At 65.4% G+C, this 53,984-nt stretch carries 59 protein-coding genes (1 of these 59 running past the window's edge); 26 read left to right on the forward strand and 33 right to left on the reverse strand.

The genetic code is table 11. The features are described from left to right. Positions 1–392 (reverse strand): aminotransferase class IV (locus AWJ14_RS00005; protein WP_171904787.1); only part of this gene is annotated, 392 nt, incomplete at its 3' end. Positions 393–599: 207 nt separating this feature from the next. On the opposite strand from AWJ14_RS00005, the gene AWJ14_RS00010 reads away from it, so the two are divergent. The 3 genes from AWJ14_RS00010 to AWJ14_RS00020 all read left to right on the forward strand — a co-directional run bounded on the left by AWJ14_RS00010 (position 600) and on the right by AWJ14_RS00020 (position 3,383). Further along, entirely contained in the window at positions 600–1,121 is a 522-nt protein-coding gene (locus AWJ14_RS00010; protein WP_066173165.1) for a MarR family winged helix-turn-helix transcriptional regulator, read from the forward strand. 18 nt (positions 1,122–1,139) lie between these two features. Beyond that, the gene (locus AWJ14_RS00015; RefSeq protein ID WP_066173168.1) at positions 1,140–1,844 is read left to right on the forward strand and encodes a response regulator; all 705 of its coding nucleotides are present in this window, start codon (positions 1,140–1,142) and stop codon (positions 1,842–1,844) included. Positions 1,845–2,000: 156 nt separating this feature from the next. Then, complete coding sequence (locus tag AWJ14_RS00020) at positions 2,001–3,383, forward strand: ATP-binding protein (protein WP_066173171.1); 1,383 nt, start codon at positions 2,001–2,003, stop codon at positions 3,381–3,383. Positions 3,384–3,457: 74 nt separating this feature from the next. Here AWJ14_RS00020 and AWJ14_RS00025 read toward each other — a convergent pair whose 3' ends face one another. From AWJ14_RS00025 to AWJ14_RS00040, 4 genes are all read right to left on the reverse strand, one after another. After that, a complete protein-coding gene (locus AWJ14_RS00025) occupies positions 3,458–3,799 on the reverse strand; it encodes a tRNA-binding protein (RefSeq protein ID WP_066173175.1) in 342 nt (113 codons plus the stop codon). A 22-nt stretch (positions 3,800–3,821) separates the two neighbouring features. Then, positions 3,822–4,634, reverse strand: coding sequence for a pyrroline-5-carboxylate reductase (gene proC, locus AWJ14_RS00030; protein ID WP_066173179.1), 813 nt, complete (start codon positions 4,632–4,634; stop codon positions 3,822–3,824). 1 nt (position 4,635) lies between these two features. Continuing rightward, positions 4,636–5,136: a type III secretion system chaperone family protein gene (locus tag AWJ14_RS00035; RefSeq protein WP_066173182.1), complete on the reverse strand. Its 501-nt coding sequence runs from the start codon at positions 5,134–5,136 to the stop codon at positions 4,636–4,638. Positions 5,137–5,469: 333 nt separating this feature from the next. Next, complete coding sequence (locus AWJ14_RS00040) at positions 5,470–5,790, reverse strand: accessory factor UbiK family protein (protein ID WP_066173185.1); 321 nt, start codon at positions 5,788–5,790, stop codon at positions 5,470–5,472. Between the two features lie 237 nt (positions 5,791–6,027). Between AWJ14_RS00040 and lgt the strand changes: the two genes are divergently transcribed. The 6 genes from lgt (at position 6,028) to AWJ14_RS00070 (ending at position 11,922) form a co-directional block, all read left to right on the forward strand. Next, positions 6,028–6,861, forward strand: a complete 834-nt coding sequence (gene lgt / locus AWJ14_RS00045; protein ID WP_066173188.1) for a prolipoprotein diacylglyceryl transferase — start codon at positions 6,028–6,030, stop codon at positions 6,859–6,861. A 21-nt stretch (positions 6,862–6,882) separates the two neighbouring features. Beyond that, a complete protein-coding gene (locus tag AWJ14_RS00050) occupies positions 6,883–7,983 on the forward strand; it encodes a class I SAM-dependent methyltransferase (protein ID WP_066173194.1) in 1,101 nt (366 codons plus the stop codon). Between the two features lie 102 nt (positions 7,984–8,085). Then, the gene (pgeF, locus tag AWJ14_RS00055) at positions 8,086–8,910 is read left to right on the forward strand and encodes a peptidoglycan editing factor PgeF (protein WP_066173198.1); all 825 of its coding nucleotides are present in this window, start codon (positions 8,086–8,088) and stop codon (positions 8,908–8,910) included. A 1-nt stretch (position 8,911) separates the two neighbouring features. Further along, entirely contained in the window at positions 8,912–10,066 is a 1,155-nt protein-coding gene (locus tag AWJ14_RS00060) for a M24 family metallopeptidase (protein WP_066173201.1), read from the forward strand. Between the two features lie 121 nt (positions 10,067–10,187). After that, positions 10,188–10,781 (forward strand): YajG family lipoprotein, encoded by a 594-nt coding sequence (locus AWJ14_RS00065; protein WP_066174708.1) that lies wholly within the window; start codon positions 10,188–10,190, stop codon positions 10,779–10,781. A gap of 208 nt (positions 10,782–10,989) precedes the next feature. After that, positions 10,990–11,922, forward strand: a complete 933-nt coding sequence (locus AWJ14_RS00070; RefSeq protein WP_066173204.1) for a ribose-phosphate pyrophosphokinase — start codon at positions 10,990–10,992, stop codon at positions 11,920–11,922. A 125-nt stretch (positions 11,923–12,047) separates the two neighbouring features. Here the strand turns inward: AWJ14_RS00070 and AWJ14_RS00075 are convergent, their stop codons facing one another. Further along, positions 12,048–12,593, reverse strand: coding sequence for an NADPH-dependent FMN reductase (locus AWJ14_RS00075; RefSeq protein ID WP_083219918.1), 546 nt, complete (start codon positions 12,591–12,593; stop codon positions 12,048–12,050). 415 nt (positions 12,594–13,008) lie between these two features. Between AWJ14_RS00075 and AWJ14_RS00080 the strand changes: the two genes are divergently transcribed. Both AWJ14_RS00080 and pth read left to right on the forward strand, forming a co-directional pair. Next, positions 13,009–13,638: a 50S ribosomal protein L25/general stress protein Ctc gene (locus AWJ14_RS00080; RefSeq protein WP_066173209.1), complete on the forward strand. Its 630-nt coding sequence runs from the start codon at positions 13,009–13,011 to the stop codon at positions 13,636–13,638. Between the two features lie 33 nt (positions 13,639–13,671). Then, positions 13,672–14,397, forward strand: coding sequence for an aminoacyl-tRNA hydrolase (gene pth, locus AWJ14_RS00085; protein ID WP_066173212.1), 726 nt, complete (start codon positions 13,672–13,674; stop codon positions 14,395–14,397). A gap of 55 nt (positions 14,398–14,452) precedes the next feature. Here the strand turns inward: pth and AWJ14_RS00090 are convergent, their stop codons facing one another. Together AWJ14_RS00090 and AWJ14_RS00095 are read right to left on the reverse strand one after the other, a co-directional pair. Next, complete coding sequence (locus AWJ14_RS00090; RefSeq protein ID WP_066173215.1) at positions 14,453–14,827, reverse strand: hypothetical protein; 375 nt, start codon at positions 14,825–14,827, stop codon at positions 14,453–14,455. Between the two features lie 108 nt (positions 14,828–14,935). After that, positions 14,936–15,694 carry an SDR family NAD(P)-dependent oxidoreductase gene (locus AWJ14_RS00095; protein ID WP_066173220.1) on the reverse strand — a complete coding sequence of 253 codons (759 nt, stop codon included), beginning with the start codon at positions 15,692–15,694 and terminating at the stop codon, positions 14,936–14,938. Between the two features lie 157 nt (positions 15,695–15,851). Between AWJ14_RS00095 and AWJ14_RS00100 the strand changes: the two genes are divergently transcribed. Beyond that, positions 15,852–16,742 (forward strand): AraC family transcriptional regulator, encoded by an 891-nt coding sequence (locus AWJ14_RS00100; protein ID WP_066173223.1) that lies wholly within the window; start codon positions 15,852–15,854, stop codon positions 16,740–16,742. A 204-nt stretch (positions 16,743–16,946) separates the two neighbouring features. Continuing rightward, positions 16,947–18,050: a redox-regulated ATPase YchF gene (ychF, locus tag AWJ14_RS00105; protein ID WP_066173225.1), complete on the forward strand. Its 1,104-nt coding sequence runs from the start codon at positions 16,947–16,949 to the stop codon at positions 18,048–18,050. A gap of 57 nt (positions 18,051–18,107) precedes the next feature. On the opposite strand, the gene AWJ14_RS00110 is transcribed toward ychF, so the two are convergent. Then, on the reverse strand, positions 18,108–18,314 hold the full coding sequence (locus AWJ14_RS00110) for a YgaP family membrane protein (protein ID WP_066173229.1): 207 nt from the start codon (positions 18,312–18,314) through the stop codon (positions 18,108–18,110). Positions 18,315–18,547: 233 nt separating this feature from the next. Here AWJ14_RS00110 and AWJ14_RS00115 point away from each other — a divergent pair, with 233 nt between their 5' ends. Together AWJ14_RS00115 and AWJ14_RS00120 are read left to right on the forward strand one after the other, a co-directional pair. After that, positions 18,548–19,021 carry a MaoC family dehydratase gene (locus tag AWJ14_RS00115; protein ID WP_066173231.1) on the forward strand — a complete coding sequence of 158 codons (474 nt, stop codon included), beginning with the start codon at positions 18,548–18,550 and terminating at the stop codon, positions 19,019–19,021. Beyond that, a complete protein-coding gene (locus AWJ14_RS00120; protein WP_066173233.1) occupies positions 19,018–19,506 on the forward strand; it encodes a MaoC family dehydratase in 489 nt (162 codons plus the stop codon). The genes AWJ14_RS00115 and AWJ14_RS00120 overlap by 4 nt, the downstream gene beginning before the upstream one ends. 102 nt (positions 19,507–19,608) lie before the next feature. Here the strand turns inward: AWJ14_RS00120 and AWJ14_RS00125 are convergent, their stop codons facing one another. The 7 genes from AWJ14_RS00125 to AWJ14_RS00155 form a co-directional block, all read right to left on the reverse strand. Then, positions 19,609–20,151: an adenine phosphoribosyltransferase gene (locus tag AWJ14_RS00125; RefSeq protein WP_066174712.1), complete on the reverse strand. Its 543-nt coding sequence runs from the start codon at positions 20,149–20,151 to the stop codon at positions 19,609–19,611. Positions 20,152–20,401: 250 nt separating this feature from the next. Further along, on the reverse strand, positions 20,402–21,280 hold the full coding sequence (locus tag AWJ14_RS00130; RefSeq protein WP_066173236.1) for a cytochrome c1: 879 nt from the start codon (positions 21,278–21,280) through the stop codon (positions 20,402–20,404). A gap of 28 nt (positions 21,281–21,308) precedes the next feature. After that, a complete protein-coding gene (locus AWJ14_RS00135) occupies positions 21,309–22,565 on the reverse strand; it encodes a cytochrome b (RefSeq protein ID WP_066173240.1) in 1,257 nt (418 codons plus the stop codon). A 14-nt stretch (positions 22,566–22,579) separates the two neighbouring features. Next, a complete protein-coding gene (petA, locus tag AWJ14_RS00140; RefSeq protein ID WP_139112477.1) occupies positions 22,580–23,143 on the reverse strand; it encodes a ubiquinol-cytochrome c reductase iron-sulfur subunit in 564 nt (187 codons plus the stop codon). Between the two features lie 218 nt (positions 23,144–23,361). Beyond that, entirely contained in the window at positions 23,362–25,221 is a 1,860-nt protein-coding gene (locus AWJ14_RS00145) for an ABC transporter ATP-binding protein (RefSeq protein WP_066173246.1), read from the reverse strand. A gap of 94 nt (positions 25,222–25,315) precedes the next feature. Further along, the gene (locus AWJ14_RS00150; RefSeq protein ID WP_066173249.1) at positions 25,316–27,184 is read right to left on the reverse strand and encodes an ABC transporter ATP-binding protein; all 1,869 of its coding nucleotides are present in this window, start codon (positions 27,182–27,184) and stop codon (positions 25,316–25,318) included. Between the two features lie 59 nt (positions 27,185–27,243). Next, positions 27,244–29,097 (reverse strand): ABC transporter ATP-binding protein, encoded by a 1,854-nt coding sequence (locus AWJ14_RS00155; protein WP_066173251.1) that lies wholly within the window; start codon positions 29,095–29,097, stop codon positions 27,244–27,246. Positions 29,098–29,429: 332 nt separating this feature from the next. On the opposite strand from AWJ14_RS00155, the gene AWJ14_RS00160 reads away from it, so the two are divergent. Then, positions 29,430–29,897, forward strand: coding sequence for a tRNA (cytidine(34)-2'-O)-methyltransferase (locus AWJ14_RS00160; protein ID WP_066173253.1), 468 nt, complete (start codon positions 29,430–29,432; stop codon positions 29,895–29,897). A 12-nt stretch (positions 29,898–29,909) separates the two neighbouring features. Here the strand turns inward: AWJ14_RS00160 and AWJ14_RS00165 are convergent, their stop codons facing one another. Further along, on the reverse strand, positions 29,910–30,293 hold the full coding sequence (locus AWJ14_RS00165) for a VOC family protein (RefSeq protein ID WP_066173257.1): 384 nt from the start codon (positions 30,291–30,293) through the stop codon (positions 29,910–29,912). Between the two features lie 86 nt (positions 30,294–30,379). On the opposite strand from AWJ14_RS00165, the gene soxR reads away from it, so the two are divergent. Beyond that, on the forward strand, positions 30,380–30,841 hold the full coding sequence (gene soxR / locus AWJ14_RS00170) for a redox-sensitive transcriptional activator SoxR (protein WP_066173260.1): 462 nt from the start codon (positions 30,380–30,382) through the stop codon (positions 30,839–30,841). Positions 30,842–30,870: 29 nt separating this feature from the next. Here the strand turns inward: soxR and AWJ14_RS00175 are convergent, their stop codons facing one another. From AWJ14_RS00175 to AWJ14_RS00185, 3 genes are all read right to left on the reverse strand, one after another. Further along, positions 30,871–31,266, reverse strand: coding sequence for a type II toxin-antitoxin system VapC family toxin (locus AWJ14_RS00175; protein ID WP_066173263.1), 396 nt, complete (start codon positions 31,264–31,266; stop codon positions 30,871–30,873). Further along, entirely contained in the window at positions 31,266–31,514 is a 249-nt protein-coding gene (locus tag AWJ14_RS00180) for a type II toxin-antitoxin system VapB family antitoxin (protein WP_066173266.1), read from the reverse strand. The genes AWJ14_RS00175 and AWJ14_RS00180 overlap by 1 nt, the downstream gene beginning before the upstream one ends. 62 nt (positions 31,515–31,576) lie before the next feature. Then, entirely contained in the window at positions 31,577–31,846 is a 270-nt protein-coding gene (locus AWJ14_RS00185; RefSeq protein ID WP_066173269.1) for a hypothetical protein, read from the reverse strand. Positions 31,847–32,046: 200 nt separating this feature from the next. Between AWJ14_RS00185 and hemF the strand changes: the two genes are divergently transcribed. Further along, the gene (gene hemF / locus AWJ14_RS00190; RefSeq protein WP_066173272.1) at positions 32,047–32,958 is read left to right on the forward strand and encodes an oxygen-dependent coproporphyrinogen oxidase; all 912 of its coding nucleotides are present in this window, start codon (positions 32,047–32,049) and stop codon (positions 32,956–32,958) included. 57 nt (positions 32,959–33,015) lie between these two features. Here hemF and AWJ14_RS00195 read toward each other — a convergent pair whose 3' ends face one another. Continuing rightward, positions 33,016–33,576, reverse strand: a complete 561-nt coding sequence (locus AWJ14_RS00195; RefSeq protein ID WP_066173275.1) for a hypothetical protein — start codon at positions 33,574–33,576, stop codon at positions 33,016–33,018. A 391-nt stretch (positions 33,577–33,967) separates the two neighbouring features. On the opposite strand from AWJ14_RS00195, the gene AWJ14_RS00200 reads away from it, so the two are divergent. Continuing rightward, positions 33,968–34,153 (forward strand): DUF1059 domain-containing protein, encoded by a 186-nt coding sequence (locus tag AWJ14_RS00200; protein WP_066173278.1) that lies wholly within the window; start codon positions 33,968–33,970, stop codon positions 34,151–34,153. A gap of 42 nt (positions 34,154–34,195) precedes the next feature. On the opposite strand, the gene AWJ14_RS00205 is transcribed toward AWJ14_RS00200, so the two are convergent. The 3 genes from AWJ14_RS00205 to AWJ14_RS00215 are packed head-to-tail and all read right to left on the reverse strand — an operon-like array spanning position 34,196 to position 36,719. Then, positions 34,196–35,446, reverse strand: a complete 1,251-nt coding sequence (locus AWJ14_RS00205) for a CCA tRNA nucleotidyltransferase (protein WP_066173281.1) — start codon at positions 35,444–35,446, stop codon at positions 34,196–34,198. Next, the gene (locus AWJ14_RS00210) at positions 35,443–36,102 is read right to left on the reverse strand and encodes a CoA pyrophosphatase (RefSeq protein WP_083219919.1); all 660 of its coding nucleotides are present in this window, start codon (positions 36,100–36,102) and stop codon (positions 35,443–35,445) included. Before AWJ14_RS00210 ends, AWJ14_RS00205 begins: the two co-directional genes overlap by 4 nt. Next, on the reverse strand, positions 36,099–36,719 hold the full coding sequence (locus AWJ14_RS00215; protein WP_066173284.1) for a DUF1285 domain-containing protein: 621 nt from the start codon (positions 36,717–36,719) through the stop codon (positions 36,099–36,101). The genes AWJ14_RS00210 and AWJ14_RS00215 overlap by 4 nt, the downstream gene beginning before the upstream one ends. Before the next feature lie 128 nt (positions 36,720–36,847). On the opposite strand from AWJ14_RS00215, the gene AWJ14_RS00220 reads away from it, so the two are divergent. The 4 genes from AWJ14_RS00220 to AWJ14_RS00235 are packed head-to-tail and all read left to right on the forward strand — an operon-like array spanning position 36,848 to position 43,655. Continuing rightward, positions 36,848–37,861, forward strand: a complete 1,014-nt coding sequence (locus tag AWJ14_RS00220) for an AAA family ATPase (protein ID WP_066173287.1) — start codon at positions 36,848–36,850, stop codon at positions 37,859–37,861. A 4-nt stretch (positions 37,862–37,865) separates the two neighbouring features. Continuing rightward, entirely contained in the window at positions 37,866–38,780 is a 915-nt protein-coding gene (locus AWJ14_RS00225) for a DUF58 domain-containing protein (protein ID WP_066173288.1), read from the forward strand. Beyond that, entirely contained in the window at positions 38,777–41,593 is a 2,817-nt protein-coding gene (locus AWJ14_RS00230) for a DUF4159 domain-containing protein (protein ID WP_066173291.1), read from the forward strand. Before AWJ14_RS00225 ends, AWJ14_RS00230 begins: the two co-directional genes overlap by 4 nt. 1 nt (position 41,594) lies before the next feature. Next, on the forward strand, positions 41,595–43,655 hold the full coding sequence (locus AWJ14_RS00235) for a hypothetical protein (protein ID WP_066173294.1): 2,061 nt from the start codon (positions 41,595–41,597) through the stop codon (positions 43,653–43,655). Positions 43,656–43,682: 27 nt separating this feature from the next. Here the strand turns inward: AWJ14_RS00235 and AWJ14_RS00240 are convergent, their stop codons facing one another. Beyond that, entirely contained in the window at positions 43,683–44,522 is an 840-nt protein-coding gene (locus AWJ14_RS00240) for a DMT family transporter (protein WP_066173297.1), read from the reverse strand. A 2-nt stretch (positions 44,523–44,524) separates the two neighbouring features. Beyond that, on the reverse strand, positions 44,525–44,719 hold the full coding sequence (locus AWJ14_RS21810; protein WP_083219920.1) for a DUF1127 domain-containing protein: 195 nt from the start codon (positions 44,717–44,719) through the stop codon (positions 44,525–44,527). A gap of 72 nt (positions 44,720–44,791) precedes the next feature. Here AWJ14_RS21810 and AWJ14_RS00245 point away from each other — a divergent pair, with 72 nt between their 5' ends. Continuing rightward, positions 44,792–45,664 carry a LysR substrate-binding domain-containing protein gene (locus AWJ14_RS00245; protein WP_066173300.1) on the forward strand — a complete coding sequence of 291 codons (873 nt, stop codon included), beginning with the start codon at positions 44,792–44,794 and terminating at the stop codon, positions 45,662–45,664. Positions 45,665–45,729: 65 nt separating this feature from the next. On the opposite strand, the gene ggpS is transcribed toward AWJ14_RS00245, so the two are convergent. The 4 genes from ggpS to AWJ14_RS00265 all read right to left on the reverse strand — a co-directional run bounded on the left by ggpS (position 45,730) and on the right by AWJ14_RS00265 (position 49,858). Continuing rightward, positions 45,730–47,235, reverse strand: a complete 1,506-nt coding sequence (ggpS, locus tag AWJ14_RS00250) for a glucosylglycerol-phosphate synthase (RefSeq protein ID WP_066173303.1) — start codon at positions 47,233–47,235, stop codon at positions 45,730–45,732. A gap of 4 nt (positions 47,236–47,239) precedes the next feature. Next, positions 47,240–48,040: an HAD family hydrolase gene (locus tag AWJ14_RS00255; protein ID WP_245304077.1), complete on the reverse strand. Its 801-nt coding sequence runs from the start codon at positions 48,038–48,040 to the stop codon at positions 47,240–47,242. Next, positions 48,037–49,164, reverse strand: coding sequence for an NAD(P)H-dependent glycerol-3-phosphate dehydrogenase (locus AWJ14_RS00260; RefSeq protein ID WP_083219921.1), 1,128 nt, complete (start codon positions 49,162–49,164; stop codon positions 48,037–48,039). Before AWJ14_RS00260 ends, AWJ14_RS00255 begins: the two co-directional genes overlap by 4 nt. Positions 49,165–49,348: 184 nt before the next feature. Further along, positions 49,349–49,858 carry a GNAT family N-acetyltransferase gene (locus AWJ14_RS00265; protein ID WP_066173308.1) on the reverse strand — a complete coding sequence of 170 codons (510 nt, stop codon included), beginning with the start codon at positions 49,856–49,858 and terminating at the stop codon, positions 49,349–49,351. A 229-nt stretch (positions 49,859–50,087) separates the two neighbouring features. On the opposite strand from AWJ14_RS00265, the gene AWJ14_RS00270 reads away from it, so the two are divergent. After that, a complete protein-coding gene (locus AWJ14_RS00270; protein ID WP_066173311.1) occupies positions 50,088–51,077 on the forward strand; it encodes a glutathione S-transferase family protein in 990 nt (329 codons plus the stop codon). Positions 51,078–51,154: 77 nt separating this feature from the next. Here the strand turns inward: AWJ14_RS00270 and AWJ14_RS00275 are convergent, their stop codons facing one another. From AWJ14_RS00275 to AWJ14_RS00285, 3 genes are all read right to left on the reverse strand, one after another. Continuing rightward, positions 51,155–51,916 carry an ABC transporter permease gene (locus AWJ14_RS00275; RefSeq protein WP_066173314.1) on the reverse strand — a complete coding sequence of 254 codons (762 nt, stop codon included), beginning with the start codon at positions 51,914–51,916 and terminating at the stop codon, positions 51,155–51,157. Continuing rightward, entirely contained in the window at positions 51,913–52,839 is a 927-nt protein-coding gene (locus tag AWJ14_RS00280; protein WP_066173317.1) for an ABC transporter ATP-binding protein, read from the reverse strand. The genes AWJ14_RS00275 and AWJ14_RS00280 overlap by 4 nt, the downstream gene beginning before the upstream one ends. Positions 52,840–53,375: 536 nt before the next feature. After that, entirely contained in the window at positions 53,376–53,840 is a 465-nt protein-coding gene (locus AWJ14_RS00285; RefSeq protein WP_245304078.1) for an NUDIX domain-containing protein, read from the reverse strand. Positions 53,841–53,915: 75 nt separating this feature from the next. Here AWJ14_RS00285 and AWJ14_RS00290 point away from each other — a divergent pair, with 75 nt between their 5' ends. After that, a protein-coding gene (locus AWJ14_RS00290; protein WP_066173324.1) for a metallophosphoesterase family protein crosses the window boundary here: on the forward strand, positions 53,916–53,984 show its beginning. Its footprint extends 846 nt past the window's final position; the window shows 69 of its 915 coding nt (coding positions 1–69); it begins with the start codon at positions 53,916–53,918; its stop codon lies off the right edge, out of view.

Consider the following 53,984-nt stretch of genomic DNA (forward strand, 5'->3'; position numbering starts at 1 on the left):
TTGAAATAGCTGGGCCACTGCCAGATCGCGATGGCGAGATTGATCCGGTTGCTCTGCGCCGACACCCCCATCATCTCCGAGCCGCGCCAAGCGATCGGCCGCACATAGGCGTCTTCCATCCCCTGCCGGGAGAGAAGCTCGACGCAGGCCTTGTCGATCTCTGCGACGCTGTAGGGGATCTTGAAGCCGAGGATCTCCGCGGACAGGTGCAGCCGCTCGGTATGCTCGGTCAGCTTGAAGATCTCGCCGCCATAGGCGCGCTCGCCTTCGAACACCGCGCTGGCATAGTGCAGGCCGTGGGTCAGCACGTGGATTTTTGCATCTTTCCACGGCACGAATTCGCCATTAAACCAGATTTCGCCGTCGAGCTGGTCGAAAGGTACGGATGCCATCGGGTCTCCTCCAAGCGGTATGCCGTCATGATGATGGTGTGTCTCAAGCCGGTGTCGGTGACCGAGGGACCCGCCGTCCGGTCAGGCCCGGGAAACGGGCAATGGCCGGCCTGCGGGCAAGTCCATCCCGCCTCGCACGCAATTGAAGGCTAGCAATCGCGCCAAATTATGTCAACATAGCTGACATATTCGAAAGGAAATGTCGTCATGAGCCGATCCGGCGCGATCAACCCCGTTCCTCGCCCCGTTCCCAGCGATGCGGCCCTCCCGTCTTCGAGCGAGACCGAGGAGATCGATTTCGAGGTCATCGAACTGCTGTTTTTCGCCTATCGCGACTTCACCTCCGATCCGGATGCGATCCTCGATACGTCCGGCTTCGGCCGGGCGCATCACCGGGTCGTCCACTTCGTCAACCGCGAGCCCGGGCTGACGGTCGCCGCTCTGCTCGAAACGCTCAAGATCACCAAGCAGTCGCTCGCCCGGGTTCTCAAGCAACTCATTGATTCCGGATACATTACCCAGGTCGCGGGCCCCGAGGACCGGCGCCAGCGCAGGCTCTATCCGACCGAGCGCGGCCGCGAACTCGCGCTCGCGCTGGCCCGGCCACAGTCTCGCCGCATCGCCAATGCATTTCAGGGCATGGACGAGAACGGGCGGGCCGTGGTCAAGGCATTTCTTTCCGGTATGATCAATCCGGCGCGTACCGATGCGTCCGACAAAACCGGCTGAACTTGAGGGATAGACCTGATGACCCCCTTGCCCGGCGATGATGCCGCCCATCTTCTCGTCGTCGACGACGACACCCGTATCCGGGATCTGCTGTCCCGTTACCTGGCCGAACAGGGTTTTCGCGTCACCACCGCCGCCGACGCGGCCGAAGCGCGGCGCAAGCTCGACGGCATCGATTTCGACCTCCTGGTGATCGACGTGATGATGCCGGGCGAAAGCGGCCTGTCGCTGACCCGCGCCTTGCGCGAGATCAAGACCGTGCCGATCCTGATGCTGACCGCGCTCGCCGAGGGCGACGCCCGCATCGACGGGCTCGAGGCGGGGGCCGACGACTACCTGGCCAAGCCCTTCAATCCGCGCGAACTCGTGCTGAGGATCAACAACATCCTCAAGCGCGGCGGCCAGCCGGCCACGCCGAAGGTCGAGCAGGTGGTGTTCGGCCCCTACACCTTCATCATCGCCCGGCGCGAGCTCAAGAAGTCCGGCGAGCCGGTGCGGCTCACCGACCGCGAGCGCGAAATCATGGTCACCTTCGCCGAAAAGGCCGGCGACACCGTGCCGCGCCATGAGCTGGTGGGCCCCGACATCGAGGTCGGCGAACGCACCATCGACGTCCAGATCAACCGGCTGCGCCGCAAGATCGAGGACGATCCAGCGAACCCCGTCTGGCTGCAGACCGTGCGCGGCATCGGCTATCGGCTGAGCGTGGAGACGACGGCGTAACGCAATCGCCCGCCAAGGGCGTCGCCCTTGCCCTCTCCGCTGTCCCCGGCCGCATGCAGGCGGGACCCTACCCTAAGCTCCCGGCTGACGTTATAAACGATCCGGCGGGCGGTTTCGCCGCCGCGAAAGACGAGCCGGGGGGCAAGGCGCCACAGCATGACCAGCATCGATTCCATCCGCCGGGAATATGAGCGCTACCCGCCCAGCGGGTTGCGCCGTTTCACGCGCTGGTTCACCAAGCGGATCCCGACCCGGCTCTATGCCCGCGCGCTTCTGATCATCATCGTGCCGATGGTGCTGCTGCAATCGGTGATCGCCTTCGTGTTCATGGAACGGCACTGGCAGACCGTGACGCAGCGGCTGTCTATGGCCGTGACTCGCGACATCGCCGCCATCATCGACGTGCTCGAAACCTACCCCCAGGATGCGAGCTACGACCAGATCATCCGCATCGCCCGCGAGCGGCTCGAACTCAACATCGCCATCGAACCGCCCGGCGACCTGCCCGCGCCGCGACCCAAACCCTTCTTCTCGATCCTCGACCAGATCCTGTCCGAAGAGATCACCCGGCAGATCCAGCTGCCGTTCTGGATCGATACGGTGGGCAATTCCAACATTGTCGAGATCCGCATCAAGCTCGCGGACAAGATCCTCAGGGTCTTTGCCAAGCGCAGCCAGGCCTATGCGTCCAACACCCATATCTTCCTTTTGTGGATGGTCGGCACCTCACTGGTGCTGCTCGTCATCGCCATCCTGTTCCTGCGCGGACAGATCCGGCCGATCCTGAAGCTGACACAGGCAGCCGAGAGTTTCGGCAAGGGTCAGCCCATGCCCGACGACTTCCGCCCGCGCGGGGCCGACGAGGTGCGCCGCGCCGGCGTCGCCTTCATCAAGATGCGCGAGCGCATCGAGCGCCAGATCGAGCAGCGCACCGCCATGCTCTCGGGCGTGAGCCACGATTTGCGCACCATCCTCACCCGCTTCCGGCTGCAACTGGCGCTGGTCGGCGACGGCCCCGAGATCGACGAGCTCAACAAGGACATCGACGACATGCAGTCGATGCTCGACAGCTACCTCTCCTTTGCCCGCGGCGAGGCCGAGGAGGATGTGGGCAGCGTCAGCATCAAGGCGGTGATCGAGAAGGTCGCCGCAGATGGCCGCCTGCGCGGCGCCACCGTCACCGTCTCGGTGCAGGGCGACGACGAGATCCAGGTGCGCCCCAACGGCTTCGCCCGGCTCTTGACCAACCTCGTCTCCAATGCCTCGCGCCACGCCGACGAGGTGGCGATCGAGGCGACCAACCGCAACAAGTGGCTCACCATCTCCGTGGACGACGACGGACCCGGCATTCCCGAGGATGCGCGCGAGGACGTGTTCCGCCCGTTCTACCGGCTCGACGCGGCGCGCAACCAGGATGAGACCGGAACCGGGCTGGGGCTCGCGATCGTGCGCGACATCGCCCGCAGCCATGGCGGCGACGTGACGCTGTCGGACAGCGCCATGGGCGGCCTGCGCGCAACCGTGCGCCTGCCGGTCTGAGCGGCAGCGCACGCCTTACCCGCGTTGCGCCACCATGTCTCGCGTCACTTGGAGAGTTTGCGGGCCCGAGGCCCCTACATCAGCCGGGCGCCGTTCGGCACCGGATGATCGACCCCCGCGAGCACCACCGCACCCTCGGCATCCATGAAGCCCAGCGTCAGCACCTCGGAGATGAACGGGCCGATCTGCCGCGGCGGAAAATTGACCACCGCCATCACCTGACGGCCGATCAGCTCGTCGGGCGAATAATGCACGGTGATCTGCGCGGAGGACTTCTTCTCGCCGATCTCGGGACCGAAATCGATCCGGAGCCGGTAGGCGGGCTTGCGCGCCTCGGGGAATTGTTCGGCAGCAACCACGGTGCCGCAGCGGATATCGACCTTTTCGAAATCGTCCCAGGCGATGGTCGCAGTCATGCTCAATCTTCCTTCCGAAGCCTCAGCCGGCGAGTTCGCGCGAGCGGTCGCGCGCGGCCTTCAGGGCCTTGTCGAACAGCGGCTGGATGCCCTCGTCGGCCATCAGCACCGAAAGCGCGGCTGCGGTGGTGCCGTTGGGCGAGGTTACGTTCTTTCTGAGCGTGCCGGCGTCGTCCGGGGACCGGTGCAGGAGTTCACCGGCCCCCGTGACCGTGGCGCGCGCCAGACGCATGGCGAGGTCCGCCGGCAGGCCGCATTTGCGTCCCGCCTCCGCCATGCATTCGACCAGGTAAAACACGTAAGCGGGGCCGCTGCCCGAGACGGCGGTGATCGCGTCGATCAGGGCTTCATCCTCGACCCATTCCACCGGACCGCAGACCGACAGCAGACGGTCGACCTCGTCGCGGGCCTTGGCGCTGACGGCAGCATTGGCGACCGCGCCGGTGATCCCCCGGCCGATCATCGCCGGCGTGTTGGGGATGGTGCGGACAATGGCGCCACCCAGGCGCTGTTCGAAATAGGCAATCGTCTTGCCGGCCGCCACCGACAGCGTGACGGTGTCGGGTCCGACCAGTCCGCCGAGGCCCGCGACCACATCGTCCATGATCTGCGGCTTGACCGCCAGCACCAGAACGCCCGCGATCAGCCCTTCGGGCGCGGCCTGTTCCAGCCGCACCTTGGCCGAAGCCAGCTTCAACGACATCTCGTCGGACGTCTTGGGATCGATGACGACGATCGCGGCGGGATCGATGCCGGATGCGAGCCAGCCATCAAGCATGGCGCCGCCCATGTTGCCCGCGCCGACGAGAACCAGCGGAGTGGCGGGCGACACCATCTCAGGCCTCGCCGCGGGTTTCGAACATCACCGCGGTGATCGCCGACTTGGCATCCATGCCGGACCAGACCACGAACTGGAAGGCCTGGAAATAGGCTTCACAGGAATCGAGCGCGTTCGACAACAGCACCTCGACCTGCCGGTTGGTGGGCTCGGCCCCGCCGGCCAGCAGCAGCGCCTGGCGGAAAATGACGACATGTTCGTGCTGCCACAGGTCGAAATGCCCCATCAGCACCTGGCCGTTGACGTGGGAGAGGAGCTTCATCACTTCGGTGATGCGGCTTTCGGGCACCTTGATGTCGAAAGCGCTGGCGATGTGCAGCGCCTCGCAATCCTCCATCCACGAGAACGACACATGATAGTCGGTCCAGTGGCCCTCGACAGTCATGGCGATCTCGTGCTCGCCGGAGCGCTCGAACGTCCAGTCGTTCGCCGCTGCCACGAATTCGATCATGTCAACCGGATTGGAGTGTCGTTCGAATTCGATATTGCTGAGATTCATGCCCCACCTTGTCCATTTCCAGCGCTTGCGATCCGCTTCGAACGGAACCCGGCAAACACCTCGCCCATGCATGATTCACCTGCTGTCCCAGGCCATAGCCCCCCGGGATTGATAACCGGGCTCCAGTCGCCCGTTCCGAATCATCATTTAGAATCAGTGTATAAATGCAGAGTCCGAGCGCCAGTCCCCCGGCCTCATTTTGTCAGTTCGCCCCTGTGGACCAAGTTGCAAAACTGATTCCGCCGTGACTCATAACTGACTCACCCTAAAGGCTTTTTGAGCCTCGGGTCGCAGTGGACAACCTGTGCAAAAAAATTTCGGGCGAAACGCCGCTCAGGACTTCGAGCGCGGCTCGCGCTTGGCGGGGGATGGCTTTGCCGCTTCGTCACCGCCCGAAGCGGCTGATTTGGACTGCGCCTTCTCGAGCTTTTCGAGCCGCGCGGACAGCGCATCGTTCTCGTCGCGGGCCTTGATCGCCATGGCCCGGACGACCTCGAATTCCTCGCGTTTGACCAGGTCCATCGAATTGAGGAGCCGTTCGAACTGCGCGCGCATGGCGGTTTCCATTTCCCGCTGCACGCCCTGGGCCGCGCCCGCAGCGTCGGTCATCAGTTTGGCAAGTTCGTCGAAAATCCGGTTCGATCCGCTGTTCATGGCATTCATCCCTGAGCCGACCCGGGCCGGCGCTGTTGCGAGTGGCTTTGATCAAGTCCTTGAATTAAGCGCTCGCACGCCAAGTTGCAAGCCAAAGCGCGCCCGCAAGCCTTGCGCAAAGCCCGCATGCCATGTCAGGGAGCGATTGACCGGCGATCTCGCCGGAAAATCGCCTTGAATCCGTGACGGAGTGTGCCCCGCACTCAGCCACGCCCGCCAGCGAGGAAGGAAGCCGTATTGGAGCAGACCGCGACCGTGTTGTCGCTGATCGCGTTCCCGGACATCGATCCGGTGATTTTCTCGGTCGGCCCGGTACATATCCGCTGGTACGGCCTGGCCTATGTCGTGGGGATTCTGCTGGGCTGGCGCTATGCGCGGGCCCTGGTGGAAAACGCACGGCTCTGGCCGGCGGCCGGTTCGCGCATCACCGCGCTGGACATCGACGACTTCCTGATCTGGGCCACCGTCGGCATCGTCGCCGGCGGTCGCATCGGCTACATCCTGTTCTACGACATGGCGGCGGTCTCCGCGGATCCCTTGCGCGCCTTCGAAATCTGGAACGGCGGCATGTCGTTCCACGGCGGCCTGCTCGGCACGCTGATCGCAATGGTGCTGTTCGCGCGCAAGCGTGGCATCCCGCTGTTCAACCTGTTCGACGTGGTCTGCGCGGTGGTGCCGGTCGGCCTGTTTTTCGGCCGGCTTGCGAATTTCATCAATTCCGAACTGTGGGGCAAGCTGACCGACATGCCCTGGGCGGTGGTGTTTCCGACCGGCGGCCCGTTCCCGCGCCACCCCACCCAGCTCTATGAGGCGGGCCTTGAGGGCATCCTGCTGCTCGCGCTGCTGGCCTGGCTGATCTACCGCCACCGGGCGCTCGCCTTTCCCGGGCTGGTGTCGGGCCTGTTCGTCGCCGGCTACGCGCTGGCGCGCATCTTCGTCGAATTCTACCGCGAACCCGATGTGCAGATCGGCTATCTGGCCGGCGGCTGGCTGACCATGGGCATGGTTCTGTCGCTGCCGATGCTGGCGATCGGCGTCTTCGTCGCCGCCACCGCCCGTGCGCGCGCCTGACCGCTTCGGAAACGTGAGACCATGACCCCGCTCGCAGAAAAGATAATCCGTCTGATCCAACAGACAGGCCCGCTCAGGATCTCCGACTATTTCGCGCTCTGCCTCGCCGATCCGGAACACGGCTACTACCAGAGCCGCGAACCCTTCGGCCGGTCCGGCGATTTCACCACCGCGCCGGAAATCTCGCAGCTGTTCGGTGAAATGATCGGCATCTTCCTGGTCCATGCCTGGCAGGCGCAGGGCGCGCCCGCAAATGTGCACATCGTCGAGATCGGACCCGGTCGCGGCACGCTGATGTCGGACGCGCTCCGGGTGATCGCCAAGCTCGCGCCGGAGCTTTACACCAGCGCCGGCATCCACCTGGTCGAAACCAGCGAGCGGCTGCGCAACGTGCAGCGCCAGACCCTGATCCGCTTCAAGGACCGCATCTCCTGGCATTCCGCCTTCGAGGAGGTGCCCGCGGGCTTCACCCTGATGGTTGCCAACGAGCTGTTCGATGCGGTGCCGATCCGCCAGTTCGTCAAGACGCCCAAGGGCTTTCGCGAACGCGTGGTCGGGCTTGACGACACCGGCGCACTCAGTTTCGGCCTCGGCGCCGGCGGGCTCGATCCGTCGCTGCTGCCGGTCAAGGAAGACGCCGTGCCCGACGGCGAGATCTTCGAGGTTTCGCCCGCGCGCACGGCGGTGATGCAGGCCGTCGCCGCCAAGCTCGTCCGCGACGGCGGCACCGCGCTGACGATCGACTACGGCCATCTGGTGACCGGTTTCGGCGACACGCTGCAGGCGGTCTACCGCCACGACTACGATCCGCCGCTGGCGCGACCGGGCGAAGCGGACCTGACCAGCCATGTCGATTTCCAGGCGCTGGCCGAAGCCGCGCTGAGCATGGGCGCGCATGTGCACCGGCCGGCCAACCAGGGCGAATTCCTGGTGGGCCTCGGCATTATCCAGCGCGCGGGATCGCTGGGGGCCGGCCGGGACGAATTGACCCAGGCCGCCATCAGCGACGCGGTCAACCGCCTCGCCGGCGAAGGCCCGGGCCGTATGGGCGCGCTTTTCAAGGTGCTCGCGGTGTCCGGCGCACCGGTCAAGATCACGCCGTTCGACCCGCAATCGGCGTGATCGGGCGAATTGACAGACGCCGCCGCGATGGCCACCATCGTGCGCCTGCGGGCATGCGCCGCGGATTCGGCCCTGTCTTGCAACCCACGGGAGGAGCAGACCATGACGGTTGAGCACGCCGCGCCAGCCCCGGCGCCTGAAGCTGTGCCGGACCCGGTGCGCGCCCCGCTGCTGGAGCGCGAAACCGCGGCGTCCGGGATCATGCACGGCTTCTTCAGCCGGACCGGCGGCGTTTCCGAAGGGCTTTACCGCGGCCTGAATGTGGGGCTGGGCTCCCGCGACAACCGCGTGCATGTGCACGAAAATCGGGCGCGGGTCAGCCGCTGGTTCGGGCTCGATCCCGACCGCCTCGTCACCGTGCACCAGGTGCATTCGGCGCGGGTACAGGTCGCCACGCACACCAATCGCGCCGACCGGCCGGAAGCCGATGCGCTGGTCACGGCCACGCCCGGCCTGGTGCTCGGGGTGCTTTCGGCCGATTGCGGCCCGGTGCTGTTTGCCGATCCGGAAGCCCGCGTCATCGGCGCCGCCCATGCCGGCTGGCGCGGGGCCTTCGACGGCGTGCTCGAAGCCACGATCGCGGCCATGCAGGCGCTCGGTGCCCGGACCGGGCGCATCGTCGCCTCGCTGGGCCCGTCGATCAGCCAGGCCAGCTACGAAGTGGGCCCCGAATTCGTGGACCGCTTCGTCCGCGACACGCCCGCAAACGCGGCCTATTTCACCGCCTCGGCCACGCCCGGCCGTTCCATGTTCGATCTGAAGCAGTTCACGGTCGACCGGCTCGCCGCCGCCGGGGTGCGCGCCGAGATGCTGCCCCACTGCACCTATGCGGATGAGCAGGCCTGGTATTCCTACCGGCGCACGACCCACCGCAACGAACCCGACTACGGACGACAAATCTCCGCCATCGCCATCAAGGAGGACTGATATGGCCCTGCATTTTGAACGCGAGGAATACGCCGCCCGTCTCGACCGGCTCACCGAAAGCATGCGTGCGGAAAAGCTCGACGCCATGCTGCTGTTCGCCCAGGAGAGCATGTACTGGCTCACCGGCTACGACACCTTCGGCTTCTGCTTCTTCCAGTGTCTCGTCGTCAAGGCCGACGGCTCGATGACGCTGCTGACGCGCTCGGCCGACCTGCGCCAGGCGCGCCAGACCTCGAACATCGAACGCATCGTGGTCTGGACCGACCGCACCAATGCCGACCCGGCGGTGGATCTCAAGAACCTCCTGTCCGATCTCGACCTGCTCGGCGAGCGGATCGGCGTCGAATACGACACCCACGGCCTGACCGGGGCCAATTGCCGCAAGCTCGACAACCAGCTCCAGAGCTTTGCCGAACTGATCGACGCCTCCTATCTCGTCAGCCACCTGCGGCTGATCAAGAGCCCCGCCGAGATCGCCCATGTCCGCCGCGCCGCGGCCCTGGCCGACGCCGCCCTCGACGCGGGCCTGCCGCTGATCCGCTCGGGCGGCAACGAGGCCGATATCCTGGCGGCGATGCAGGGCGCGGTGTTTTCCGGCGGCGGCGACTATCCCGCCAACGAATTCATCATCGGCTCCGGCGAGGACGCGCTTCTGTGCCGCTACAAGGCCGGCCGCCGGCAACTGACGGAGAACGACCAGCTGACGCTCGAATGGGCGGGCTCCTTTGCCCATTACCATGCCGCGATGATGCGCACGATCATCATCGGCGAGCCGACGCCGCGCCATGTCGAGCTCTACGAGGCCTGCCGGGAGGCGCTCGACACGATAGCCGGCATTCTCAGGCCCGGCACCACCTTCGGCGAGGTCTTCGACGCTCACGCCCAGGTGATGGACGCCCGCGGGCTGACCCGCCACCGCCTCAACGCCTGCGGCTATTCGCTCGGCGCCCGTTTCACGCCGAGCTGGATGGAGCACCAGATGTTCCTCGCCGGCAACCCGATCGTGATCGCGCCCGACATGACGCTGTTCGTGCACATGATCATCATGGATTCGGAAACCGGCACCGCCATGACGCTGGGCCAGACCTATCTGACCACCGAGGACGCACCCGAATCGCTGTCGGCCAAATCGCTCGACCTGATCACCGCAGCCTGACGCGGGGTCACAGCCAGCACGAGGGCAGAGACGCCCTCTCTCCCGGCCTTTATCCCCACGGCCAATTGACAGGCCAGCCCCGGGGATTTCATAACCATCCGGGAAAAGGGCGGGAAACATGATGCATCGCATCAAAATCATCGGCTTTGTCTGCGCGCTGGCCGCTTTCGTCGCTGCGTGCAACAGCACCGAGCAGACCCTGCAGCCGAATCCCGGCGCACCGTCCGCCGCGGCGGGAAACACCGATAACACCACGCCCGTCGAGGCCTTCCCCGCAACTCCGGCCGATGCGGCACCGGGCGCTGCTGCGCCGGCACAGGCCGGCGCGGCGCAGGCGTCGATGCCCGCCGGGCAGGTGCGCGGCCGCATCCGCTTCATGCCGGTCATCGGCGCGCCGGTGAATGCGGTCACGCCGCTGTCGCGGCAGCTGGCGGTGGAAGCGCGCAACCGCGGCCTGGCGATCCTGAGCGCCAGCGATCCCGGCGGCGAGCATGTGCTCAAGGGCTATTTCTCCGCCGACAATTTCGACGGCAAGACCACCGTGTTCTATGTCTGGGACGTGCTCGATGCGGCCGGCAACCGGATGCACCGGATCCAGGGCCAGGAATCGGTCGCCGGCGGACCCGGCGATCCCTGGGCCACGGTGCCCGCCGACGTGATGGAACGGATCGCCGCCCGCTCGATCGCCGAATACGCCGCCTGGCGCGGGCTGTGACGCTGCGCCGCGCGGCCCCTGCCCGGGGATGCGCGAGAGCGGTTGCGTGAGATTGTTAACACGTTCAACAGAAAAAACGCGTTCCGCGCCGACTGCGTACTTGCAATCAGCAAATCCGCCGCTAAAACGCGGTCCAACGGAATGACGCCCATACCCCATGCGCGACCCTGCGCATGGCGCGGCACGGCGGGAAAGCAGGCGGTCCCAAATGAAGGTTTTCGCAGGAAACTCGAACCGTCGCTTAGCGGAATCCATTTGCAATTATCTCAACGTGCCGCTCGGCAAGGCCAGCGTCAGGCGCTTCGCCGACCAGGAGATCTTTGTCGAGATCCAGGAGAACGTGCGCGGCGAGGACGTGTTCGTCCTGCAGTCCACCTCCTACCCGACCAATGACCACCTGATGGAACTGTTGATCATGATCGATGCGTTCCGGCGGTCCTCGGCCCGGCGCATCACCGCGGTGCTGCCCTATTTCGGCTATGCCCGCCAGGATCGCCGCGCCTCCGGCCGCACGCCGATTTCGGCGAAGCTGGTGGCCAACCTGATCACCGAGGCCGGCGCCGACCGCGTTCTCACGCTCGACCTGCATGCCGGCCAGATCCAGGGCTTCTTCGACATCCCCACCGACAACCTGTTCGCCATTCCGGTGATCGCCCGCGACATCAAGGCCAAGTACCAGCTCGAAAACGTGATGGTGGTCTCGCCGGACGTGGGCGGCGTGGTGCGCGCCCGCGCGCTCGGCAAGCGGCTCGGCGCCCTGCTCGCCATCGTCGACAAGCGCCGCGACCGGCCGGGCGAATCCGAGGTGATGAACATCATCGGCGAAGTCAGCGGCAAGGACTGCATCCTGATCGACGACATCGTCGATTCCGGCGGCACGCTGTGCAACGCCGCCGAGGCGCTGCTGACCAACGGCGCGAAATCCGTGACCGCCTATATCACCCACGGCGTGCTTTCGGGCGGCGCGGTGGCGCGCGTGTCCTCCTCCAAGCTCCAGGAACTGGTGATCACCGACTCGATCCAGCCGACCCCGGAAATCCAGGCCGCGCCGAATATCCGGGTGATCTCGACCGACGCGCTGATCGGCGAAGCGATCAACCGCACCGCCGCCGAGCAGTCGGTCTCGAGCTTGTTCGACTGACACGGCAAAGCCCCCGGCATCGGGCCATCCGGCCACCGGGGGATCGTTCTGTCCTCAAGCGTCGGTTTCGTTTTGCGCCGGAGCAGGCCCTGCCCGCTCCGGCGTCTGCTTGCCGGGCGTCCCGCTCAGCCGACCCGCTCGATGAAGCCCGCGAACTTGTCGATAAAGCCGTTGAGGAACGCCTTGGTGTCCTCATTGGCGACCGCGCCGCTGTCGTCGAACAGTTCCGGCTTGTACTGGAAGAAGACCTCCGGCTGGCCCATCAGCACCACGTCGACGACGCCGAGCAGCCCCTTGAGCGCCTGCTGGCCCACGGCCGCGCCGATGGCGCCGGGCGAGGTGCCGATCACGGCGCCGGGTTTTCCCGCCCAGGAGCTCTTGCCCCAGGGCCGGCTGCCCCAGTCGATGGCGTTCTTGATCGCCGGCGTGAAGGACCGGTTGAATTCGGGCGTGACGAACAGAAGCCCGTCGGCGGCTTCGATCTCGCGCTTGAGACGCAGCACCGCTTCGGGCGGATTGTCCCACAGATCGTCATTGTAGAGCGGCAGGTCGCCGATTTCGACGAAATGGAAGTCGAGGCGCCCGTTTGCGAGCTTGCCGAGGCTTTCGGCGAATTTGCGGTTGAGGGATTGCTTGCTCAGGGAGCCGACCAGAACTGCTACGGATTTCATGAGGGTACTCGCTTGCATGACAGGGAGGAAGGCGCCGGGCGGCGCCGAACCCCTTACATACGCCCTGAAGCTGTTGAATTTCAGGGGCAATCCGTCTCCGTGGCGTTGACACACCGTTACCCCCCTCGCGCCAGGGGAACCACCGGGCGGGGCCGGCGGGGGCGCCTCCCGGCAGATGCCGACGGTGCGGCGACAAAGAGCGCAGGCCGGCATCGCAAGGCCGCCCCAAACCGCCCGGAAAGCTTGCATTCGCGCATCTGCTCGGCTATAGCGGCGACGTCCGTGCAGACACCCTTGGAGGCACCGCGGATGAAGCGCCGTCATTCTTCGAATGCGACGGCGCTTGATGTTTTTGGGGACCGGCTTTGCCGCAGCCCGAAAAGCAGCCTTTATATGAACCTCGAAAGGATATGCCATGAGCCACTCGACTTATGAGCTCAAGGCCGAGGCGCGCGCACAGGTTGGTAAGGGGTCCGCCCGTGAACTTCGCCGCAACGGTTTGATTCCCGCTGTCATCTATGGTGACAAGAAAGACCCTGTTTCGATCGCGCTCTCGCGCAACGAAGTGACCAAGAAGATCCACGCCGGCGGTTTCATGACCACCATCGCGACGATCGACGTGGACGGCACCAGCTACCAGGTGCTGCCGAAGGACTACCAGCTCGACCCGGTCCGCGACTTCCTGCTGCATGTCGACTTCCTGCGCGTGTCGAAGAACACGCTGGTGACCGTGGAAATCCCGGTCCACTTCGAAAACGAAGAGAAGTCCCCCGGCATCAAGCGCGGCGGCGTGCTCAACATCGTGCGCCACACCGTCGAGTGCCACTGCCCGGCCAACGACATTCCCGACGCGATCACCATCGATCTGACGGGTCTGGAACTGGGCGCCGGCATCCACATCTCGCATGTCACGCTGCCCAAGGGCGTTGAGCCGACGATCACCGATCGCGACTTCACCATCGCCACCATCGCAGCCCCCGCCGGCCTGAAGAGCGACGACAACGCCGCTGCCGACGAGGCTGAAGAAGGCGACAGCGAAGAATAGGCCAGTCTGGCCCGTAACGGAGGAGCCGGCTCCATGCTGCTCATCGCAGGCCTTGGAAATCCCGGCCCCCAATACGCCCGAAACCGGCACAATGTCGGCTTCATGGCGGTGGACGAAATCGCCCGCCGCCATTCCTTTTCCGGATTTTCGAAGAAATTCCGCGGCGACCTCGCCGAAGGCACCATTGCCGGCGAAAAGATCCTGCTCCTCAAGCCCATGACCTTCATGAACCTTTCGGGCGACAGCGTCGGCGAAGCCATGCGGTTCTACAAGCTTTCCACCTCGGACCTGATCGTGCTGCATGACGAACTCGACCTTGCGCCGGGCAAGCTCAGGCTCAAGTCCGGCGGCGGCAATGGCGGCCACAACGGCCTCAAATCGATCGACGCCCATTGCGGCAAGGACTACAGGCGCCTGAGGATCGGCATCGGCCATCCCGGCCACAAGGACCGCGTCAACCCGCATGTGCTGGGCGATTTCGCCAAGGCCGACGCCGAATGGCTCGAGCCGCTGCTCGACGCCATCGCCGGCAATGCCGAGCTGATGGTGCGCGGCGACGACGCGGGCTTCCTCAACAAGATCGCGCTTGCCACCGGAACCGCGCCCGGGTCGTCCAAGCCGCAAAAGCCGGCGAAGCCGGCCGCGGCGGGCAAATCCCATATCCGCCAGGCGCGCAATTCGGCACAGCCGAAACAGCTTCCGACCTCCGGCCCCATGGCCGACATGTTGAAAAAGCTGTTCGGCGGCGAGAAGGACTGAGCGCCGCGGCGATCACCGCCAGAGACGACCGGACCGACGACCGGGCATCCAGGCCTCACAGATCGGTAACGCGCTGCCAGAACAGGTCGACGAAGGCGCCGAGCCCGGCCTCGATCAGGCGCGCGATGCCAAGCGCGGCACCGTCGATGAACAACATCGCGCCGAGCCCGCCGAGAACGAAGGACACGACGTAGAGCCTGAGATTCTTGAGGCTGTCCAAACGGTAATAGCCGGCGTCGTCGAATTCGACGCCCCAGAGGTAGTCGCCCCAGCTGTAATCGCTCGACACCAGCACATTGACCGAGGGCGTATCGGAAATCTTGTCGGGAAAGACGTTGAAGACCGCGCGGCCGACATGGGCGAGCGCCCCGAGCAGGGCGAAGACGAGGCCCGCGACCACAAAATGCCAGGTGGCGAGTTCGGTTTCCATGGCGGTATCCTCCGGCAATCGGGTCTCAACGATGCCACACAATCCTTTCCGCCGCGTTGACCGGGCCAGGCGGAGCGGGCGTCGCCGCCCGCCCGCCGGCACGCGGCTTTACAGGAACATGCCGCCCGAGACCTCGATCCGCTGCGCGGTCATCCACTGCGCCTGGCTGGTCAGGATGCTCGCGATCGCCTGGCCGATATCCTCAGGTCGCCCGACCCGGCCCATCGCGGTGTTGGCGGCCACGGAGGCGTTGACATCCGGATTGTCGCGCACGACCCCGCCGCCGAAATCGGTCTCGATGGCGCCCGGCGCGATCACGTTGACGGCGATGCCGCGCGATCCGAGCTCCTTGGCCATGTAGCGCGTCAGCACTTCCACAGCGCCCTTCATGGCTGCATAGGCGGCGTATCCGGGCATGCTGAAGCGCGCAAGCCCGGACGACACGTTGAGGATCCGCCCCCCATTGGCGATCATCGGCAGCAGCCGCTGGGTGAGAAAGAACACGCCCTTGAGATGCACGTTGACGAGCGCGTCGAACTCCGCCTCCGTGGTGTCGGCAAAGCCCGCATGAATGCCCATGCCCGCATTGTTGACGAGAAAGTCGAAGGTCTCGCGGCCCCAGACCGAGGCCAACGTGGCACCGAGATCCTGCGCGAAGGCCTCGAAGGCGCGGGCATCTCCGGCATCGAGCCTGAGCGCGGCCGCCGTGCCGCCAAGGGCCTCGACCTCGGCGACGACGGCCGCCGCCTCGTCCGCGCGGGAGAGATAGGTGATGACGACGCCGACGCCCTGGCGGGCGAGGTGAAGCGCGGCGTTGCGGCCGAGGCCGCGGCTGCCGCCGGTGACGAGTGCGATTTTTCTGCTCATGACTGGCTCCTTCGATTGGGATGAGCCATGTCTATCCGCCCGGCCGGTTTCGGTCCTGCCGGATACTCCGCAATTCCTGCCCGATCCTCCGAAACGCCGCGGCGACGCGTGACGCACGCCCGGGAAAGGGCTAGAACGCTTCTGGAAAGGAGCCGCCATGACCACAGCCGAACTGGCGCGCCGGATCTTCGATTCCGTGGGCGAAAACGCCAATTCCACCCGGAGTTGGCAGACATCCGTCCCGAATCTGGCGTTTCATCTCCAGACCCGTCCGAACGCCTACGAGGCCACCATCTACCATCCCGTCGTCTGCCTGAACCTCCAGGGGCGCAAGGAGGTCACGATCGGCGACCAGTCGGTTGAATTCGGCGACGGCCAGTCGCTGATCGTCAGCCACGAACTGCCGGTGATGGCACGGGTGACCGAGGCGAGCCCCGAGCGGCCCTACCTGGCGCTGATCGTGTCGCTCGACATGGGGATCGTGCAGAGCCTGTGCGACGAGGTCGGCCCCGCCGTCCCGGCGCACCCGCAGACCCGGTCGCTGTCGGTGGGACCGGTGGACGAGCGCCTGATAGAAACCCTGAGCCGCTATGTCGCGCTCACCGCCGATCCGGTCGAGGCGCGCGTGATGGCGCCGCTGATCCTCAGGGAAATCCACTTCCGGCTGCTGATGGCCGACCATGGCGGCATGCTGCGCCAGTTTCTGCACCGCGACAGCCATTCGAGCCGCATCGCCCGCGCCATCGGCCTGATCCGCAGCGACTACCGCACGCCGCTTGCCGTGGCCGATCTCGCGGACGCGGCGGGCATGAGCCCCTCCTCCTTCCACCAGCATTTCCGGCAGGTCACCGGCACCACGCCGCTTCAATACCAGAAGGATCTGCGCCTGACCGAGGCCCGCCGGCTGCTCGCGGCCGAGGCGCTGTCGGTCGCCTCGGCCGCTTTCGAGGTGGGCTACGAGAGCGCCACCCAGTTCAGCCGCGAATACGCGCGCAAATTCGGCGCGCCGCCGCGCAAGGATGTGCTGCGCCCGGCCGGCGTCGCCTGAGACGCAGGCTTTTTTGCCCCCTGCCCGCGCCAACCGGTCTTCGCCCCTTGACGCGGCACGGGACTTCCATACAAAGCCGCTACAGCAGCTTTCCCGGTTCCCTGCACAGGGGCGGTTGAACAGTGCACCGGCTCAACGTGCCGCGGCCTGCAGGGTCTTTCCTGGCGCACGGCCGGGCGGCAACGACACAAAGGACATCATCCCATGGGTTTCAAATGCGGCATCGTCGGCCTGCCCAATGTCGGCAAGTCCACCCTGTTCAACGCGCTGACGCGGACGGCCGCCGCCCAGGCCGCCAACTATCCCTTCTGTACCATCGAGCCCAACACCGGCGAGGTGGCGGTGCCGGACCCGCGCATGCAGAAGCTCGCCTCCGTGGCGGGCTCCAAGGAAATCATCCCCACCCGCATTTCCTTCGTCGACATCGCCGGCCTGGTGCGCGGCGCCTCCAAGGGCGAGGGTCTGGGCAACAAGTTCCTCGCCAATATCCGCGAGGTCGACGCGATCGTGCATGTGCTCCGCTGCTTCGAGGATGACGACATCACCCATGTCGAGGGCCGCATCGACCCCGTCGGCGACGCCGAGACCATCGAAACCGAACTGATGATCGCCGACCTCGAAAGCCTCGAGCGCCGCACCGAACAGACCCGCAAGCGCGCGGCCGCCAAGGACAAGGAATCGCTGACCGTGCTGCCGGTGATGGAAGCGGCGCTCAAGCTGCTGCAGGACGGCAAGCCGGTGCGCACGCTGCTCAAAACCATGGCGCCGGAAGAACTCGCTATCCTCAAGGGGCTGAACCTGCTGACCTCGCACCCCGTGCTTTATGTCTGCAATGTCTCGGAAGCCGATGCGGCGACCGGCAACGCCCACACCGAGGCCGTTGCCAAGATGGCCGCCGAACAGGGTGCGGAGACGATCATCGTCTCGGCCGCGATCGAGGCGGAAGTGGCGCAACTGCCGGCCGAGGAGTCCGCCGAATTCCTCTCGGCTCTCGGGCTTGAGGAAGCCGGTCTGGACCGGCTGATCCGTGCCGGCTACAGCCTGCTCGACCTGATCACCTATTTCACCGTCGGCCCCAAGGAAACCCGCGCCTGGACCATCGAACGCGGCACCAAGGCCCCGGCCGCCGCCGGCGTGATCCACACCGATTTCGAGCGCGGCTTCATCCGCGCCTTCACCATCGCCTATGACGACTATGTCACCCTCGGCGGCGAAGTGGCCGCCAAGGAAGCCGGCAAGGCGCGCGACGAAGGCAAGGAATATGTCGTTCAGGACGGCGACGTCATCCATTTCCGCTTCAACACCTGAGACGAACCCGGGCGTGGGGCAAGCCGCCACGCCCGGCCACAGGCAGGCGCGCTCCGCTCAGGCGCGCTTTGCCGGGCAGGTCGACACGCCGATGATCGAATAGAGCGGACAGGTGCTCAACAGGCCCGTCAGCAGCGGCACGATTCCGATCAGGGTGTAATAGCGCCAGGGCGCATCCGGATAGACGAAGAACAGCGCGAGCAGGACGAGCCCGACAACGATGCGCAGGACGCGGTCGATACCGCCGACATTGGTTTTGAACATTCGCAAACTCCCATGTTGAGGTTGGCTGGGCCGCCAACATATATAGAAGATACCGAATATATCTGATCCGTGCTTTGACAGGGATCAATCAACGCTACCAGATTGCTCGATCGGTCCGGCCCCGTGGGCGCCATCCGGTTGAATTCCTAAGGGCTTGAACCAAACCGGCGCTTTCACGCCCCGGCGAATTCCTCTAGATTGCGCGGACTTCAATCCCGAAAGTGACGGATGCGATGCCTGACGACGATTTGCTGCATTTCGAAGACCTCATTCCGGGCCAGGTGTTCCCCCTTGGCCCCAAGACGGTTACCGCCGAGGAGATCATCGCCTTCGCCAGCGAATTCGACGCCCAGCCGATGCATCTGGATGCGGAAGCCGGAAAGAACTCGATCCTGGGCGGCCTGGCCGCATCGGGCTGGCACAGCTGCTCGATGATGATGCGGATGATGGCGGATTCCTACCTGCTGCGCATGGCCGCGGAAGGCGCGCCGGGCGTGGATTACGTCAAGTGGAAGAAGCCGGTGCTGGCCGGCGACGTGCTCAAGGGCGAGACCCGTGTGCTCGACGGCCGCCCGTCGAAATCGCGGCCGGGCATCGGCATCGTCAGTTTCCGCCATGAGCTGCGCAACCAGCGCGGCGAGACCGTTCTGGAATCGGAAAACCCGGTCATGCTGCGCCGCCGTGCGGTCGAGGAGGCAGCCCAATGACGATCGACCCCGCCTTCGCCCCCGGCGCTCACAAGGAGCTGGGCAGCATCGTCTTCACCGCCGAGGCCATCATCGAATTTGCGGAAAAGTTCGACCCGCAGCGCTTCCACACCGATCCGGAGGCGGCCAAGGACAGCGTGTTCGGCGGGCTGTGCGCCTCGGGCTGGCACACCGCCGCCACCTGGATGAAGCTCAACATCGCCGCCAGCATCGCCGAGGCGGAAGAAGCCAGCCGGGAGGGCCGCGTGCTGCCGGAAATGGGCCCCTCCCCGGGCTTCCGCAACATGCGCTGGTTCAAGCCGGTCTATGCCGGCGACGAGATCTTCTATTCGCGCACCGTGCGCGGCACGCGGCCGCTCGCCTCGCGTCCCGGCTGGTCGATCCTGGAATTGAGTTCGGAAGCCCGCGACCGCAATGGAGAGCTGGTGATGAGCTTCGATTCCGCTGCGCTGATCCGCTTTCCGGAGGACAGCCGGGACGGCTGACACGCCCGGGCGGGACGCTGACACGCCAGGCCGCCTCCCCGCGATCGCCGGGCCCCGTAAGGGGCTCTCCGGCTGCATAGGCCGGTTTGGATGGCCGCGGGATCAGTGCCCTTCGTAGGAGATCAGCGTGCGCACCTGCACGCCGAGATCCTCGAGCTTCTTGCGGCCGCCGAGATCCGGCAGGTCGATCACGAAGCAGGCTGCGACGATATCGGCGCCCATCTGCCGCAACAGCTTGACCGCACCCTCGGCAGTGCCGCCGGTGGCGATCAGGTCGTCGACCAGGATCACGCTTTCGCCCGGCGCGATGGCGTCGCGATGCATCTCCATCTCGTCGACGCCGTATTCCAGGCTGTAGGCCACGCGCACCGTGTCATGCGGCAGCTTGCCCTTCTTGCGGATCGGCACGAAGCCGGCGGAGAGCTGGTGCGCCATAGCACCGCCGAGAATGAACCCGCGCGCCTCGATGCCGGCGATCTTGGAGACCCGGAGCCCGGCATAGGGATGCACCAGTTCGTCGATCGCCCGCCGGAAGGCACGCGGCGCGCCCAGAAGCGTGGTGATGTCGCGAAACAGGATCCCGGGCTTCGGGTAATCCTTGATGGTGCGGATGGCGGCGCGCAGTTCGTTTTCAAGATTAGTCATGGACATGCCCCAATGTGATGTCGCTTCGCGACCGCCTCGCCCCCCGGCGATGGACCAACGCGAAGAAAATGGCCGGAGGCCCTGCCTCCGGGGCATCGCCCGATCCCCCGATCAGGCGGACGCCCACCCGCGCACCGGCTGCCGCCACTGTGCGGTGTGTCCGCGCTCCGCGCAAGACGCTTTCGCCGGACACAAAGACGCCGCCCGGAGGCGGCGTCTCAATCGCGTGAAGTGCGGTGTCCCGCAGCGCTTAGTGCGGCTGGTTGGCGAACACGGCGCGCTTGGTCACATAGACCAGCGCCGTCAGCAGCAGCATGAACATCAGCACCATGAAGCCCGTGCTCTTGCGGTCTTCGAGATGCGGCTCTGCGGCCCACATCAGGAACGCGGAGACGTCCTTCGAATACTGGTCGAGCGTTTCCGGCGAGCCGTCGTCATAGGTGACGAAGCCGTCGTCGAGCGGCGGCGCCATGGCGAGCGCAGCCGAGCCGGCGAAATAGGGGTTGAAGTAGTTGCCGTCGGTGACGGTCACCCCTTCCGGTGCGTCCTGGTATCCGGTCAGCAGCGAATAGATATAATCCGGGCCGCCTTCCTGATACTGGGTGAAGATGTCGAAGATGAAGGTCGGGAACCCGCGCTCGACGCCACGGGCCTTGGCCAGCACCGACATGTCGGGCGGGGCCGCGCCGTTGTTGGCATAGGCAGCCGCCTGCGTGTTCGGGAACGGCGAGGGGAAGTGGTCCGACGGGATCGCCGTGCGGGTAAACATCTCGCCTTCGTCGTTCGGGCCGACCTCGACCTCGTAATTGGCCGCGAATGCCTTCACTTCCTCTTCCGAGTAGCCGAGACCCTCGAGGGTGCGGAAGGCGACCAGGTTCATCGAGTGGCAGGCCGCGCAGACTTCGGAATAGACCTTCAGGCCGCGCTGCAGCTGTGCCTTGTCGTAATGGCCGAACAGGCCCGCAAAGCTCCATTCGACATTCTTGGGCTTCAGGATCGGATAGTGCCCCGAAGCTTGCGCATGCTCGGCGGCGGCGGCCAGGTCGTGGCCCTCCTCCGCTCGGGCTGCGGTCATGGCCGACGAGGCCAGGGCCGCGATCAGCGCGATGCTCGTAACAAACTTGTTCATTGTTTGATTTCCTTTCAGCCGCTGATCATCAAGCCTTGGCGCTCTTTTCGAGAACCGCTTCGGTAATCGAATTGGGTAGCCGTTTCGGCGTTTCGATCAGGCCGAGGATCGGCATGATGACGAGGAAGAAGCCGAAGTAGTAGACCGTGCCGATCAGCGACAGCAGGGTGTAAAGGTCGCTCGCGGTGCGCGAACCGAGCCAGCCCAGGAAGATGCAGTCGAAGACGAACAGCCAGAAGAACAGCTTGAACCACGGGCGGTAGGCCGCCGAACGAACCTTCGACGTGTCCAGCCACGGCAGGAAGAACAGCACGATGATCGAGCCGAACATCACCAGCACGCCGCCGAGCTTGGAGTCGATCGGGCCGATGTCGAAGGTGATGGCGCGCAGCATCGCGTAGAACGGCAAGTAGTACCATTCCGGAACGATGTGGGCAGGCGTCTTCAGCGAGTCCGCCATGATGTAGTTGTCGGGGTGACCGAGATAGTTCGGCATGAAGAAGATGAACCATGCGAACACCAGCAGGAACACCATGGTGCCCATCGCATCCTTGACCGTCGCATAGGGCGTAAAGGGCAGCGTGTCGGTCTTCGACTTCACTTCCACGCCGGTCGGGTTGGTCTGGCCGGTCACGTGCAGCGCCCAGACGTGCAGGACGACGACGCCCGCGATCATGAACGGCAGCAGGTAGTGCAGCGAGAAGAAGCGGTTGAGCGTCGGTTGGTCGACGGCGAAGCCGCCAAGCAGGAACTGCTGGATCCATTCGCCCACCAGCGGGAACGCCGTGAAGAAGCCGGTGATCACCGTTGCGCCCCAGAACGACATCTGACCCCAGGGCAGCACGTAGCCCATGAAGCCGGTGGCCATCATCAACAGATAGATGACGACGCCGAGGATCCAGAGGATCTCGCGCGGTGCCTTGTAGGAGCCGTAGTAGAGACCACGGGCGATGTGCAGGTAGACGGCGATGAAGAAGAACGACGCGCCGTTGGAGTGCATGTAGCGCAACAGCCAACCATTGTTGACGTCGCGCATGATCTTTTCGACCGAGTTGAAGGCCAGCGCGGTGTCGGAGACATAGTGCATGGCCAGAACCACGCCGCTCAGGATCTGAACGATCAGCATCACCGACAGCATGGCGCCGAAGGTGTAGGTATAGTTCAGGTTGCGCGGGACCGGATAGGAGATGAAACTGTCATGCGACAGCCGCAGCAAGGGCAGACGCGCGTCCATCCATTTGCCGATGCCTGTCGTCGGATTGTAGGTCGAATGATCGCCACTCATGGTAAATTGTCCCCTTAACCGATCTTGATGACAGTGTCAGACACGAAGGCGTAAGTCGGCACATGCAGGTTTTCAGGTGCCGGGCCTTTGCGAATGCGCCCTGCCGTATCGTAATGCGAGCCGTGGCACGGACAGAACCAGCCGCCGAAATCGCCCTGCTGGCCAAGCGGAATGCAGCCCAGATGGGTGCAAACGCCGATCATGACCAGCCAGTTTTCCTTGCCTTCGCCGGCGGAGCGGGCAACGTCGGTGGCGGTTGCGGTCCCGTCCACATTGGCGTTGCGTGCGAGCTGGTCCTTGAGATCCTCGAGCGGCACCGCATTGGCGGCTTCGATTTCTTCCGGCGTACGGTTGCGGATGAAGATCGGCTTGCCGCGCCACTTCACCGTCAGCGACATTCCCGGCTGAAGGCTCTCAACGTTCACTTCGATGGAGGAAACCGCCAGGGTGGAAGCATCCGGGCGCATCTGGTCGATGAACGGCCAGGCAAATGCCGCGGCGCCGACTGCGGCCGTGGCTCCCGTGGAGATGTAGAGAAAATCGCGCCGGGTGGGGCCACCCGCGCCGTCGTGTGTCATGTTTGCGCTCACGGCTCAACGTCCTTCTTGATGCTGCGTCCGTATCAGTGTTCTCCGCGTTCTAGTGCGGATCCGGCCAAACCGCTATAGGTGGATTCGGCCAAAGTCGGCAATCCGACAGAATACTAACAATCGCGCGGGTTCTATTCCGCTTGAGAAGATAAGTCCATACCGCAGACGACCGGAAGGGCACAATGTCGCGGTATGAAACGGCCAAGCTATTCAGCGGCTTCGTCGGTGCCGATGAAGCCCCCGGATTGACGTGCCCACAAATCCGCATAGAGCCCGCCGCGGGAGAGAAGCTCGGCATGCGTGCCGGTCTCGATCACCCGGCCATGGTCCATCACCACCAGCCTGTCCATGCGCGCGATGGTGGAGAGCCGGTGGGCGATGGCGATCACGGTCTTGCCTTCCATCAGCGTATCGAGATTTTCCTGGATCGCCGCCTCGACCTCGGAATCGAGCGCGGAGGTCGCCTCGTCGAGCACCAGGATCGGCGCGTTCTTGAGCATCACCCGGGCGATGGCGATGCGTTGCCTCTGCCCGCCCGACAGCTTGACGCCACGCTCGCCGACATGGGCGTCGAGCCCCCTGCGGCCGCTGCTGTCCGAGAGCGCGGAAATGAAACCATCGGCTTCGGCCAGGCGAGCCGCCCTTTCAACCTCCGCATCCTCGGCGCCGGGCCGGCCATAGCGGATATTGTCGCCCACCGAACGGTGCAGAAGCGACACGTCCTGCGCGATCACCCCGATATGGGATCTGAGAGATGCCTGGGTCACGTCGCGAATATCCTGCCCGTCGATGAGAATGTGTCCGCCCCGGACATCGAAAAACCGCAACAAGAGCGCCACCAGCGTCGACTTGCCGGCTCCTGATCGGCCCACGAGCCCTACCTTTTCGCCGGCCGCGATGGTCAGGGAGAGATCGTCGAGCACCGTAAGGTTGTTTCGATAGGCGAAGGAGACCTGATCAAAGCGGATTTCGCCAGACTTGACGGCAAGCGGGGGCGCATCGGGCGCATCGAGAATTGTGGGCGGCGTGGTCAGCACCGGCATGGCGTCCTCGAGAATGCCGATCGTCCGGAAAATCTGCTGTCCCATGGCCTGAAAGGCGCGTCCGTTGGCCGCGAGACGCTGCACCAGTGCGACAGCGGCAACGAAATCGCCGATCGAGACGATCCCCCGGCTCAAACCAAAGAGGCCGACGGCGAAGGTTGCGAAAAACAGCAGCGCATTCAGGCCAACCAGCAAGATATTGGCCGAGATGAAGACCCGGCGTTCCTGATACTGGCTGTCGATGGATTGGGCGATGACCTTGCGCATCTGCCCCGCCTCGCTGTCCTCGGCCGCGAACTGCTTGACCATCTGGATATTGCCGTAAATGTCGGTCATTGCGCCGACCACGAGGCTTGAGGCGCGGGCAACGCCGCCCGAACGCTTCGAGAAAAGCGGGATCACCCGCCAGCTCAGCACGGCGTTGGCGATCATCCATATGACAACCGGCACGGCCAGCGGCCAGGCCAGCACGGTCAGCAACACCAGTGAGCCGACGAACTGCAGGATAAAATGCGGGATGTCCTGGAAGGCGAGCGACAGCTGGCTCTGCACCGCATTGGTCACCTGTGAAATCCGGCTTGCAACCTGCCCTGCGAAAAGGTCGTGAAAGAAGGACAGGTCCTGCCGCTCCACAGCCTTGTGTCCCTGCCACAGGATGGCCGCCGGCAATCCGACGCCGAGTGCCTGCCCCGAAATTGCATTGCCGATGAATGTCAGGATTGGCCCGATCGGGAATATGAGCAGGCCGATGAACGCCAGCACCGGCCATTCGCGCCCGACAAAGTCACTCACGGTACCAGAGGCGATCCCGTCGACCACGAACGACAAGCCCCAGACCACCGTCAGATTGATCGCCTCGCCAATGGCGCTGAGAAACGCGACGACAATCAGAATGCCGCGAAAGCGCGACATGAAATGAAACAGCACCGCAAACGCTCCACTGTCGGGCAGCGGCTCGACCGGCATGTTGAGCGGTCTGACGAGACTTTCAAACGGCCGGAACAAGAAATCGGACAAGGGCATCGGAAGTCCTTCAATATTGAACCGGGACAGGCAGGCGGCGTCAAAGCATCGCCTGCAACAGCTTTGGACGTCATACCGTGACAGGGTCTCGCGGCTATTCCGCGGCTTCGTCGGTGCCGATGAAGCCTCCGGATTGACGTGCCCACAAATCCGCATAGAGCCCACCGCGGGAGAGAAGCTCGGCATGCGTGCCTGTCTCGATCACCCGGCCATGGTCCATCACCACCAGCCTGTCCATGCGCGCGATGGTGGAGAGCCGGTGGGCGATGGCGATCACGGTCTTGCCTTCCATAAGCCGGTCGAGGTTTTCCTGGATCGCCGCCTCGACCTCGGAATCGAGCGCCGAGGTCGCCTCGTCGAGCACCAGGATCGGCGCGTTCTTGAGCATCACCCGGGCGATGGCGATGCGCTGGCGCTGGCCGCCCGACAGCTTAACGCCACGCTCGCCGACATGGGCGTCGAGCCCCCTGCGGCCGCGCTGGTCGCTCAGGCTCTCGATGAAACCGAGCGCCTCGGCGGTGCGTGCGGCGGCAAGGATTTCCGCGTCGCTCGCCTCGGGCCGGCCGAACACGATGTTCTCGCGGATCGAGCGATGCAGAAGCGCGGTATCTTGCGTGACCATGCCGATCGCCTGGCGCAGGGATTCCTGGCGCACATCGGCAACGTCCTGCCCGTCGATCTCGATCCGCCCCGATTGCAGGTCGTAAAACCGCAGCAGCAGATTGACCAGGGTCGACTTGCCCGCCCCCGAGCGGCCCACCACTCCGAGCTTTTCCCCCGGCGCAATCGTGAGCGACAGGTCCTCGATCACCGGCCGGGCCGGATCGTAGCCGAAACGGACGCGATCGAACCGGATGCCGGCGCGCTCGATCCGGAGTTCGCCCGCCTCCGCGCGATCCTTGAGATCGATTGGTCGCGCCACCAGTTCGGCGGAATTCTGCACCGTTCCCAGATTGCGCATCAGGCTGTTGAGCTGGGTCATCATCCGGCCCAGAAGCATGTTGAGCCTGAGCACGAGCGACAGCGTGAACGCGACCGCGCCGACCGAGATCGCGCCGGCAAGCCAGAGATCGATCGAAAACGCGGCGATCGCGGCGATCATCAGGCCCGACAGCGCGGCGAGCGAGGCGCGGACCCCGGTCAAATGCCGCGTGAACGGCACGATGGTGGCCACGAACTGGTCGAAGCCCTCCCTGATGTAGCGGTCGTTGTCGGCCTCGCGCGCATAGAGCTTGAGCGTCTGGATATTGGAGTAGCTGTCCGTCAGCCGGCCGGTCAGCATCGCCGAGGCTTCCGCGCTCGCCCGCGCATGGCGCCGGATGCGCGGCACGAAATAGCGTGCGAGCACGCCGAAGGCGGTGATCCACACGAGCACCAGCGCCGACAGCCGCCAGTCGAGCTGCGCCACCAGCGCCATCGTGGTCGCGGTGTAAATGATGATGAACCAGACCACCTGCAGAAGCGAAACCATGAAATCGCCGGTGGCCTGCCCCGCCGACCAGACCTTGGTGACGATGCGGCCGGCGAAATCGTTCTGGAAGAAGCCGAGGCTCTGGCGCGAAACATGGGTATGGGCCTGCCAGCGCACCAGGTTGAGAAAGCCCGGAACGACCGTCTGCTCCTCGACCAGCGCCGCGACCGTGACCACGAGAAACCGCCCCAGCAACACCACGAACAGCATGAAGGCGAGCGTCGGGCCATGGCCGGCGATCAGCCCCTCCCAGCCCGCGGCCGGATCGGACTGGTCGAGCACGTCGACCAGCCGGCCCACGAAATAGAACAGCCCCGCCTCGAGCAGTGCCACCAGCCCGCCCAGCGCCAGCATGGCCGCGAACGCACCCCTGGCCTGCCCCACGAAATGCCACAGGAAACCGAAGGTCGCCGCCGGCGGCCGGTAGCTCTCACGCCGGACAAACGGATCGATCCAGCGTTCGAACGCTTCAAGCAGGGGTCGGAAAATCATGAGCGCAACAATAGGGCGCGGCTGCGGTTTGGCAATCCGCGCCCTCCTTTCCTGAAAGGCTACTCGGCGGCGCTGGAGGGGTCCGCGTCTGCGTCGATGAACCCGCCGGACTGCCGCGACCACAGGTCGGCATAGATGCCGCCCGACTTGATCAGGTCGTCGTGAACGCCCGTCTCGACGATTTCGCCCTGGTCGAGCACCACCAGCCGGTCCATCTGCGCGATCGTCGACAGACGGTGGGCGATTGCGATCACCGTCTTGTTCTCCATCAGCGCGAACAGGTTCTCCTGGATCGCTGCCTCGACTTCCGAGTCGAGCGCCGAGGTGGCCTCGTCGAGCACCAGGATCGGCGCGTCCTTGAGGAACACGCGCGCGATCGCGATGCGCTGGCGCTGGCCGCCCGACAGCTTGACGCCGCGTTCGCCGACATGGGCGTCGAAGCCCGTGCGCCCGGCCAGGTCCTCGAGATCGGCGATGAAATCGAGCGCATTGGCCTTGCGCGCCGCCTCGATGATCTCCGCCTCGCTCGCGTCCGGTCGCCCATAGGCGATGTTGTCGCGCACCGAGCGGTGCAGCAGCGAGGTATCCTGGCTGACGACGCCGATCTGGCCGCGCAGGCTGTCCTGGCTGACCAGCGCGATGTCGTGGCCGTCGATCAGGATCCGGCCCGTTTCCAGATTGTAGAACCGCAAGAGCAGGTTGACGAGCGTGGTCTTGCCCGCGCCGGAGCGGCCGACGAGGCCGATCTTCTCGCCCGGCTTGATGGTGAGCGAGAGGTCTTCGATCACGCCGCTCTGCTTGCCATAGTGGAAGCGGACATTCTGGAAGGCGATGCCACCCTTTGGCGACTCGATCGCCCGTGCACCCGGCCGGTCGACCACCTCATGCGGCTTGACCATCATGTCCATGCCGTCCTGCACCACGCCGATGTTTTCGAAGAAGGCCGAAACCTCCCACATGATCCACTGCGACATGCCGTTGATCCTGAGCGCAAGCCCGATGACGACGGCGATGGAGCCGACGGAGACGATGCCCGTCATCCAGAAGCCGATCGCCATCGCCGAGACGATGAACACCAGCACGCAGTTGTTGAGGTAGACGAAGCTTTCGAACATCGTCACCTGGCGCATCTGCCGGTGCACCGATTCCAGGAACAGGTTCATGCTTTCCTGCGCGTAGGCCTCCTCGCGGCCGGCATGGGAGAACAGCTTGACCGTGGAAATATTGGTGTAGCTGTCGACCACGCGTCCGGTCATGGCCGAGCGCGCATCGGCCTGCTCGGCGGAAATGCGTTTCAGCTTCGGCACGAAATGGATGATCAGGAAGGTGTAGACCGCGAGCCAGACCAAGAGCGGCAGCACGAGCCGCCATTCCGCGCTCGCCACCATGGTGATCATGGCGACGAAATAGACGGAGACGAAGACGAACACGTCGAGCAGCTTCATCACCGCTTCGCGGATCGACAGCGAGGTCTGCATCACCTTGGTGGCCACGCGGCCCGCGAACTCGTTGGAGAAGAAGCTCAGGCTCTGGCGCAGCAGGTAGCGGTGCATCTGCCAGCGCGCGATCATCGGGTAATTGCCGAGAAGCGTCTGGTGCACGATCAGCGAATGCAGCATCACCGCGGCCGGCAGGCCGACGAGCAGCACCGCGCCCATCATCAAAAGGCGCGGCCATTCCCGCCCGAGAAAGCCCTGCGGCTCGGTATTGGCGAGCCAGTCGACGATCGAGCCGAGAAACCCGAACAGCATCACCTCGCCGATGGCGATCAGCGCGGTGACCAGCCCCAGGCCGAGCAGCCAGGGTGCGGCGTCGCGCGAATAGTGCCAGCAAAAGGCCACCAGCCCCTCGGGCGGTGCCGTCGGCACTGCCTGCGGATAGGGATTCAATCGGCGTTCGAACCATCCAAACATGGATGCCTCCTAGAAAAATTTGGCGCGACGGACTCAGCCTATGGCCGGATCACGCCTGAAAAGGGCTTGGGCTGCGCGATGACGCCCCGGCAAGGGGGCCTAATCCGAAATGGGAAGCTGGAATCGCGAAGACCCGTGAAGTCAGCGGCTCGTTGCCGCCGGCGGAAGGCTGGTATCGATGATATGCATGTCAGCCTCCGTCAGGTTCGCGTTGAAGATGCGCCGATGTAGCCCTTATTTTCCGGTTGCGCCAGATTGCCACCGCGGTTTTTGCGGATCCACCGATATCCTCGCTTGATCTTGTGGTAAAATCACCACAAAACCCGCCCACCATGACCAGACCACTCATCGCTCTCTACCAGCCCGACATCCCCGGCAACACCGGTTCAATCCTGCGCCTCGGCGCCTGCCTGGGCTTCGGCATCCACATCATCGGCCCGGCGGGCTTCGATATGACCGACCGCGCCCTCAAGCGCGCCGGGATGGACTATATCGAAATGGCCGCGCTCACCCGCCACGACGGGTGGGAGGAATTCGAGGACTGGCGCCGGGAGGAAAACCGGCGACTGGTGCTGATGACCACCCAGGCGACCACCTCCTATGTCGACGAGACCGCCCAGACATTTACCGCCCAGGACGTTGTGCTGTTCGGCCGCGAAAGCGCGGGCGTGCCGCCCAAGGTGCACGCCGCGGCCGATGTGGAGCTGACCATTCCCATGGTCCGCGGCCGCCGCAGCCTCAACCTCGCCATGAGCGTCGCCATGGTCGCGGGCGAACTCACGCGCCGGTTCGGGCTTTAGGCCGGCCGGGCCTCAGGCATAGCTCACGACCTCGAACTCGATGCCGTTCTCGTCCTCGAAGTAGAACCGGCGGCCGGGCTCGTAGTCGGCGTGGTTGAAGGTCTCGTAGCCCTGCGCCTTGACCCGCGCCTCGACCGCATCGAGATCGTCGACCACCACGCCGATATGGTTCATCGCGCCGGTCACGTCCCTGCCCTGCGTATTGGACAGGCTTCCCTCCTTCGGGGTGAAGACGACGAGATACTGGTCGTCGCTGCCGACATGGATCGACTGGCCGCCATTGCGGGCCGCCCCCTGCCAGCGGATCTTCCAGCCGAACACCGCGCACAGCCAGGCGGCCGAGCGCGCGGCATCGGGGACGGTGAAATTGACATGTTCGAGAACGGACTGGGTCATGCTGTGCTCCTTGAAACCAGAATGGGTTGCCTTGACGTGGGCCCATGCTACTTTCTCAAGTAAACTTGAGATCAAGAGGTTTTTTCATGCCCCGCAAACACACCGGCCTGCTGACGATCGGCGAGGTTGCCGCCCGCACGGGCCTCGCCGTCTCGGCGATCCGCTACTACGATGACGAGGGGCTGGTGGCCGCACGGCGCTCGGCCGGCGGCAAGCGGATGTTTCTCCGCTCCGACATCCGCCGGCTGTCCTTCATCCTGATCGCCCAGCAACTCGGCTTCTCGCTCGAGGAGATCCGGGCGCAACTGCGGCAATTGCCGCTCGAACGCACGCCCACCAAGCGCGACTGGGAACAGATCAGCCAGGGCTTCCGCGCCCATCTCGACGCCCGCATTGGCATGCTCGAACGGCTGCGCGACCGTCTCAACGGCTGCATCGGCTGTGGCTGCCTCTCGCTCGAGACCTGCCAGCTCTACAATCCGGACGACCGCGCCGCCGCAAGCGGCACCGGCCCGCGGCTGGTTCTGCAGAAGTCGGTGGCCAGGTAAGATTAAGCCGGCAACCGCGGCAAAGCTCGTCAAGCCGTGTTGACGTCCGTCAATCCGAAATCATTTCCCTTGCACAGGAGCGGCAGACCAAAGGCCTTGGCGCACCCATAAGAAAGGCAATCTCCGAAATTCAGTGACGCGGGATGTCGCCCCTTCCCGAACCGCTCAAAGGCATCAAGAGCCGCAAAGCCGGCCTCCGGAGGAATCGGCACGATCTGAATGTCGAATTCTGCGAGGAATAATTTCAGTTCGTCCCGTGCGCCTTGTACCGAAAGACTTGGATTTCTGGCGAGATTGGCAACAACCTCCCAGACCACCGCTGCGCTGACAAGGCGCACGTCTGCATCATTCATCCGCATGAAAAGCGTCGCTGCATCGTCCTCTTCGGTCATGACCGCGATGAGGGCCGATGCATCGATGAACATCAGTCATCCTCGTAAAGACGATCGATGAAAGCCTTCTCGTCATAGTCGATTGCAGCGTTCTTGGTGCGTGCGTTGAAGGCCTTGCTCCAGGCGATACCCCTTTCGACGTAATCGTCCTTGGCGTGAGGGTCGCCAAGCGCCCGTTCCAGGGCCTTTCTGACGGCTTCGGTCTTGGTCTTTGCCTTTATGGCCACCTGATATCGCTCGGCGAGTGCATCGACAGTCTTGTCCTTGATGATAAGAGCCATGTTTCACACTCCTGTTCGAGCGACTTTTTCCTAGATTTCCCTCAGCCGGAAAAGGATACACTTCAGTCCGCGGTCGGCAGCCGGCGCATGGTGAATTCGATGGTGTCGCCCTCGCCCGGCAGCGGCCGCCAGCTTTCGACCTCGGTCCAGTAGGCGGCCTTGGGCCAGGTGGAGAACCATTCCTTTGCGGTGGCGCGCGCCTCTTCGCGGGTCATGCGGTAGGTCTTGCGCACGAACCCGCCCGAGCGTCCTGCAGCCTTCTCGCTGCGCGCACGCGCAATCTCCCGGCGCAAGCCGTCAAGCGGAGGTCGGCGGGGTGGAAACTGGTTCATGCTCTTTCCTTGGCTGGCCCGATATTAGCGCAAAATGATGCAGCCCGCGAGTCTTTGCGAATCGCGTGGCACCGCATCGGGTTGCGTTACACCGCCGGAGAGGCTCCGCGAAAAAGACACTGGGAGCATGGTAAAGGCAAGGTTACATCCCGCGTGCGTGGCTGCTATGAGTTTACCCGACATCATGACGAGGAGCTCCCATGCAACGCCCACCCCTGCCGGTCGGACTGCCCGACGACATCGAAGACAAGAAGTCAGCCGCGCGCGCGTGGTTCGAGAGCTTGCGTGACCATATCTGCCAGAGCTTCGAAACGCTCGAAGCCGAGGTCGACAATCCCCAGTCCGCCGGCGAGCCGGGCCGCTTCGAGCGCACGCCATGGCTGCGCGACGAAGGCAAGGGCGGCGGCGGCACGATGTCGATCATGAAGGGCCGGGTGTTCGAGAAGGTCGGCGTGCACACCTCCACCGTGCATGGCGAGTTCTCGCCCGAATTCCGCAAGCAGATGCCCGGCGCCGAGGAAGACCCGAGCTTCTGGGCATCCGGCATCTCGCTGATCGCGCATCCCGTCAATCCGCATGTGCCGACGGTGCACATGAACACCCGCATGGTGGTCACCACCAGCCAGTGGTTCGGCGGTGGCGCGGATCTCACCCCGGTGCTCGACAACCGCCGCACCCAGACCGACCCCGACACGCTTCTGTTCCACCGCGCCATGGAGATTGCCTGCAACCGCCACGCGGTTGCCGACTATCCGAAAATGAAGGCCTGGTGCGACGAGTATTTCTTCCTGCCGCATCGCGACGAGCCGCGCGGCATCGGCGGAATCTTCTACGACTGGCTGCACAGCGACGAGGAAAAGGGCGGCTGGGCCGCAGACCTGGCCTTCACCCAGGATGTCGGCCGCGCCTTCAACGTGGTCTACCCCAAGATCGTGCGCGCCAATTTCAACAAGCCCTGGACCGAGGCGGAACGCACCGAACAACTGATCCGGCGCGGCCGCTATGTCGAGTTCAACCTGCTTTACGACCGCGGCACGATCTTCGGGCTCAAGACCGGCGGCAATGTCGCCTCGATCCTGTCCTCGCTGCCACCGGTGGTGATGTATCCCTGAGCCCAAAAACCGGCTCTCATCCAGGCTCCCGCCGATGGCGGGGGCTTTTTTTTTGCCTCAGCGCCGCGCGGCAGCGGGCCCGCCGGCGGCAGCAGCTTGTGCCGCAACCGAAGCCCTGGCCTTCCTCAAGGCCTCGTCGACCAGCCTGTTGGCGATCTGCATGCGTTGGGTGGCGGCCAGGCGAAATTCCGCGGGCGCGCGGTCCGGATGGTTGAGGCGCGCGAAAGCGCGGCGCTTGCGCTGAAGATGGGCGGGCGTGTCGCTGGCAAGCAGGCCCAGGTCGCGGGCAATGTCCTCGGGCGTGAGCCGCTTGTAGATGGCGGTGTCGATCCGCGGCCTCTCCGTTTCCGTCACGGCGGGCCGTGGCTTGGGCGCCTGCGGCCTGGGTCGCGGCTGCTGCCGCATCCGGGGACGCGGCATTTCGGTGATATCGTCATAGCCGAACCGGCCGGGAACCGCTTCATCCGCAGGCTCGCCGCCGCGCGGGCGCGAGGCGACGAAACTCGACATCAACCCGTCCATGCCCGCCCAGGACCTCGTCGACACCTCGGGCGCCTCGCGCTCCTCCCGCATCACGGAGTCGAGGATCGCATCGAAGGTGCTCAGGCCTACAATCATCACGCCGCCTTGTCTCGATACCCGGTAAACACGCTCTTGATCCACAGCTACGCGAAGATGGTTAACATCTTGCCAGTGCAGGAAACGGATGAGCGCGCGGGAGGTTCGGTCCGGCCATGCGACTTTCGCGCCCGCGGCGGAAGCGGGTCGGCATGACATGCATCAATGCAGCGGCCATGCATCTGTCGCTAAATTCGGGTATGGTGTTTCCGCGGCGGCGCGAACCGCCGGTTCAGGCCGCGCGCGGCACCGGTGCATGCGGCGCGATTTGCGCCTTGTGACGGAACTTTTCCGCTCGCGATGCATCGATCAGGACGTTGTCCGCGTCGTCTTTGCACCCCCGTCTGGGTGACCGGCGCGGCAGCCCCGGAGACAGAAAGGAGAATGAGCCATGAGAACTTTCCATTGCGGATCCCTCGTTCCCGGATGCGACTGGCACACTCGGGCTGAAGAGGACGCGGAAATCGTTGCCCGCGCGGTCGATCACCTGCGACAGACGCACGGGGAAAGCATCATTCGCCCGTCGATCGTCGAGCAGATCAAGGCGCGGATCAGCGAGGAAGAAAACGTCTCCTGAGACGCGCAAAACCGTCTCGCGCGCATCCCGGCTTGCCGTGCCTCACTGAGGGCCGGCGAGCAGGGTTTGCGCGTCGAGACTGAAATTGCTGTCGATCCAGCGCTCCTCGAGCGCGGCAAGCCGCGCCCCGAGTTCGGGGCCGGGGGACATGCCCTGCGCGATCAGATCCGAACCCTTGAGCGGGAATTCCGGCCGGCTCCAGCCGAGTGCGCGCGCGAGATGGCGGCTGTGGCCCGCGGCATCCGTCAAGGCCGAAGCCTCGGTCTCGGTGCGCGCGCGGGCCGAGACCAGCGACAGCTTGATGCGGTCGGTCACCGGTGCTTCGCCATGGCGGTAGAGCAGCCTGTCGAGCGCGGTGATCGCAAGCGTGGGCGCGATGGGTGGCGTCTGCGCCCAGGCGGCGAGCCGGTCCGCCTCCGCCCGCGAGAGCTTCAGACGGCTCGCCAGGGCCTTGAGCCGCTCCGCATCCGGCGGCACGATCGCCATCAGCCGCAGCATCGGATCGGGCTGCCAGCCGAGCGCCGCTTCGGTGGCGATCAGCGGACCGATGCTGTCGATGCCCCATTTCTCGCTTTCAGGCACCACCAGCGTGAGAATGCCGGTCTGGCGCATCCACAACAGCGCCCGCCCCGGATCGCGGGCCGCCAGCAACGTCCTGACTTCCTTCCAGACCCGTTCCGCCGACAGTTTCGCGAGACTGTCGCGCGCGCGGGCACAGGCCTTGAGCGCAGCCGCATCGGGCCGCCCCGCGCCGTAATGGGCGAAAAAGCGGAAATAGCGCAGGATCCGCAAATGGTCCTCGGCGATCCGCTCGTCGGCATCGCCGATGAAACGCACCGTGCGCGTGGCGATATCGGCAAGCCCGCCGACCGGATCGATCACCTTGCCGGAGCTGTCCGCATAGAGGGCGTTGATGGTGAAATCGCGCCGCTCGGCGTCGAGCTGCCAGTCGGTGCCGAACACCACCTTCGCCCGCCGCCCGTCGGTCTCCGCATCGCGCCGCAAGGTGGTGATCTCGAAGCCGCGGCCGTCGATGACGAGCGTCACCGTGCCGTGGTCGATGCCGGTGGGCACCGCGCGGATGCCGGCGGCCTCGGCGCGCGCGACCACCTCTTGGGGCGGCCAGGTGGTGGCGAGATCGGTGTCGGTCACCGGCAGCTCCATCAGTGCATTGCGCACCGCGCCGCCGACCACCCGCACCTCCCCGCCGTCATGGTTCAGAAGCGAAAAGATGCGGGTGAGCGCCGGGTCGGCAAACCAGCCCTGACCCGCCACGCTTGCAGTTTCGCTCATTGATAGAGCCTTTCATACATGGTCCGGATGATGCCGGCGGTCACGCCCCAGATCCGGTGCTCGCCGAACGGCATCGCATAATAATGGCGCTCGATGCCGTCCCAGACCCGGCTCTCACGGCGGTGATTGGCCGGGTTCATCAGGAACGACAGCGGCGTTTCGAACACGGCGTCGACTTCGGCCGGATTGGGCACGATCTCGTAGCCCGGCTGCACCACGGCCAGGATCGGGGTGATGTGAAAGCCGGTGGTGGTCATGTAGACGGGCAACCGTCCGACCGGTTCGACGAACCGCCGGTCGAGCCCGATTTCCTCCTCGGCCTCGCGCATGGCGGCGGTCTCGGGGCTGTCGTCACCGGGATCGATCGCCCCGCCGGGAAACGCCACCTGGCCCGAATGCCGGCGCAGGGTGGTGGTCCGGCGCGTGAGGATCACCCGGGCATCGTCGCCCTCGTCGACCACCGGCACCAGCACCGCCGCGTCCCGCAGCTTCACTCCGGCGAGGCCGGACACCAGATCGGGGTTCAAGACATGGTCGCCATGCCCCAGATGCGGCGGCTCGAGCCCGAAGGCCTGGTCCGGGTCATGTCCCTGGGCGCGCAGGCGAAAGTCGTGCGCATCGAACCGGAAGGGCTTCGCGGAAATCCCCGCGCTCAAAGCCCGGCCTCCAGCTCTGCCATCGTCATCACCGGAAACCAGACCCCGTCCGAGCGCACCGCGAACATCCGCTCGCCATCGATCTCGGTCTCCTCACCGAGCGCCAGCAGATCGTAGGTGACCGCGCGGTTGACGAGTGCCTCGAGCCGGCCGCGCACTTGGATATAGGGCTTCAACTGCTCGCCCTCCCCGGTGGTGACGAAGCGCAGCGGATTGTCCGGCCCTGCCCGCACCACGTCACCCACATTGGTGCGAAAGGTGAGCACCGGTTCGCCCTCTTCCGCGGCCCTGGTCATCTCGACCGCCAGGAAAGGCGCGTCGGCCACGCGGATGCCGATCTTTTCCACAGGCGTGACGAGATAGGTCTTTCCGTCCTCGTCACGACGCAGAACGGTGGAAAACAGCCGCACCAGTTGCGGCCGCCCGATTGGCGTGCCCATATAGAACCAGGTGCCGTCGGCGCGGATTTCCATATCGATATCGCCGCAATAGGGCGGATTCCAGCGCTCGACCGGGGGCAAACCATCCTTGCCGGCATTGCGATCGGCCTGGGCACGCGAAATCAGCGCAGCCAGGTCGGCGGCATCTGTTTTCGTCTCGGTCCTTGTTTTCGCCATGGTCCTGTCCAGCTATGGTTGGAGGTAACGAGATAGTCAACCCGACCGCCCTTGTCAGCCTTCACGGGTGGAATAAGTTCAATCGGGGACACACCCCGACCCGGGAACACCAACATTCGGAGACACCGATGGGACGCATTGACGCCGGCACGACGCCAACCGACGAAAAGGCAATCATCGCGGCCGCCGAGCAGGCGCTGGCCGACATCTCCGCCGTCAGGCAGGCCGTCTCCGATGTGATCTTCGGCCAGGAGAGCGTGGTCGAACAGACCCTGCTTGCGGTGCTCTCGGGCGGCCATGCGCTGCTGGTGGGCGTGCCCGGCCTCGCCAAGACCAAGCTCGTCTCCACGCTCGGCACAGTGCTCGGGCTCACCTCGAACCGCATCCAGTTCACGCCCGACCTGATGCCGTCCGACATTCTGGGCTCGGAAGTGATGGACCAGGACGAAGGCGGCCGCCGCTCGTTCCGCTTCGTCCCCGGCCCGGTCTTCACCCAGCTGCTGATGGCTGACGAGATCAACCGCGCTTCGCCGCGCACCCAGTCCGCACTTCTTCAGGCGATGCAGGAATATCACGTCACCGTCGCGGGTGCCGCGCACGACCTGCCGCGCCCGTTCCATGTGCTCGCCACGCAGAACCCGCTCGAACAGGAAGGCACCTATCCCCTGCCCGAGGCCCAGCTCGACCGCTTCCTGATGCAGGTCGACGTGCCCTATCCGGAAATGGCCGCCGAACGGCGCATCCTGCTGGAAACCACCGGCGCCCGTGACGCCAGCGCCCGCCCCGCCATCACCATGGAGCGGCTCGCCGCGATCCAGGCGCTGATCCGGCAGATGCCGGTGCCCGAATCCGTGGTCGACGCCATTCTCGCGCTGGTCCGCGCCGCCCGACCCGGTCACGGCAATGCCAGGATCGACGAGGTGGTGTCCTGGGGGCCCGGTCCCCGTGCCGGCCAGGCTTTGATGCTCTGCGCCCGCGCCCGCGCGCTCTACCAGGGCCGGCTTGCCCCCTCGATCGACGATGTGCGTGCGCTCGCCGAACCGATCCTGCAACACCGCATGGCGCTCACCTTCTCGGCCCGCGCCGAAGGCACGAGTATCCGCGACGTCATCGCCGGTCTCGTCACCCCGAAAGCCGGCTGAGACCATGGCCCCGATCGGCCATCTCACGCAACCGACGGCGCGCTTCGACGCGCTGGCCCGCGCCCGCCAGCGCGCGGCGCTGCTGCCCGATTGCCTGGCCGAGGCGCGCCGCGTCGCCAACACCGTGATTGCCGGCTGGCACGGCCGCCGCAAGCGCGGCATCGGCGAGACCTTCTGGCAGTTCCGGCCCTATGTCGACGGCGAGTCGCTCTCACGCATCGACTGGCGCCGCTCGGCCCGCGACGATCATCTCTATGTCCGCGACCGCGAATGGGAAGCGGCGCATACGATCTGGCTGTGGGCCGACCAATCGCCCTCGATGCTCTACAAGTCCGACGTGGCGCTGGTCTCCAAGGAAAGCCGCGCGCTGGTGGTGATGCTGGCGCTGGCGGAGATCCTGTCGCGCTCGGGCGAACGCATCGGCTGCCCGGGCGTGATGGATCCCGTCGCCTCGCGCAACGCCGCCGAGCGGCTGGCGCTGGCGCTCGCCCACGCGCCGCTGCAATCGCGCCTGCCCGATCTCGGTCAGGTCGGCCGCATGAGCGACGTGGTGCTGATATCCGACTTTCTCGATCCAGAGGCAGCACTTGACGGCTGCATCGCGCCCGCCGCGCGGCGCGGGCTGCGCGGACACGCCATCGAGATCTGCGATCCGGCCGAGGAGGTGTTCCCCTATTCCGGCCGCACCGAATTCCGCGATCCCGAAACCGGACAAAAGCTCGTGGCCGGCCGCGCCGAGACGGTCGCCGCCGACTATCGCCGCGCCTGGCTCGCCCGCCGCGAGGCGCTGGCGCAGGGCGTCCGGCGGCTCGGCTGGAGCTATATCTCCCACCGCACCGACCGCCTGGCCTCCGAAGCGCTCGCCGGCGTGCACGGGCATCTGTCGGGCATTCCCGCCGCGCCGCCGGTGACGCCATGATCGGCGGCCTGCCCCTCGCCTTCGGCGCCCCGGCAGTGCTGTTTGGACTGCTGGCGCTGCCGGTGATCTGGTGGCTGCTCCGGCTGACCCCGCCGCGTCCGCGGGCCGAGCCCTTTGCGCCGCTGGCAATCCTGGCCCGCGTGCTCAAGCCCGAGGAAACGCCGTCGCGCAGCCCCTGGTGGCTCACCGCCCTGCGCCTGCTGATCGCGGCGCTGGTGATCCTGGCGCTGGCCGAGCCGGTGCTCAATCCGCGCGACCGGGCGCTGTCTGGCGACGGTCCGCTGGTGCTGCTGATCGACAATGGCTGGGCCAGTGCGCCCGACTGGCAGGCGCGCACGGAAGCAGCCGACATGCTGATCGGCGAAGCCGAAAGCCTCGACCTGCCTGTCTCGCTCGTCTTCACCGCCGACCGCCGGCCCGACGCCACGCCCGGCAGCTTCGAGCGGGCGCGCGAACAGTTGCGCGCCGCCCGCCCGCGGCCGCTCCGGCCCGACCGGGGCAGCGCCGTCACCGCGCTGATCGCGGCGCTGGGGCAGACCCGCCCCGGCACCATCGCCTACCTCTCGGACGGCGTCGACACGCCTGGCGCCAGCGACGCGCTTGCCCGGCTCGACACGCTCAACCCCGCTGCGATCCGCGTGATCGGCGTCGAGGAGGCGCAAGCCCTGGCGCTCACCGATGCCGACAACGGCACCGACCGGCTGACCGTGGCGGCAAGCCGGCTCGGAAACGGCGCGGCCGAAGACTTTTCACTCAGGGCACGCGACGCCAAGGGCCGCGAGATCGCCTCGGGCCGGCTCGCCTTCGCGGACGGCGAGAGCACGGCCACCGGCGAGATCTCCGCCCCCTTCGAGATCCGCAACGACATCGCCCGTCTCGATGTCGCGGGCATCGAGACCGCCGGCGCGGCACGCCTGCTCGACGACAGCTTCCGCCGCCGCCGGGTGGCCCTGATCTCGGGTGAGGCCGCCGACGCCGCCCAGCCGCTGCTGTCGCCGCTCTATTACATCAACCGGGCGCTGTCGCCCTATGCCGACCTGATCGAGGCCGACACCGCCGACATGTCGGTCGCGATCCCCAAGCTGCTGGCGCAATCGCCCGCCGTCATCATCATGGCCGATATCGGCGTACTGCCGGCCGATGTGAGCGGACCGCTCGAGGCCTGGATCGATCGCGGCGGCACCCTGATCCGCTTTGCCGGCCCGCGGCTCGCAGCCGCCCCGGCGGACGATCCGCTGACGCCGGTGCTGCTGCGCAAGGGCGAACGCGAACTCGGCGGGGCGCTCTCCTGGATCGAACCGCAGCCGCTGGCCGATTACCCGCGCTCGAGCCCCTTTGCCGGCCTGCCCGCCCCGCGCGACGTCACCGTGAGCCGCCAGGTGCTTGCCGAACCCTCGGCCGATCTCGCCAGCCGCACCTGGGCGAGCCTTGCCGACGGCACGCCGCTCGTCACCGCCGCCGACCGCGGCGCGGGCCGGATCGTGCTGTTCCATGTCACCGCCGAGGCGGGCTGGTCGAACCTGCCGATTTCCGGCCATTTCGTCGACATGCTGCGCCGGGCGGTGCAGTTGTCGCGCGCCCTGTCGGGCGGCGGCGAGGCGGGCTCCGGCATCCTGCCGCCCTGGCGCCTGCTCGACGCCTCGGGCACGCTGCTGCCAGCAGGCGGCGACGCCAAGCCGCTCGACCTGACCGGAGGCGGCACACCGCAGGTCAGCGCCGACAACCCGCCCGGCCTCTATGGCGCGGAGGACGGCTTCGTGGCGCTCAACCTGTTCGCTCCCGGCGAAACGCTGGCACCGCTCACCCTTCCCGATTTTGCGGCTCCGGTCACGCGCGTGCCGGTGGCAGGCGACAGCGCGGTCGATTTCAGGCCCTGGCTGTTCGGGGCCGCGCTCGCGGCGCTGATTGCCGACACGCTGATCGTGCTCCTGCTCAATGGCGCGTTCCGCTCGCGCCGGCTGAGGCCCGCCGCGACCACGGCGCTTGCCGTGACGCTCGGCCTTGCGCTTGGGGGCATGGCCGCGCCGAACCAGGTCCGTGCCCAGGCATTTGACGATGCCCAGCCCGGCGACGCCCAGCTGCTCGAAAGCCTCGACGCCACGCATCTCGCCTATGTCATCACCGGCGACGACGAGACCGACGCCACGAGCCGCTCCGGGCTCGACAGCCTGTCGACCTACCTCGCGTCCACGACCGCCCTGGAACCGGGGCCGGCGATCGGCCTCGACATCGAAACCGACGCCTTGTCGCTCTATCCGCTGATCTACTGGCCGATGAGCGAGGACGCGCCCCTGCCCTCGGCCGCTGCCATCAGCCGCATCGACGCCTACATGAAAAGCGGCGGCACGGTGCTGTTCGACACGCGCGACCGGATTGCCGAACTCGGCGGCGGATCGAGCGAACTCACGCTCAGGCTGCAGCAGATCCTCGCCAATCTCGACATTCCGCCGCTGGAGCCGGTCCCCGCCGACCATGTGCTGACGAAATCCTTCTATCTGCTCGACAATTTCCCCGGCCGCTATGCCGACGGCCCCCTGTGGGTGGAGGCAACGCCTCAGCCAGACGAAGCCGCCGAGCGGCCGGCGCGCGCCGGCGACGGCGTGTCCTCGATCCTGATCACCGGCAACGACCTGGCCGGCGCCTGGGCGCTCGACGAGACCGGATTTCCGAAATTTTCGACCGTGCCGCCCGATCCCTGGCAGCGCGAATACGCCTTCCGCGCCGGCGTCAACATCGTCATGTATATGCTGACCGGCAACTACAAGGCCGACCAGGTGCACATTCCCGCCCTGCTCGAACGGTTGGGGCAATGACATGAGCCTGGCCTTCGATCCCCTGCTGCCCTTGCCGCTGCTCGTGGCCCTCGCGCTGATCGCCGTCCTGCTCGTCGGCTGGGCGCTCCTCAAGCGCATGCGCGGCGCGGCGCTCAGGGCCCTGGCGCTTGCCGCGCTGGTGCTGGCGCTCGCCAATCCCGTGGCCAATTTCGAGGACCGCGAACCGCTCACCAGCGTCGTCGCCATCGTCGTCGACCGAAGCCCGAGCCAGTTGAACGGCGACCGCACCGCGCGCACCGACGCCGCGCTCAAGGCGCTGACCGAGCGGTTGTCGCGCTACCCGGCTTTCGAGACCCGGATCATCGAGGCCGTGGACGACCCCGATGCGCAGTCGCCTTCCACCCGGCTGTTCGAGGCGCTTGCCTCGGGCATCCGCGACATTCCCAGCGCACGGCTGGCCGGGGCGGTGATGATCACCGACGGCCAGGTGCACGACGTGCCGGGCTCGGTCGCGGCCTTGGGTCTCGACGCGCCGCTGCACGGCCTCATCGTCGGCGAGGAAGGCGAAACCGACCGGCGGGTCGAGGTGGTGCGCAGCCCGCGCTTCGGCATCGTCGGCGAGGATCAGGAAATCGTCTTCCGGGTCAGCGAAGACGGCGTCACAACGCCGGGAGCCGTCGATGTCACCGTACGCGTCAATGGCGAGACGGTCGCGACCGAAACCGCCATTCCCGGCCAGGAAACCTCGTTCTACATGAACGTCCCGCGCGGCGGCGAGAATGTCGTCGAATTCGCGGTCGCCCCGCTCGAAGGCGAAGTCACCACCGCCAACAACCACGCCGTCGCCCTGATCGAGGGCATCCGCGAAAACCTGCGCGTGCTCCTGGTCTCCGGCTCGCCGCATTCGGGCGAACGGGCCTGGCGCAACCTCTTGAAATCCGACGCCTCGGTGGATCTGGTGCATTTCACCATCCTGCGCCCGCCGGAAAAGCAGGACGGCACGCCGATCTCCGAACTGTCGCTGATCGCCTTTCCGACCCGCGAGCTGTTCGTCGAGAAGATCGACGAATTCGACCTGATCATCTTCGACCGCTACCAGAACCGCGGCGTGCTGCCGGTGCTCTATTACGATTACATCGCCCGCTATGTGGAAGACGGCGGCGCGCTGCTGGTCGCCGCCGGGCCGGAACTCGCGGGCATCGAATCGATCGCAGAAACCCCGCTTGCACCTGCGCTGCCGGCAATGCCGACCGGCGAAGTCACCAATGCCGGCTACTATCCGCGGCTTTCCGACGACGGCAAGCGTCACCCGGTGACCCGCGACCTGCCCGGCGGCGCAAGCGAGCCGCCCGCCTGGGGCCGCTGGTTCCGCACCGTGGGCGTGGGCGAGACGGTGGGCGACACGGTGATGCGCGGCGCCGACGGTGCGCCGCTGCTGGTGCTCAACCGCTACGGAGAAGGCCGGGTGGCGATGCTGCTCTCCGATCACGGCTGGCTGTGGTCGCGCGGCTTCGAGGGCGGCGGGCCGCATGTGGCGCTCTACCGCCGCATCGCCCACTGGCTGATGAAGGAACCCTCGCTCGAGGAAGAGGCGTTGCGCGCCTCCGCGGCCGGGCGGCGGCTGGTGATCGAGCGCCAGACCATGGCGGACACGACCGGCCCCGCCACCCTGACCCTGCCCTCGGGCGAAACCCGCGAGGTCGAGCTTCAGCCGGCCGGGGACGGCCTGTTCCGTGCCGAACTGATCCTCGACCAGCCCGGCCTCGTGGAGGTGACCTCGGGCGACCTGCGCACCCTCACCCATGTCGGCGCCGTCGACGCGCCCGAATTCCGGGCAACCGTGTCCACGCCCGACATCATCGCCCCGGTCTCGGATGAAACCGGCGGTCTGACAGTGCGGGTCAACGCCGAGGCGTCCAACCTGCCGCAGATCCTGCCCACGCGCTCAGCCGCGATCAATGCCGGCGACCGCATGGGTCTGCGCGCCAGCAGCGAAAGCGTGCTCAAGGGCGTGCGCTCGGTGCCGCTGTTCGGTGGCTTCCTGGGCCTCGCGCTGCTGATCATGGCGCTTGGCGCCACCTGGTTCCGCGAAGGACGCTGAGCGCCCCCCGGACGGAGGCGCCCCCGTTCAGGCCTTCATGATCATCACGCCGCAGGCGATGGCGCCGGCGGAGGCCCAGCGCCAGCCGCTGACCGGCTCGCGCAGGACCAGCGCCGCAATGATGACCGCGAACAGGATGCTCGACTCGCGCAGCGCCGCAACGAGGGCGATCGGCGCCTGGGTAAAGGCCCAGACCGCAATCCAGTAGGAGCCCAGGGACATGGCCCCCGCCGCAATGCCGGTCTTCCAGGCCGGCGCCATCGCCGAAAACGCCGCCGGGCCGCGCGCCCATGCCGCATAGGCGATCATGCCCAGCGCATCGCCCACCACCATCCAGAGAATGAAGCCGGAGGACGTGCCGGCAACGCGCGCGCCGATGCCATCGACCAGCGTGTAGCTGGCCGTGAAGACCGCGGTGCCGATCGCGTAGAACAGCGCCTTGCCGCCCATGCGCCGGCCCGATCCCCCCTTCACGGCCATCGCCACGATCCCCAGGGAAATCGCCAGAATGGCAAGCAGCGCAGAGGGCGCAAACGACACCCCGAGAAAGGCAAACGAGACGACCGTGACGATCAGCGGCGCGGTGCCGCGGGCCAGCGGATAGGCCTGACTGAGGTCCGCATGGGCATAGGCCTCGACCAGAAACAGCTTGTATCCGACATGCAGCGCGGCCGCCGCGACGATCCAGGGCCAGGCCTCCGTGGCCGGCTGGGAGACGAAGGGCAGGATCGGCAAGGCGATCACCGCCTGCACCACCGCCAGCAAGAGCACGGTCGCGCCCCGGTCGAGGCCGAGCTTGACCACCGAGTTCCACCCGGCATGAAGCAGGGCAGCGGCAAGGACCGCGGCGAAGACGTGATTTTCCATCGTTACCTCCAGAACGGGCGAGCGATTTCGCGAGCCCGCTGGGCCTGCGTCAGCCCGACATCGGCAAGCTCTTCGCGCGTCAGGCGGGCAAGCGCGCGGCGCGTCGTCCAGTTGCGCCACCAGAGTGATAAAATCTCACGAGAAAGCTGAGCGGAAAGGCTTGCATCGAAGCGATGGACGCTGTTTTCATAGGTCATGCAGTCTTATAGGGACATCTGCACCACCGTGAAAAACGATAGTTTCTCGACTTCCATGTGAGCTAACCGCACATGAAACGCAGCCTTCTTCCCCTCAATGCGCTCCGGGCCTTCGAAGCCACGATGCGGCACGGGCAGATGAAGCGCGCCGCCGAGGAGCTCGGGGTGACCTATGGCGCGGTGAGCCGGCAGGTGAGAAGCCTCGAAGACAGTCTCGGCGTGGTTCTGTTCGAGGGACCGCGCAACAGGCTCACACCGACCCAGGCCGCGCGCGAGATGCAACCCGCGCTGCAGGAGGCCTTCGACAGGATGGAGGCGGCGGTCTCGCATGTCATGCATCGCGACCGCCGCACGCTCGACGTCTCCTGCCTGAGCACGCTGGCGATGCGCTGGCTGATCCCCAACCTGTTCGATTTTCAGGAGCGGCACCCCGAGATCAAGGTGCGGATGACCGCCGATGACGGCCCGGTCGACTTCGCCCGGCAGAGCCTTGACGTGGCGGTCCGCGTCGGCACCGGCCCCTGGGATCCGGCAAGTAGCACGGATCTGTTTGCCGACGAAACCGGCCCGGTGCTGAGCCCGAAACTGATGGGCGACAACCGGGCGGCAGACTGGACCGCCCTGTCCGGCCTGCCCTTGCTTCACACCAAAACCCGCCCATCCGCCTGGGCGGACTGGTGCCAGGCCTCCCGCCTGCCGCTGCCGGCGGGCGGGCAGGAATACGAACATTTCTATTTCATGCTGGAAGCCGCGACAGCCGGTCTCGGCATCGGCATCGCGCCCGAGATCCTGGTCCGCGCCGACATTCGCGCCGGGCGCCTGATTGCGCCATTCGGGTTCCGCCCCTCCGGCCAGACCTATGTGGCACTGGCTCCTGCCCGCCCGGAGCCGGCTGCAACCCTCTTCATCCGCTGGCTCAGGGACACGGCCCGGGCAAAGCCGTGACAGGCTGACCGCGCCGCCGGTCGGGAAACCGCTCCCGGCCCCGGCAGCCGGCGCATGGGGGTCGCTCAGCTCGCCTTGGGCAGGCGTGCGTCGCCATCCTCGTCGAGGAAATAGCTCATCTGGTCTTCTGCCCAGGCCTTGATGCCATAGCGTTCGACCGTTTCGCGCAGCATCTTCATGCGCTGCCGGCGTTCCTGCTCGGGCATGGCCAGCGCCTGTTCGATGGCGGTATCCATCGAGCGGTGCGAGAACGGGTTGGTGATCACGGCGGAGGACAGTTCCACGGCGGCGCCGGCGAATTCGGAGAGCACCAGCACACCGTCGCCATCGGTGCGCGCGGCTGCATATTCCTTGCAGACGAGGTTCATCCCGTCGGCGAGCGGCGTGATCCAGCAGACATCGGCCACCTGGTAATAGGCCACCAGGTCCTTGAACGGCACGGCGGTCGAGATCAGCGCCACCGGCTGCCATTCGAACGAACCGAAGCTGCCATTGATGCGGCCCGCGACCTGCTCGATCTCGCCCTGGATTTCCTCATAGGCGGTCATCGAGCGGTTGGCGCCGACCGAGACATGCATCAGCCGGACCTTGCCGTGCAGGTCGGGCCGCGACTGCAACAGCCGCTCGAAGCTTTCGAGCTGCTGCACGCCACCCTTGGTGTAGTCGGTGCGGCCGACCGACAGGATCAGCTTGCAGTCATCTCCGAGTTCCTGGCGGATCGCCGCCGCATTTTCACGGGTTTCCTTGTCGGTCGCGCGCGCCTGGATGAAATCCCAGTCGATGCCGACCGGCGAACTCGAGATCCGGATGCTGCGGCCCTGATACATCACCGCCTCCGGTACCCGCCGGTCCGACAGCGCCGTGCCTTCCCAGACGAAATCGGGATTGACGTCCTTGCGCGTGACCGGCCCGACTTCGAGCAGGCTCTGGGCCACATGCACGAAATTGACCGCATAGCGCGGGATGTGGAACCCGACCACGTCGCAGGCAAGCAGGCTGTCGACGATCTCGCGCCGCCACGGCAGCACGTTGAACATGTCGGCCGAGGGAAACGGCGTGTGATGGAAGAAGGAGATCCTGACGTCCGGCCTGAGCTTCCTCAGATAGCCCGGCACGAGCCAGAGATTGTAGTCATGAACCCAGACCACGGCGCCAGGTGCTGCTTCGGCGGCGGCAGCTTCGGCAAAGGCCCAGTTGACCTCGCGGAAGGTCGGCCAGTCGACCGGGTCGTAATTGTAGCGTTCCTTGAAGGAATGCAGGATCGGCCAGAACGCCTCTTTCGAGGTGATGTGGTAGAAGCTCGACACCTGGTCCGGTGTCAGCGGCAGTCGCGTGACCGAATATTTGCCATAGGAATCCTCGATCTCGATGACGCGTTCGAAATCCGGATTGGCGGCGTCCTCGGCAAATTTCCAGGCAACCCAGGCGCCCTTGTCGACCCGGCCGAAAAAGCCTTTCAGCGTCGGCACGATGCCGTTCGGGCTCTTGTTTTCCTTGAAAACGATCTTGCCGTTTTCCTCAACCTCTTCATAGGGCTGACGATGGTAGACAATGACGAGATCACTGGCCATGTAATCAGTATCCTTCCGGTAGGTCGTGCAGGTTGAAGGCGCGAATGGCCTCGAGAATGCCGGCGGCGCCATGCGCATGCGCCATGTGCAGATGCGCAAGGCCCGCAAGCCGGTCGATCAGTGCGGGCTCAGAATTGCCGACCGCGACCGCGGGCAGCCCGCATTCGAGCATCGAGAGGTCGTTGAGGGTGTCGCCGGCGCAGAGCACGCGGTCCGGTTCGATCGCCAGATACTCGACCAGCCGCTTGAGCGAGGGTCCCTTGCTCACGCCCCTGGGCAGGACGTCGAAAAACCGGTTGTCCGAAATCAGCCAGTCGTAGCCCATCTCGTCAATCGTCTCGCAGGCCGAGGCATCGAACCGGGTGATGTCGACATCATAGCTTACGCGATAGCGGAAATCGGTGGGCTGGAGCGTGAGCCCCGGATGGCCGTCGAGCCGCGCCTTGATGCGGTCGCCGCCATTGTCCCACTGCGCGGCAATCTCGTCCTCGAGATGGGGAATCGGGGCAACGCCCGTGTGCTTCGACACCCGGGCGATGGTGGTGCCGACATCGCCGACCGCATAATCGGGCCAAGGCACGCCGCGCTCACGGCAGAGCGCGCCGATGAATTCGGGATCGCGGCCGGTCACAAAGATCAGGCCGACGCTGTCGCGGTTGTCCTCAATGAAGCCATAGAGCTTGGCGCGGTCGTCCTCGCTGCCGCCCAGAAAGGTGCCGTCAAGATCTGTGGCCAGCACGAACCTGCGCGTGCTCAAGCCGGCGGGATCGGCGCCGGCCGGCCCGCCCTCGGTTGGTGCTGTCAAAGTCTTGCCTCCGTTGGCATCGCATTGGGATGGTCGATCAGGATAGACAGGCCGCGCCGTTCGCCCTCGATCGGACGCGACCAGAATTCGGCGAAGGTCTCGCGCACATCCGCGCCCTGGTGCAGGATCCGGAACACGGCCTCGCAGATCGGCATGCGGATGTTCATCCGCCGTGCGAGATCCATCACCGAGACCGAATTGACCTCGCCCTCGACGACCACCGGCTTGCCGTCGAAGCAATGCGCCCGCGGGATGCCCTTGCCGAGCTGCACGCCGAGCGACATGTTGCGCGAGGTCTGAGACGAACAGGTGAGCGTCAGATCGCCTGCGCCGGCAAGCCCGGTCACGGTCTCGCGGCGGCCGCCGAACACGTCGGCCAGCGTCTTCATCTCATCCATGCCACGCACGATCAGCGCCGCGCGGGTGTTCTCGGCATAGCCAGCGCCCGTCATCATGCCGCAGGCGATGGCAATCACGTTCTTGACCGCGCCGCTGACTTCGACGCCGACAAGATCGTCCGAAATATAGGGCCGGAAGAAATCCGACCCCAGCGACAGCGCCAGCCGTGCGGCCGGGCTGGACGGCGGATCGAGCCGGTCGGCATAGGAAAACTGGAAGGCGATGGTGGCGGCGGTCAGGTGCCCGAGCGCGGTCTCGGTGGCAAAGGTCGGCCCCGACAGCGCGCCGATGCGGTGATCGGTCAGGATCTCGGCCGCCACCTCACTCAGCAGATAGCCGGTGCCCGCCTCGATGCCCTTGGCGCAGAGCGCCACCGGCACGTCGGGTCCCAGATGCGGCTTCATCTTCATCGAGATTTCGCGCAGCGTGCGCGAGGGCGTAACCAGCAGCACCGCGCCGGCGCCATCGAGTGCTTCGGCCAGATCGGTGGTGGCTTCGATGCCTTCCGGCAGGTCGATGCCGGGAAGATATTTGGGGTTTTCGTTGCGGGTGTTGATCGCCGCGGCGGTGTCTTCGTCACGTCCCCAGATCGAGGTCGCGCGCCCGGCGCGGCGGGCAACAGTGGCGAGCGCCGTTCCCCAGGAGCCTGCACCGATCACGCAGATTTTCGAATAGGGAAGAGGCGGAGAAGACAGGTCTTCGGCTTGGGTGCCTAGATAAGTCATGCGGACCTATCTAGGGCGTTTGACGCTGCATTGCAACCTTTGGCCCGCTGCAGTGCAGCAAGGCAGGCCTTGCGCATCCTTCCAAATCAAGCATTTAGTCCCGGGCCGAGCGCCCCCAGGCGAGCCTGCAACGGCCGTGCGGGCAATGAATGGCCACGGCCCCGCATCGTCCGCAGAGGGGGCGTCAGCCACGAAAACTGCGGTGATTGATGTCACCTTCGAGCGCCGATTCGACCAGGTCGCCGAAGCAGACGGCGAGCAGCCGGCGCGGGTCGAACGGGCCCGGCATGGTGAGCGCGCCCGGCCGGGTCGGCTTGAAGCCGAGCGGGGCATAATAGGGCGGATCGCCCACCAGCAGAACCGCCTCGCTGCCGGCCCTTTCGGCCGCCTGCAGCGCGATGCGCACCAGTTCGCGGCCGATGCCGAGATTCTTGTGCGACGGCCGCACGGCAAGCGGGCCGAGCAGGTGACCGGCGGTCTTGCCGGCAAACACCGGCGTCATCCTCACCGAGGCGATGGTCTCGCCGCGGTCGGCGGCAATGAAGGAGAGATGCCGGTCATGCGGCCCCTGCTCGCGCACCCGCTCGGAGGAGCGCACGAACCGGCCGGGGCCGAAGGCTTCTTCGTTGATATGGGCGATTGCCGCGTCATGGGACGCGTCTTCGGTGAGAAAGACAAGATCAGGGAGGACCATCGTGAAAATCCGGATGTGACGACAAGACATGAGGGAGCGCGCGCATTCGCGCGTGGGCAGTCTTTTCAGCGTCGTCGCAAGGCCGTGGCAGGCATCCGGATTTCCTTCGTGTGGACAACGCCCTTAGCAAAGCCCGCGCGGCGCGTCCAATGCAAAACGCACCGTTCACCCCCTTCACCTTCGCTTTTTCGAAATTCCGACTTATGTGTCACTGAAAAGGAGAACGATCATGGGAATGCTGGTAGATGGCGTCTGGAAGGACGTCTGGTATGACACGAAATCCACGGGCGGCCATTTCAAGCGCTCGGAAAGCGCCTTCCGCAACTGGGTGACCGCCGACGGCGCGCCCGGACCGTCGGGCCAAGGCGGCTTCAAGGCGGAAGCCGGCCGCTATCATCTCTATGTCTCGCTCGCCTGCCCCTGGGCGCACCGCACGCTGATCTTCCGCAAGCTCATGGGGCTCGAAGAAGCGATCTCGCTGTCGATCGTCGATTATCACATGGGCGAGAACGGCTGGGAATTCCGCGGCCGCGACGGCGGCACCGAGGATCACCTGAACGGCGCCGATTATCTCTGGCAGGTCTATGTCGCGGCCAAGCCCGACTATTCTGGGCGCGTGACCGTGCCGGTGCTGTGGGACAAGAAGCAGAACACGATCGTCTCCAATGAATCGGCGGAGATCATCCGCATGTTCAACTCCGCCTTTGCGGAAGTCGGCGGCAAGGGACCGGACTTCTATCCCGAGGACCTGCGCGAGGAGATCGACGACATCAATGCGCTGGTCTACGACAAGATCAACAATGGCGTCTACAAGGCGGGCTTCGCCACGAAGCAGGACGCCTATGAGGAGCATGTGACCGAACTGTTCGACGCGCTCGACACGGTCGAACGCCGGCTCACCTCCAACCGCTATCTGACCGGCGACCGGCTGACCGAAGCCGACTGGCGGCTGTTCACCACGCTGGTGCGCTTCGACCCGGTCTATGTCGGCCACTTCAAGTGCAACATCCGCCGCATCGCCGACTATCCGGCGCTGTCGGGGTATCTGCGCGAGCTCTACCAGATGCCGGGGATCGCCGGCACCGTGAACATGGAGCACATCAAGCGCCACTATTACGGCAGCCACGACACCATCAACCCGACCGGCATCGTTCCCGTCGGCCCCGAGCTCGATCTCGACGCCCCGCATGGGCGCGACCGGCTCGCCAAGGCCGCCTGAGGCCGACCGCAGGCATCGGCAAACGCGAAAAAGGCGCCCCTCGTCTCCGGGGGCGCCTTTCTGCATCTTGAGGCTGCTCAGTTCTTGATCTTGTAGCCGGTCTTGAAGGTCCAGGCGATGATGCCGAGACAGATCACCAGGAACACACCGATCATCGCGAGGCTCAAGCCGATATTGATATCGGCCACGCCGTAGAAGCTCCAGCGGAAGCCCGAGATCAGGTAGACCACCGGATTGAACATGGTGACCGTCTGCCAGAACGGCGGCAGCATCGAGATCGAATAGAAGCTGCCGCCCAGGAACACGAGCGGCGTGATCACCAGGAGCGGGATCATCTGCAGCTGCTCGAAATTCTTCGACCAGACGCCGATGATGAAGCCGAACAGGCTGAACGAAATGCAGGTAAGCCCCAGGAAAGCGAGCATCGCCACCGGATGCAGGATCTCGAAATCGACGAAGAATTCCGCCGTGATCAGGATCACCAGCCCGATCAGCGCCGATTTGGTCGCCGCCGCCCCGACATAGCCGAGCACGATCTCGACGAAAGAGACCGGCGCGGTGTGAAGCTCGTAGATCGAGCCCAGGAATTTCGGGAAATAGATCCCGAACGAGGCATTGGAAATGCTCTGCGTCAGCACCGACAGCATGATCAGCCCCGGCACGATGAAGGCGCCGTAGCTGGTGCCGTCGATCTCGTCGATGCGCGAGCCAATGGCCGCGCCGAAGACGATGAAATAGAGCGAGGTCGACAGCACCGGCGAGATCAGGCTCTGCGACAGGGTGCGGAAGAACCGCGCCATTTCGAACGAATAGATGGATCTGACTGCCTGGAAATTCATGATTTGCCCTCGACCAGCCCGACGAAAATGTCCTCGAGCGAACTCTGCCGCGTCTCTACGTCCCGAAGCACGATGCCGGCCTTGCTCAGATCCGCAAACAGCGAGGCGATGCCGGTGCGCTCGCCATTGGCCTCGTAGGAATAGACGAGCGAGTGGGTGTCCTCGGCGTAGTCGAGATTGTAGCCCGAAAGCGCCTCGGGAATGGCGCCGAGCGGCTCCATCAGTTCGATCCGCATCTGCCGCTGGCCCATGCGCTGCATCAGCGTTTCCGTCTTCTCGACCAGCAGCAATTCGCCCTTGTTGATGACGCCGACGCGGTCGGCGATCGCCTCGGCTTCCTCGATGTAATGCGTGGTCAGGATGATGGTGACACCGTCGTCCTTGAGGTCGCGGACCACCTCCCACATTTCCTTGCGCAACTCGACATCGACGCCGGCGGTGGGCTCGTCGAGAAACAGCACCCGCGGCTCGTGGCACAGCGCCTTGGCGATCAGCACCCGGCGCTTCATGCCGCCGGACAGTTCCATGGTCTTGGCGTCCTTCTTGTCCCACAGCGAGAGCTTTTCCAAGATCGACTGCAGCAGCGCCGGATCGTGACGCTTGCCGAACAGGCCGCGCGTGAAGCGGAGCGCGTCATAAACGGTCTGGAACGGCTCGAGCGCGATCTCCTGCGGCACCAGCCCGATCAGCGAACGGGCCTCGCGAAAATCGTGGACGACGTCGTGGCCGCCGACCCGGACCGAGCCGGTGCCGGGCGTCACCAGCCCGCAGATGATGGAAATCAGCGTGGTCTTGCCCGCGCCATTGGGTCCGAGCAGGGCCAGAATCTCGCCCTCGCGGATGTCCAGAGAGACGTCTTTCAGCGCCTGGAAGCCGCTGTCATACTGCTTGGACAGGTTGTCGATCGATACGATGGAAGACATGAGGTGCTTTTCATGTTGGGGGTGGACTGCCGATGCGCAGCCGAAACGGGAAAAGGAAAATCAAGCGGTGAGTGGCGTGCATGTAAGCGACAAAATGCCGCATTCAAGGGCGGGCGAAACTCACCCCCGATCTGGCTGCCGTTTATCAGGCACTGCCGCCAGAAACTGTCAGCACCTTAAATTGAAATCTTGCCAGATTGACCTCTTTCAAACACCAGTCCGAATTCCTAGATTTCCTCAGCAACAAGGAGAAACTGCAATGATATTTCATGATGACACCTCATTAGAAGAGGTCTCGAAGGAAACATCCTCAACAATACGTGATGCTGCTCGAATGATTGGGAAATCGGATCGCAGTATACATGACGCTGATATTCAAGACCTCCAATTGGCGATGATCGAGCTCGAAAGGGTTCTGAAATTCAAAGCAAGCATGAATGCAGGCCGGAGCTAAGGGATAGAAGCGCGCCGCTAATGTAACCGGCAACGCCATAGACAACACGCAGATCGCGACAGCATCAAGTGCCGCCGCGCGCCTACCACTCCTGGCTGGCGGACTGCTCGCCCGCTAGCTCCGCCAGCCGCCGCCGCGTGGCCGCGGTCACGCCGTCCGGGAGCGCATCAAGGGCGAAAAAACCGGCTTCCACGATCTCCCGGTCGGCGGGGCGCGGCGCGGTCTGGCGCACCTGGCAGCGGTAGAACACCACATGGTCGCGTTTGCTGGTCTTGCGGTTGAAATAGACCGCCACCAGCTGCGCGGGTGCCAACAGTTCGAGATTGCCTTCCTCGCGCAACTCCTTGACGAGCGCCTCGCCCGCGGTTTCGCCGCGCTCCACCCCGCCACCGGGCATGTGCCAGCCGGGAACATAGCTGTGGCGCACCAGGAAGATCCGGCCCTCACCGTCGAAGGCCGCGGCGCGCACGCCGAGCGTCATGCCGCGCGAGGCCGCGAACCACAGGTGGATGACCCGGGTGACGAGCCGGGCCCGCCAGGAGCGCATTTCCGGGGGACGTCCGCCGAAACCACCGTCACTCACCGGTTGCGACGGCGGCTCTCGGTCGCTATGGCTTGAGCCATGTTTCGCTTGGCCCATATCTCCGATCCCCATCTAGGTCCCCTGCCGAAAATGTCGCTGCGCGAACTC

Source organism: Parahoeflea olei (assembly GCF_001703635.1).
In the GTDB taxonomy this organism is placed as follows: Bacteria; Pseudomonadota; Alphaproteobacteria; order Rhizobiales; family Rhizobiaceae; genus Hoeflea; species Hoeflea olei.

Excerpts from the sequence above, each read along its gene's own strand:
- AWJ14_RS00010 (WP_066173165.1), top strand. The coding sequence starts at position 600 with ATGAGCCGATCCGGCGCGATCAACCCCGTTCCTCGCCCCGTTCCCAGC.
- AWJ14_RS00015 (WP_066173168.1), top strand. The coding sequence starts at position 1,140 with ATGACCCCCTTGCCCGGCGATGATGCCGCCCATCTTCTCGTCGTCGAC.
- AWJ14_RS00020 (WP_066173171.1), top strand. The coding sequence starts at position 2,001 with ATGACCAGCATCGATTCCATCCGCCGGGAATATGAGCGCTACCCGCCC.
- AWJ14_RS00025 (WP_066173175.1), bottom strand. The coding sequence starts at position 3,799 with ATGACTGCGACCATCGCCTGGGACGATTTCGAAAAGGTCGATATCCGC.
- proC (WP_066173179.1), bottom strand. The coding sequence starts at position 4,634 with ATGGTGTCGCCCGCCACTCCGCTGGTTCTCGTCGGCGCGGGCAACATG.
- AWJ14_RS00035 (WP_066173182.1), bottom strand. The coding sequence starts at position 5,136 with ATGAATCTCAGCAATATCGAATTCGAACGACACTCCAATCCGGTTGAC.
- AWJ14_RS00040 (WP_066173185.1), bottom strand. The coding sequence starts at position 5,790 with ATGAACAGCGGATCGAACCGGATTTTCGACGAACTTGCCAAACTGATG.
- AWJ14_RS00050 (WP_066173194.1), top strand. The coding sequence starts at position 6,883 with ATGACCCCGCTCGCAGAAAAGATAATCCGTCTGATCCAACAGACAGGC.
- pgeF (WP_066173198.1), top strand. The coding sequence starts at position 8,086 with ATGACGGTTGAGCACGCCGCGCCAGCCCCGGCGCCTGAAGCTGTGCCG.
- AWJ14_RS00060 (WP_066173201.1), top strand. The coding sequence starts at position 8,912 with ATGGCCCTGCATTTTGAACGCGAGGAATACGCCGCCCGTCTCGACCGG.
- AWJ14_RS00065 (WP_066174708.1), top strand. The coding sequence starts at position 10,188 with ATGCATCGCATCAAAATCATCGGCTTTGTCTGCGCGCTGGCCGCTTTC.
- AWJ14_RS00070 (WP_066173204.1), top strand. The coding sequence starts at position 10,990 with ATGAAGGTTTTCGCAGGAAACTCGAACCGTCGCTTAGCGGAATCCATT.
- AWJ14_RS00075 (WP_083219918.1), bottom strand. The coding sequence starts at position 12,593 with ATGAAATCCGTAGCAGTTCTGGTCGGCTCCCTGAGCAAGCAATCCCTC.
- AWJ14_RS00080 (WP_066173209.1), top strand. The coding sequence starts at position 13,009 with ATGAGCCACTCGACTTATGAGCTCAAGGCCGAGGCGCGCGCACAGGTT.
- pth (WP_066173212.1), top strand. The coding sequence starts at position 13,672 with ATGCTGCTCATCGCAGGCCTTGGAAATCCCGGCCCCCAATACGCCCGA.
- AWJ14_RS00090 (WP_066173215.1), bottom strand. The coding sequence starts at position 14,827 with ATGGAAACCGAACTCGCCACCTGGCATTTTGTGGTCGCGGGCCTCGTC.
- AWJ14_RS00095 (WP_066173220.1), bottom strand. The coding sequence starts at position 15,694 with ATGAGCAGAAAAATCGCACTCGTCACCGGCGGCAGCCGCGGCCTCGGC.
- AWJ14_RS00100 (WP_066173223.1), top strand. The coding sequence starts at position 15,852 with ATGACCACAGCCGAACTGGCGCGCCGGATCTTCGATTCCGTGGGCGAA.
- ychF (WP_066173225.1), top strand. The coding sequence starts at position 16,947 with ATGGGTTTCAAATGCGGCATCGTCGGCCTGCCCAATGTCGGCAAGTCC.
- AWJ14_RS00110 (WP_066173229.1), bottom strand. The coding sequence starts at position 18,314 with ATGTTCAAAACCAATGTCGGCGGTATCGACCGCGTCCTGCGCATCGTT.
- AWJ14_RS00115 (WP_066173231.1), top strand. The coding sequence starts at position 18,548 with ATGCCTGACGACGATTTGCTGCATTTCGAAGACCTCATTCCGGGCCAG.
- AWJ14_RS00120 (WP_066173233.1), top strand. The coding sequence starts at position 19,018 with ATGACGATCGACCCCGCCTTCGCCCCCGGCGCTCACAAGGAGCTGGGC.
- AWJ14_RS00125 (WP_066174712.1), bottom strand. The coding sequence starts at position 20,151 with ATGACTAATCTTGAAAACGAACTGCGCGCCGCCATCCGCACCATCAAG.
- AWJ14_RS00130 (WP_066173236.1), bottom strand. The coding sequence starts at position 21,280 with ATGAACAAGTTTGTTACGAGCATCGCGCTGATCGCGGCCCTGGCCTCG.
- AWJ14_RS00135 (WP_066173240.1), bottom strand. The coding sequence starts at position 22,565 with ATGAGTGGCGATCATTCGACCTACAATCCGACGACAGGCATCGGCAAA.
- petA (WP_139112477.1), bottom strand. The coding sequence starts at position 23,143 with ATGACACACGACGGCGCGGGTGGCCCCACCCGGCGCGATTTTCTCTAC.
- AWJ14_RS00145 (WP_066173246.1), bottom strand. The coding sequence starts at position 25,221 with ATGCCCTTGTCCGATTTCTTGTTCCGGCCGTTTGAAAGTCTCGTCAGA.
- AWJ14_RS00150 (WP_066173249.1), bottom strand. The coding sequence starts at position 27,184 with ATGATTTTCCGACCCCTGCTTGAAGCGTTCGAACGCTGGATCGATCCG.
- AWJ14_RS00155 (WP_066173251.1), bottom strand. The coding sequence starts at position 29,097 with ATGTTTGGATGGTTCGAACGCCGATTGAATCCCTATCCGCAGGCAGTG.
- AWJ14_RS00160 (WP_066173253.1), top strand. The coding sequence starts at position 29,430 with ATGACCAGACCACTCATCGCTCTCTACCAGCCCGACATCCCCGGCAAC.
- AWJ14_RS00165 (WP_066173257.1), bottom strand. The coding sequence starts at position 30,293 with ATGACCCAGTCCGTTCTCGAACATGTCAATTTCACCGTCCCCGATGCC.
- soxR (WP_066173260.1), top strand. The coding sequence starts at position 30,380 with ATGCCCCGCAAACACACCGGCCTGCTGACGATCGGCGAGGTTGCCGCC.
- AWJ14_RS00175 (WP_066173263.1), bottom strand. The coding sequence starts at position 31,266 with ATGTTCATCGATGCATCGGCCCTCATCGCGGTCATGACCGAAGAGGAC.
- AWJ14_RS00180 (WP_066173266.1), bottom strand. The coding sequence starts at position 31,514 with ATGGCTCTTATCATCAAGGACAAGACTGTCGATGCACTCGCCGAGCGA.
- AWJ14_RS00185 (WP_066173269.1), bottom strand. The coding sequence starts at position 31,846 with ATGAACCAGTTTCCACCCCGCCGACCTCCGCTTGACGGCTTGCGCCGG.
- hemF (WP_066173272.1), top strand. The coding sequence starts at position 32,047 with ATGCAACGCCCACCCCTGCCGGTCGGACTGCCCGACGACATCGAAGAC.
- AWJ14_RS00195 (WP_066173275.1), bottom strand. The coding sequence starts at position 33,576 with ATGATTGTAGGCCTGAGCACCTTCGATGCGATCCTCGACTCCGTGATG.
- AWJ14_RS00200 (WP_066173278.1), top strand. The coding sequence starts at position 33,968 with ATGAGAACTTTCCATTGCGGATCCCTCGTTCCCGGATGCGACTGGCAC.
- AWJ14_RS00205 (WP_066173281.1), bottom strand. The coding sequence starts at position 35,446 with ATGAGCGAAACTGCAAGCGTGGCGGGTCAGGGCTGGTTTGCCGACCCG.
- AWJ14_RS00215 (WP_066173284.1), bottom strand. The coding sequence starts at position 36,719 with ATGGCGAAAACAAGGACCGAGACGAAAACAGATGCCGCCGACCTGGCT.
- AWJ14_RS00220 (WP_066173287.1), top strand. The coding sequence starts at position 36,848 with ATGGGACGCATTGACGCCGGCACGACGCCAACCGACGAAAAGGCAATC.
- AWJ14_RS00225 (WP_066173288.1), top strand. The coding sequence starts at position 37,866 with ATGGCCCCGATCGGCCATCTCACGCAACCGACGGCGCGCTTCGACGCG.
- AWJ14_RS00230 (WP_066173291.1), top strand. The coding sequence starts at position 38,777 with ATGATCGGCGGCCTGCCCCTCGCCTTCGGCGCCCCGGCAGTGCTGTTT.
- AWJ14_RS00235 (WP_066173294.1), top strand. The coding sequence starts at position 41,595 with ATGAGCCTGGCCTTCGATCCCCTGCTGCCCTTGCCGCTGCTCGTGGCC.
- AWJ14_RS00240 (WP_066173297.1), bottom strand. The coding sequence starts at position 44,522 with ATGGAAAATCACGTCTTCGCCGCGGTCCTTGCCGCTGCCCTGCTTCAT.
- AWJ14_RS21810 (WP_083219920.1), bottom strand. The coding sequence starts at position 44,719 with ATGACCTATGAAAACAGCGTCCATCGCTTCGATGCAAGCCTTTCCGCT.
- AWJ14_RS00245 (WP_066173300.1), top strand. The coding sequence starts at position 44,792 with ATGAAACGCAGCCTTCTTCCCCTCAATGCGCTCCGGGCCTTCGAAGCC.
- ggpS (WP_066173303.1), bottom strand. The coding sequence starts at position 47,235 with ATGGCCAGTGATCTCGTCATTGTCTACCATCGTCAGCCCTATGAAGAG.
- AWJ14_RS00260 (WP_083219921.1), bottom strand. The coding sequence starts at position 49,164 with ATGACTTATCTAGGCACCCAAGCCGAAGACCTGTCTTCTCCGCCTCTT.
- AWJ14_RS00265 (WP_066173308.1), bottom strand. The coding sequence starts at position 49,858 with ATGGTCCTCCCTGATCTTGTCTTTCTCACCGAAGACGCGTCCCATGAC.
- AWJ14_RS00270 (WP_066173311.1), top strand. The coding sequence starts at position 50,088 with ATGGGAATGCTGGTAGATGGCGTCTGGAAGGACGTCTGGTATGACACG.
- AWJ14_RS00275 (WP_066173314.1), bottom strand. The coding sequence starts at position 51,916 with ATGAATTTCCAGGCAGTCAGATCCATCTATTCGTTCGAAATGGCGCGG.
- AWJ14_RS00280 (WP_066173317.1), bottom strand. The coding sequence starts at position 52,839 with ATGTCTTCCATCGTATCGATCGACAACCTGTCCAAGCAGTATGACAGC.
- AWJ14_RS00285 (WP_245304078.1), bottom strand. The coding sequence starts at position 53,840 with ATGCGCTCCTGGCGGGCCCGGCTCGTCACCCGGGTCATCCACCTGTGG.